This is a genomic window from Bacillus sp. SD075 (assembly GCF_017355165.1).
Classification (GTDB): domain Bacteria; phylum Bacillota; class Bacilli; order Bacillales; family DSM-1321; genus Peribacillus.
On sequence record NZ_JADILK010000006.1, the window covers coordinates 1 to 57,671 of the forward strand.

Annotated in this window: 44 protein-coding genes, 2 pseudogenes and 1 riboswitch (1 of these 47 running past the window's edge); of the genes and pseudogenes, 13 read left to right on the forward strand and 33 right to left on the reverse strand. The window is 38.3% G+C overall.

The window, feature by feature from the left end; all coding sequences use genetic code 11:
* Window positions 1–146: 146 nt before the first annotated feature.
* The gene (locus tag IOC57_RS06580; protein ID WP_207437964.1) at window positions 147–1,049 is read right to left on the reverse strand and encodes an aldo/keto reductase; all 903 of its coding nucleotides are present in this window, start codon (window positions 1,047–1,049) and stop codon (window positions 147–149) included.
* A 216-nt stretch (window positions 1,050–1,265) separates the two neighbouring features.
* On the opposite strand from IOC57_RS06580, the gene IOC57_RS06585 reads away from it, so the two are divergent.
* Complete coding sequence (locus IOC57_RS06585) at window positions 1,266–1,541, forward strand: ribbon-helix-helix domain-containing protein (RefSeq protein ID WP_207437965.1); 276 nt, start codon at window positions 1,266–1,268, stop codon at window positions 1,539–1,541.
* Between the two features lie 10 nt (window positions 1,542–1,551).
* Here IOC57_RS06585 and IOC57_RS25755 read toward each other — a convergent pair whose 3' ends face one another.
* Complete coding sequence (locus tag IOC57_RS25755) at window positions 1,552–1,677, reverse strand: hypothetical protein (protein ID WP_286184584.1); 126 nt, start codon at window positions 1,675–1,677, stop codon at window positions 1,552–1,554.
* Between the two features lie 120 nt (window positions 1,678–1,797).
* The gene (locus tag IOC57_RS06590) at window positions 1,798–2,223 is read right to left on the reverse strand and encodes a VOC family protein (RefSeq protein ID WP_207437966.1); all 426 of its coding nucleotides are present in this window, start codon (window positions 2,221–2,223) and stop codon (window positions 1,798–1,800) included.
* A 201-nt stretch (window positions 2,224–2,424) separates the two neighbouring features.
* On the opposite strand from IOC57_RS06590, the gene IOC57_RS06595 reads away from it, so the two are divergent.
* Entirely contained in the window at window positions 2,425–2,772 is a 348-nt protein-coding gene (locus IOC57_RS06595; protein ID WP_207437967.1) for a potassium channel family protein, read from the forward strand.
* A 448-nt stretch (window positions 2,773–3,220) separates the two neighbouring features.
* On the opposite strand, the gene abc-f is transcribed toward IOC57_RS06595, so the two are convergent.
* The 4 genes and pseudogenes from abc-f to IOC57_RS06615 form a co-directional block, all read right to left on the reverse strand.
* Window positions 3,221–4,849: a ribosomal protection-like ABC-F family protein gene (gene abc-f, locus IOC57_RS06600; RefSeq protein ID WP_207437968.1), complete on the reverse strand. Its 1,629-nt coding sequence runs from the start codon at window positions 4,847–4,849 to the stop codon at window positions 3,221–3,223.
* A gap of 453 nt (window positions 4,850–5,302) precedes the next feature.
* Window positions 5,303–6,172 carry a cation diffusion facilitator family transporter gene (locus IOC57_RS06605; protein WP_207437969.1) on the reverse strand — a complete coding sequence of 290 codons (870 nt, stop codon included), beginning with the start codon at window positions 6,170–6,172 and terminating at the stop codon, window positions 5,303–5,305.
* Window positions 6,173–6,690: 518 nt separating this feature from the next.
* Window positions 6,691–7,260, reverse strand: a complete 570-nt coding sequence (locus tag IOC57_RS06610; protein ID WP_207437970.1) for a GNAT family N-acetyltransferase — start codon at window positions 7,258–7,260, stop codon at window positions 6,691–6,693.
* Window positions 7,261–7,391: 131 nt separating this feature from the next.
* A pseudogene (locus IOC57_RS06615) lies at window positions 7,392–8,154 on the reverse strand (class I SAM-dependent methyltransferase).
* Between the two features lie 442 nt (window positions 8,155–8,596).
* Between IOC57_RS06615 and IOC57_RS06620 the strand changes: the two are divergent.
* Window positions 8,597–10,381, forward strand: coding sequence for a laminin G domain-containing metallophosphoesterase family protein (locus IOC57_RS06620; protein ID WP_207437971.1), 1,785 nt, complete (start codon window positions 8,597–8,599; stop codon window positions 10,379–10,381).
* A gap of 164 nt (window positions 10,382–10,545) precedes the next feature.
* On the opposite strand, the gene IOC57_RS06625 is transcribed toward IOC57_RS06620, so the two are convergent.
* The 6 genes from IOC57_RS06625 to IOC57_RS06650 form a co-directional block, all read right to left on the reverse strand.
* Window positions 10,546–11,442 (reverse strand): DMT family transporter, encoded by an 897-nt coding sequence (locus IOC57_RS06625; RefSeq protein ID WP_207437972.1) that lies wholly within the window; start codon window positions 11,440–11,442, stop codon window positions 10,546–10,548.
* 520 nt (window positions 11,443–11,962) lie between these two features.
* Window positions 11,963–12,787 carry an ABC transporter permease gene (locus tag IOC57_RS06630; RefSeq protein ID WP_207437973.1) on the reverse strand — a complete coding sequence of 275 codons (825 nt, stop codon included), beginning with the start codon at window positions 12,785–12,787 and terminating at the stop codon, window positions 11,963–11,965.
* Window positions 12,788–12,804: 17 nt separating this feature from the next.
* Window positions 12,805–13,629 carry an ABC transporter ATP-binding protein gene (locus tag IOC57_RS06635; protein WP_286184585.1) on the reverse strand — a complete coding sequence of 275 codons (825 nt, stop codon included), beginning with the start codon at window positions 13,627–13,629 and terminating at the stop codon, window positions 12,805–12,807.
* A gap of 18 nt (window positions 13,630–13,647) precedes the next feature.
* Complete coding sequence (locus IOC57_RS06640; RefSeq protein ID WP_207437974.1) at window positions 13,648–14,706, reverse strand: ABC transporter substrate-binding protein; 1,059 nt, start codon at window positions 14,704–14,706, stop codon at window positions 13,648–13,650.
* 429 nt (window positions 14,707–15,135) lie between these two features.
* Window positions 15,136–15,333: a VOC family protein gene (locus IOC57_RS06645; RefSeq protein WP_309487679.1), complete on the reverse strand. Its 198-nt coding sequence runs from the start codon at window positions 15,331–15,333 to the stop codon at window positions 15,136–15,138.
* Between the two features lie 271 nt (window positions 15,334–15,604).
* Entirely contained in the window at window positions 15,605–16,504 is a 900-nt protein-coding gene (locus tag IOC57_RS06650; protein WP_207437975.1) for an SDR family oxidoreductase, read from the reverse strand.
* An 809-nt stretch (window positions 16,505–17,313) separates the two neighbouring features.
* Window positions 17,314–17,492: riboswitch (Lysine riboswitch) on the forward strand.
* Between the two features lie 135 nt (window positions 17,493–17,627).
* On the opposite strand from IOC57_RS06650, the gene dapA reads away from it, so the two are divergent.
* Window positions 17,628–18,524: a 4-hydroxy-tetrahydrodipicolinate synthase gene (gene dapA / locus IOC57_RS06655; protein WP_207437976.1), complete on the forward strand. Its 897-nt coding sequence runs from the start codon at window positions 17,628–17,630 to the stop codon at window positions 18,522–18,524.
* Between the two features lie 389 nt (window positions 18,525–18,913).
* Here the strand turns inward: dapA and IOC57_RS06660 are convergent, their stop codons facing one another.
* The 3 genes from IOC57_RS06660 to IOC57_RS06670 are packed head-to-tail and all read right to left on the reverse strand — an operon-like array spanning window position 18,914 to window position 22,714.
* On the reverse strand, window positions 18,914–19,936 hold the full coding sequence (locus IOC57_RS06660) for a carbohydrate kinase family protein (RefSeq protein ID WP_207437977.1): 1,023 nt from the start codon (window positions 19,934–19,936) through the stop codon (window positions 18,914–18,916).
* A gap of 57 nt (window positions 19,937–19,993) precedes the next feature.
* A complete protein-coding gene (locus IOC57_RS06665) occupies window positions 19,994–21,451 on the reverse strand; it encodes a glycoside hydrolase family 32 protein (RefSeq protein ID WP_207438094.1) in 1,458 nt (485 codons plus the stop codon).
* Window positions 21,452–21,472: 21 nt separating this feature from the next.
* Entirely contained in the window at window positions 21,473–22,714 is a 1,242-nt protein-coding gene (locus tag IOC57_RS06670) for an MFS transporter (protein WP_207437978.1), read from the reverse strand.
* Window positions 22,715–23,440: 726 nt separating this feature from the next.
* On the opposite strand from IOC57_RS06670, the gene IOC57_RS06675 reads away from it, so the two are divergent.
* The gene (locus IOC57_RS06675) at window positions 23,441–24,415 is read left to right on the forward strand and encodes a LacI family DNA-binding transcriptional regulator (protein ID WP_207437979.1); all 975 of its coding nucleotides are present in this window, start codon (window positions 23,441–23,443) and stop codon (window positions 24,413–24,415) included.
* Window positions 24,416–24,974: 559 nt separating this feature from the next.
* On the opposite strand, the gene IOC57_RS06680 is transcribed toward IOC57_RS06675, so the two are convergent.
* From IOC57_RS06680 to IOC57_RS06690, 3 genes are all read right to left on the reverse strand, one after another.
* On the reverse strand, window positions 24,975–25,511 hold the full coding sequence (locus tag IOC57_RS06680; RefSeq protein ID WP_207437980.1) for a DUF6143 family protein: 537 nt from the start codon (window positions 25,509–25,511) through the stop codon (window positions 24,975–24,977).
* A gap of 1,399 nt (window positions 25,512–26,910) precedes the next feature.
* Window positions 26,911–27,075, reverse strand: coding sequence for a protein kinase domain-containing protein (locus IOC57_RS26480; RefSeq protein WP_207438095.1), 165 nt, complete (start codon window positions 27,073–27,075; stop codon window positions 26,911–26,913).
* A gap of 300 nt (window positions 27,076–27,375) precedes the next feature.
* Window positions 27,376–28,788, reverse strand: a complete 1,413-nt coding sequence (locus IOC57_RS06690) for a DHA2 family efflux MFS transporter permease subunit (RefSeq protein ID WP_207437981.1) — start codon at window positions 28,786–28,788, stop codon at window positions 27,376–27,378.
* 404 nt (window positions 28,789–29,192) lie between these two features.
* On the opposite strand from IOC57_RS06690, the gene IOC57_RS06695 reads away from it, so the two are divergent.
* Window positions 29,193–30,248: a P-loop NTPase gene (locus IOC57_RS06695; protein WP_207437982.1), complete on the forward strand. Its 1,056-nt coding sequence runs from the start codon at window positions 29,193–29,195 to the stop codon at window positions 30,246–30,248.
* Window positions 30,249–30,700: 452 nt separating this feature from the next.
* Here the strand turns inward: IOC57_RS06695 and IOC57_RS06700 are convergent, their stop codons facing one another.
* Genes IOC57_RS06700 through fdhF form a run of 3 tightly spaced genes read right to left on the reverse strand, consistent with a single transcriptional unit; the run spans window position 30,701 to window position 34,408 of the window.
* Window positions 30,701–30,934, reverse strand: coding sequence for a heavy-metal-associated domain-containing protein (locus IOC57_RS06700; protein WP_207437983.1), 234 nt, complete (start codon window positions 30,932–30,934; stop codon window positions 30,701–30,703).
* A complete protein-coding gene (locus IOC57_RS06705) occupies window positions 30,934–31,452 on the reverse strand; it encodes a helical membrane plugin domain-containing protein (RefSeq protein ID WP_207437984.1) in 519 nt (172 codons plus the stop codon). The genes IOC57_RS06700 and IOC57_RS06705 overlap by 1 nt, the downstream gene beginning before the upstream one ends.
* Window positions 31,427–34,408 carry a formate dehydrogenase subunit alpha gene (fdhF, locus tag IOC57_RS06710; protein WP_207437985.1) on the reverse strand — a complete coding sequence of 994 codons (2,982 nt, stop codon included), beginning with the start codon at window positions 34,406–34,408 and terminating at the stop codon, window positions 31,427–31,429. The genes IOC57_RS06705 and fdhF overlap by 26 nt, the downstream gene beginning before the upstream one ends.
* A 271-nt stretch (window positions 34,409–34,679) precedes the next feature.
* Here fdhF and IOC57_RS06715 point away from each other — a divergent pair, with 271 nt between their 5' ends.
* Window positions 34,680–34,898 (forward strand): hypothetical protein, encoded by a 219-nt coding sequence (locus IOC57_RS06715; protein WP_207437986.1) that lies wholly within the window; start codon window positions 34,680–34,682, stop codon window positions 34,896–34,898.
* A gap of 726 nt (window positions 34,899–35,624) precedes the next feature.
* Here IOC57_RS06715 and IOC57_RS06720 read toward each other — a convergent pair.
* The 9 genes from IOC57_RS06720 to IOC57_RS06760 all read right to left on the reverse strand — a co-directional run bounded on the left by IOC57_RS06720 (window position 35,625) and on the right by IOC57_RS06760 (window position 47,810).
* On the reverse strand, window positions 35,625–37,061 hold the full coding sequence (locus IOC57_RS06720; protein ID WP_207437987.1) for a GntP family permease: 1,437 nt from the start codon (window positions 37,059–37,061) through the stop codon (window positions 35,625–35,627).
* Window positions 37,062–37,367: 306 nt separating this feature from the next.
* Window positions 37,368–38,660: a histidinol dehydrogenase gene (gene hisD, locus IOC57_RS06725; protein ID WP_207437988.1), complete on the reverse strand. Its 1,293-nt coding sequence runs from the start codon at window positions 38,658–38,660 to the stop codon at window positions 37,368–37,370.
* A gap of 189 nt (window positions 38,661–38,849) precedes the next feature.
* The gene (locus IOC57_RS06730) at window positions 38,850–39,845 is read right to left on the reverse strand and encodes a LacI family DNA-binding transcriptional regulator (RefSeq protein ID WP_207437989.1); all 996 of its coding nucleotides are present in this window, start codon (window positions 39,843–39,845) and stop codon (window positions 38,850–38,852) included.
* Window positions 39,846–40,250: 405 nt separating this feature from the next.
* Window positions 40,251–41,027, reverse strand: coding sequence for an enoyl-CoA hydratase-related protein (locus tag IOC57_RS06735; RefSeq protein WP_207437990.1), 777 nt, complete (start codon window positions 41,025–41,027; stop codon window positions 40,251–40,253).
* 66 nt (window positions 41,028–41,093) lie between these two features.
* Window positions 41,094–42,299: an acetyl-CoA C-acyltransferase gene (locus IOC57_RS06740; RefSeq protein WP_207437991.1), complete on the reverse strand. Its 1,206-nt coding sequence runs from the start codon at window positions 42,297–42,299 to the stop codon at window positions 41,094–41,096.
* Window positions 42,296–43,165 carry a 3-hydroxyacyl-CoA dehydrogenase gene (locus tag IOC57_RS06745; protein WP_207437992.1) on the reverse strand — a complete coding sequence of 290 codons (870 nt, stop codon included), beginning with the start codon at window positions 43,163–43,165 and terminating at the stop codon, window positions 42,296–42,298. The genes IOC57_RS06740 and IOC57_RS06745 overlap by 4 nt, the downstream gene beginning before the upstream one ends.
* Window positions 43,166–43,220: 55 nt before the next feature.
* On the reverse strand, window positions 43,221–44,495 hold the full coding sequence (locus IOC57_RS06750; protein ID WP_207437993.1) for an MFS transporter: 1,275 nt from the start codon (window positions 44,493–44,495) through the stop codon (window positions 43,221–43,223).
* 268 nt (window positions 44,496–44,763) lie between these two features.
* Entirely contained in the window at window positions 44,764–45,954 is a 1,191-nt protein-coding gene (locus IOC57_RS06755; RefSeq protein WP_207437994.1) for a CaiB/BaiF CoA transferase family protein, read from the reverse strand.
* A 56-nt stretch (window positions 45,955–46,010) separates the two neighbouring features.
* The gene (locus IOC57_RS06760) at window positions 46,011–47,810 is read right to left on the reverse strand and encodes an acyl-CoA dehydrogenase family protein (protein ID WP_207437995.1); all 1,800 of its coding nucleotides are present in this window, start codon (window positions 47,808–47,810) and stop codon (window positions 46,011–46,013) included.
* 402 nt (window positions 47,811–48,212) lie between these two features.
* Between IOC57_RS06760 and IOC57_RS06765 the strand changes: the two genes are divergently transcribed.
* A complete protein-coding gene (locus tag IOC57_RS06765; protein ID WP_207437996.1) occupies window positions 48,213–48,944 on the forward strand; it encodes an IclR family transcriptional regulator in 732 nt (243 codons plus the stop codon).
* A 981-nt stretch (window positions 48,945–49,925) separates the two neighbouring features.
* Here IOC57_RS06765 and IOC57_RS06770 read toward each other — a convergent pair.
* Window positions 49,926–50,282 carry a hypothetical protein gene (locus IOC57_RS06770; RefSeq protein ID WP_207437997.1) on the reverse strand — a complete coding sequence of 119 codons (357 nt, stop codon included), beginning with the start codon at window positions 50,280–50,282 and terminating at the stop codon, window positions 49,926–49,928.
* 867 nt (window positions 50,283–51,149) lie between these two features.
* On the opposite strand from IOC57_RS06770, the gene IOC57_RS06775 reads away from it, so the two are divergent.
* The 5 genes and pseudogenes from IOC57_RS06775 to IOC57_RS06795 all read left to right on the forward strand — a co-directional run.
* Entirely contained in the window at window positions 51,150–52,190 is a 1,041-nt protein-coding gene (locus tag IOC57_RS06775) for a taurine ABC transporter substrate-binding protein (RefSeq protein ID WP_207437998.1), read from the forward strand.
* Window positions 52,191–52,216: 26 nt separating this feature from the next.
* Complete coding sequence (locus tag IOC57_RS06780) at window positions 52,217–53,032, forward strand: ABC transporter permease (RefSeq protein WP_207437999.1); 816 nt, start codon at window positions 52,217–52,219, stop codon at window positions 53,030–53,032.
* 14 nt (window positions 53,033–53,046) lie between these two features.
* Window positions 53,047–53,820 (forward strand): ABC transporter ATP-binding protein, encoded by a 774-nt coding sequence (locus IOC57_RS06785; protein ID WP_207438000.1) that lies wholly within the window; start codon window positions 53,047–53,049, stop codon window positions 53,818–53,820.
* A 257-nt stretch (window positions 53,821–54,077) separates the two neighbouring features.
* Window positions 54,078–55,739, forward strand: a complete 1,662-nt coding sequence (locus IOC57_RS06790) for an amidohydrolase (RefSeq protein WP_207438001.1) — start codon at window positions 54,078–54,080, stop codon at window positions 55,737–55,739.
* Window positions 55,740–56,156: 417 nt separating this feature from the next.
* Window positions 56,157–56,454: pseudogene (locus IOC57_RS06795) on the forward strand (transposase); the annotation flags it as partial.
* A 289-nt stretch (window positions 56,455–56,743) separates the two neighbouring features.
* Here IOC57_RS06795 and IOC57_RS06800 read toward each other — a convergent pair.
* Window positions 56,744–57,671, reverse strand: the 3' portion of a protein-coding gene (locus IOC57_RS06800) for a GntP family permease (RefSeq protein WP_207438002.1). 521 nt of this gene lie beyond the right edge of the window; 928 of the gene's 1,449 nt are visible here — the last part of the coding sequence; the start codon falls outside the window, past its right edge; the stop codon is at window positions 56,744–56,746.

Here is a 57,671-nt window from a genome sequence, read left to right on the forward strand (position 1 = left end):
ATGAAATCCTGCGAATAAGCGAGTATTCGTGAGCATTATCTATTAAACTGAGGGAGTTCATTATGAAGATAACGAACTTATAAAAGGACAAAAAGAATGGGGAGCCCATCGGGAGTTCCATTCTTTGCGTTCAAAGGTAAGGATCATTACGGAATATCATGTCCCATCGAGCTGGTTAAAATGTTAAACCATTGTTCTTTTTCCATGCTTAATTTTAGTGAATCAATGGCACTGTCCAATCGTTCTTTCTTACCGGATCCAACGATCGGAATGATTTTTGCAGGATGCCTCAACAGCCATGCATACATCACTTCATCTATTCCATTAGCCCCGATTTCTTCTTTTACGTTTTCTAACGCTTCTCTTAATCGAACAGCCTTTTCATTCGATTGCTCAAAGATGCCTCCTCCAGCAAGTGGTGACCATGCCATTGGAGTCACGCCCGTTTGCTGACATAAGTTAATGGTTCCATCTTCAAAGTTTTCAAGATTGTACGCAGAAAGTTCCAGCTGATTCGTCACAAGCGGATATTCAAGATAAGATTGAAGCATATCCCATTGCGGTTTTTTGAAGTTCGATACTCCAAAGTTATGGACCTTTCCTGATTCTTTTAATTGATTAAACGCCTCAGCTGTTTCTGCCGGGTCCATCAGGGGATCCGGACGATGAATAAGTAACAGATCAATATAATCCGTTTTAAGATTCATAAGGGATTGTTCAACAGACTTTATAATATGGGTTTTACTAGTGTTGTAATGGTGACTTTTATGAGATGGACGGTTTTCTGATTTAAGTACTATGCCACATTTCGTAATGATCTCCATCTTACCTCGTAATGATGGCTTTAATGAAAGTGCGTTCCCAAAAATCTCTTCACATGTATAGCTGCCATATATGTCAGCGTGATCATATGTAGTGACGCCGCGATCCATTCCATGTTCAATGAGAGATAGGGTTTCCTCGGTAGAAAATCTCCAATCTGCCAATCTCCACATACCGTGTACAATGCGTGAAAGACTAAAATCTTCAGTTAGATTGATTCTTTGCATGCTTTTCTCCCCTTTTTTACTTTGATTGGTCTTGCTTAATAGCCGTTTATCCTTTGTAATCTGTGTCAGTATCATTTGCTACTGTCATGAACTTAAGTATAATTTAAATTTTCGGAGAATCCTAATCATGAGTGATCCTTTTATGCCATATTCATTTAGCATACTTATATTTGTTTACCTTCCATTCTAGGTATATGATAGATTAAAAGACTGAAGGTGGAACGACCTATCAATTATGAAACGAGAAAACCTATAAACATTACCCTCAATCCGTACCTGACTAATAGACTCGCTAACCTGGTTGAAGAAAGAAATATCCCCATCGAAAGATTGATGGATAAAGCTGTAGACTTGTTACTTGAATACATGGAGGATAATGAAACCGTTAATCAGGTGAAATACAGTAATATCGAAGCGATTGAAAAGAATAAAGAAATGATTGCAAAAAGTAGAGAATTCATTGATAAAAACAAGCACTCAACTCCTAAGTAAAGTGCTTGTTTCATACTATAGGCACTAGCTTTCCGCGGTCGGTCCGCTCTCGGCTTGCGACTGAGGGGGTCTCACCTAGACTCGCTTTTCCTGCTGGAGTATCGAACACCCGCTCCAATCCACTTTGTTTTAACATTTAGATAGACTCCAATTGCCCATGGTCCTTTTTATATTATTATCGAAGGATTGAAAACTTAAGGTATGAAAATGCCTTCTAAATATGATTCTATTCACCAGGAGCAACGTGAGATCACATTCATGATTCCATGATATCCCACTGCGGATTCCAAACGACTTCCCAAATGTGTCCATCAGGGTCTTGAAAGTGTGCAGAGTATCCTCCCCAGAAAGTGTCATGTGCGGGATCGGTTATGATTGCGCCAGCTTTTTTTGCTTTTTCCAACACAATATTCACTTCCTTTTTACTACCTACATTGTGACCAAGGGTAAATTCAGTAGGACTTGTCGGAGACAAAGGAACCTTGGCCTCATGCGCTATATCCTTTCGACCCCAAATGGCAAGCTTTAGGCCTTCTTGCAAGTCGAAAAAGGCAACGGCTCCATGCTCAAATTCTTTGCCCACTATTCCTTCTGTTTGAAATCCCAGGCCATCCCGATAGAATTCCAGCGATTTTTCCAAATCTTCCACACCTAATGTAATGACAGTAATACGTGGTTTCATAAGTGCCCCCTTCTACTTACTTTCTCTTTCTATTGGTTAAAAAACGCTTTTATTTCAAACCAGATCAAAATAAACACGTTTTTTTGCCAATCTAAAATGAATTCCTGTATAGTATAATGATTAACTGATCAAATTCGAATATCAGGATTTACTGACACTTTATTTGAATTGTAATGAAACCGAAAGGAAAAGCGATTACCAATGATTTCATTTATCCTCACCTTGAAACGTTTCCTAAAAGCCCTGTGGTCCGCTTTTAAATTGAAGAACTTCCAGGTTCTTTTCGTATTGGTCCTCGTTATGTTATTTTCCGGCACAATTTTCTATGTTAAGCAGGAAGGTCTAACTGTGATTGAATCCCTTTACTTCTGTGTTGTTACTCTTAGTACGATTGGGCATCCAAGTTTTGAACCAGAGACAACTTTAGGAAAGATGTTTACAATGATTTATATTGTAGGCGGCACCGGATTATTTATGGGCTTAATAGGATACCTTGCATACGCAATCATAAAGAAACCGGAAAACGAGAGCGATAGCAGCAAAACCTGAATGTATGGGAATGCTTATAATAATTGGCATTCCTTTTTGATTGTTGTAATAATCGCCATTTAAAAAAGACCAAGTGAAAGCTCTCCCCCAAATTACTGAAGTTTGAGCCTGAACCTTAATTCCTTTATATTTTGGTTTTCTTCAGTTGTTTTAATTCACAAATCTAACCGTGGCAGGATACGGACAACTGATTTTTAACCGCACTTTCCCCTTCCCCCCTTTGAGTGTCATCAATGGTTATATGCTAGCTATGAATTCCGGAATCGGGATTGTCACGTCGTAAAACTGCCATTTAATGATCAAACTTTCATTTTATCTGATTTAATCCCAATCAATATGAGTCTCTCCAACATACGTTTGGTTAATTTTAACATTACCCACCTTTTTTTCATTCATTTAATTAATCCATTTTATTACTTTTTTAAGTGAAAATAACTCTCTACCCACTTTAATCTTCAAGCTCTTTTTTCTTGTTCAAGAGTTGGAGGTATTCCTTATTCAATTCCCCTTTTTCCTCTTCCTTCATAACACTGGACAGTTTCCCAAGTGTCTCGATGATTTGCACTTCAATCATAAGAAGTTCAGCCTGTTTATCTTGGTGACCATCCTTGCGCTTAGCCAATTTTGTTGATTCCTGACTGATAGTCCTTACTCTCGAAGGTTCATCTTCAAATGTAAGTGAATGTGTTGCAAGCGATTGGATCAATGAACGATCATGAGTAACAAAAACGATGGTTCCTGGATATGCTTTTAACACTTCGGTTAAAGCCTCTTTAGTATGAATATCCAGATAATTTGTAGGTTCATCCAAAACCATGACATTATAGTTTCCCAAAAAAACTTTTGCTAGGGAAGCCCTGACTCTTTCCCCACCGCTTAAAAGTGATATTTGTTTGTGAACGTCATCTCCTTTAAAAGCTAATCGTGATAATAGCGTACGAATAAAGGCTTGATTGTAGGGACTGTCATCCAATATATTTTCAAGAACCGTTTTACTTTCATTCAAATTTTCTTGTTGTTGGGCAAAAAATCCAATCTTTGCTGGCTTCGCGACATATAAATCTGGGTGCCCCTCTACTATCTTTTTCAATAATGTCGTTTTTCCTGAACCATTTTGACCATTGATGGCGAGTCTGCATGAAAGGGGGACATCTCCAAAAATATGCTGTTTCAGGATTCTTGATCCGACTTTCAGGGAACAGCCATTAAATCGAATGACCCTTTTGCTATGCAAGGATGGAAATTCTGAAATATCAAAGATGATAGGGGGATCTTCCCTCGGTTTTTCTTTTTTTGCTAGTTTTTCGATTCGAGTTTCAATCGCTTCAGCAGAACGGTTCAATTTCGCCTTCTGTTTCCCAGCACTGCGTTTATGCAGCCTTGCTTCTGAATTGCCCATTCGTTTAGGGGCTTTCCTAATTGAATCCGATTTGGCTTGGAGGTTTTGTGCAGCCTGTTTCAACCGGTTCTTTTCACGGGTATACTCTTCATATTGCTGATTTTCCTTTTCTGATTTTGCTTGCTTTTGTTTGATATACGCCTCGTAATTCCCTTCATATACAGTTACCTTGCCTTGCTCAACTTCCCATATTGTAGTACACAGATGATTTAAGAATGCTTTATCATGTGAAGTAAGCAAAAGAGCGCCATTAAAAGACTTTAAATCCTTTTCCAATTGTTCAATTCCAGATACATCTAAATGGCTGGTAGGTTCATCCGCAATCAATACATCCGCATTGGAAGACAGAGCTGCGGCGATTTTTCTTCGAGTACGTTCGCCGCCGCTTATGATTTCTTGATTCTCATCGGGCAATTTCCATATGCTCGTCAATACCCCGCTTATTTCTTGTTCAGTTTCTTCTATTTGCGGAATATAGCTGACTGTTCCATGGCTCTCTATATGACCGGAATCGGGTTCCCTAAACCCCGCTAGTATAGAAAGAAGGGTCGTTTTGCCTTCTCCATTCCTACCAACTAAACCAACACGGTCATGACTGTAAAGATGAAGTGAATCAACGGATATAACTTCACGGTTCCCGTAGCTTTTCTTTAAATCATTCGCTTTTAAAAATAACATAAAAAAATCCCCCTCTATTTTTCTAGAGAGAGATCGCCTGTTACTAAATTAATATACATAAACCAAATATACCTCATCTGATTTGATAACAGAAAAAGTAGTTGTATATGAATTAGTACCTATAAACGAACAGACGAATCCCATCTCTAAACATAATCATTAAAAATCTCACATGGGTATCAAAAAGATTCTTGTTCAAATGAAAAAGTGAATTCACTTTACTCACCAATAAATCCGATAAGTAAACATGGTGAAGTTTATTTTCATTGAATACATCTAACCGATAACACCCATTGAAATAGATTTAGATTTACTGTTTATTTGATAAGATTACTGCTTCATTGTATGAGGTACCTTTTCCTTCCAATGTAATGAATTAATGATTGCATATTATTCATATGTTTGTAAAGCCAATTTATTCCCTTTTTATTAATGCTCATGAAAACGAGTGACTTAATTGGGCTCAACATGGACATGAACATCATACACTCCATGATCTTTCTTCATCACTTTCTCTACATGTGTCGCTATATCATGTGCTTCTTTGATATCCAAGGTAGAATTGACTAGGATCACAACATCAATCACTTCATTATTCCCATAATTTCTCCCTTTAATTTCTTTTATGCCCTTGACTCCATCCACATTTGTAATTACATCCTTGTATAGATGAATTTTATTTTCATCAAATCCGTCAGAAAGTTCATGCGAGGCTTGAATGAATATATCCCAGGCTGTTTTGCAAATTAATAATCCAACAATGATGGCAGTAAGGGAATCCAGCCAAGGCATATTTAATTGGGAACCGAAAATCCCTATAGCTGTTCCAACACTTACCCAAGCATCGGAAATATTATCTTTTGAAGCTGCCATAACGGCCTTACTATTAATTTTTATAGCAAGATTTTTATTATATCGGTATACAAAATACATGGCTATGCCTGATAATACACCTACATACCCTGCAATAATGTCAGGTGATTCCTTACCACCTTTAAGCATGGAAGCAACTGCATCTATTAAAACTTGTACACCAACAGCAAACATGATAAATGAAGCTACCATCGAAGCAATGGTTTCACTTTTCCAATGACCATAACCGTGATCTTTATCGGGGGGTCTTTGAGCTAGCCTTAAACCGATCAGTACAGCGATGGACGCGATAATATCAGTCGTGTTGTTCAAACCATCCGCTTTTAAGGCTGCTGAGTCGCTTATGTATCCGATAGCCAGCTTCATGATTGATAGACAAATATAAGCAATTATACTAATGATTGCACCACGTTCGCCTAATTTGAGGTCATTATATTTTTGTTCTTCCATTCAACTTCCCCCCACAATTAAGTACTTGAATATAATATCAACTTAAAAATGGGTGGGTCTATAGCAACCTTTTTGTATCGCTTTATATAAGTAAGTAATATATAACTATGTTGCATAAGGTAAACTATCTGAAAAGAATAATATTGATGGAAGTTTTACTATAAGAAAATCCCTTGAGCTGCTATTCAGCCACTCCGAATGAAGATTCCTTGCATGAGAAAAAGGCTGCGCCAGCAAAAGCCCTAACTGTTGAAGGAAATCCCTGCTGAGTTTACGGCTGACGTATTAGCGGCCCTCTACCATATTCCTAAGTATAAATAAAATATACGATTTATACTTCAAAACAAAGTTGATTGGAGCGGGTGTCCAGACTCCTGCGGAGAAAGCGCGTCCAATAGGAGCTAAGAGCGCAGAGGACGGACCGCCCGCTGAAAGAGAGTGCCCTACTTTCCAATCAACGTTCAATTTTTACATCCCATCAAAAGGAGTAAAAAACATAACCTAAATTTCTTTTAAGATCATGATAATGAAGTAAAGGGCATGTCATTTAGATCTTCTTTTATGAGTGAGTACATATATAAATCATCGAATTTGCCACAAGTATATTCATAATGCCTTAGCAATCCTTCTCTACTAAACCCCTGTTTTTCCACGAGTTTTTGGGATGGGTAATTATCAGGTTCAATTAAAGCTTGAATCCTTTCTAGGTGAAAGTGACGATAGCCATACATAACAACGGCTTCCAACGCTTCACTAGCAATGCCTTTTCCCCAATGAGCTTTACTTAATTCATATCCAATTTCAGCTCGATGATGATTGGTGACCATATTCAGAAAACCACAACTTCCTATAACCCTACCGGAATCTTTTAATGTAATTCCCCATCTAATTCCCGAACCTTCTTGGAATATAGATTCATACCATTTAATTTCATCCCCTACGTCATTTACTGTTTGGCATGGATCTAACCCCATTGGCTTCACTACATCTGTATCAGATAGATATGTAAACATATCACCCGCGTCTTCCATTGTAACTTCCCTTAAAATCAATCGCTTTGTTTCAATAAGCGGAAATACTTTCCCCATCCAATTTTCCTCCTCTAATGTCCCCTTTTTCATATTTTACTGCTTCAATCATTACCTAATTAAAGCCGATAATCAACGCTTTTGATAATAAATAAAAGGCGCCCTACCTTCATAGAAACGCCTTATATCGTTTACTTGATTCCTTCATTTACAGAATTCGTTTCCTTTACTGCTGAAATCATTAAAAACATGAGCCTTCGATTTTCATCTTTTCAGGAACACTTTTTAATAATTCATCTGAAGGCATCGGTTCCTTTACTGCTATGATGCTGACACCAGCACCAATCAGGTTATTCATATATGTTGAAATCGCATGATGATACTTAACTACGTTTTCGGATAAGTAGATTGTTTCTCTTAAACCTTCGATTTGATAGTTGTCAACTGGCCAATGCAGTTGATTTCCTTGATCATCCACATACCAATCTTGTTCGTTGCGAGAAGTGAAGATTGGATGTTCAACCGAGAATACAAAAGCCCCAGGCTTTAAACAATCATGGACCTTTTTACAAATGCCCTCATATGTCTCAATGTAATGAAAAACCAACGAACTGAAAGCCACATCGAACTCAGAGTCGGAAAAATCAATGTCTTCCGTTGGCGTTTAATATATGAAATGAAAGGGTCAACCGTTTTCTCACGTGCTTTTTGAATCATGTTGTCGGAAATATCCACACCAACGACGGAACTAGCTTGTTGCTAACGGGCAAATCGGCAATGCCAGCCAAAACCACAGCCCAAATCAAGTACACTTTTATTACGCAGATTTGGCAGTAGCCCTTTTAATATATGCCATTCTAGAGCAGCTTCCAGTCCTTTGACTGAACGAGGCATTTGCTCAAATGCAGAAAAGAAATTTGCATCATCATATTTGTTTGTTTCATATTTATACATCCCCTTTAATTCAAGATAGCCTCCTACGATTTATACCTCTTCTATGACAGGAGGCTACCTATCTCCTTCTCACCATTTTTTCACCTCTTTTTCTTGATGAATTCCTGTCCTTCTCCTAAGATATTGCTAATTTCCCTACCTCACATCTGAAGTTCATATTACTTCAAACACCAACCCTTCATATTGATTCCTTTTGACAATAAGGTGTAATTCTCGATTTCAACAAGATAGATCATCGATATTAGGCCTTATCTCCTAATGTCTTTTTTAGGAATAAGACTTTTTTACTCATCCTTAATAAGTTATCAAAAAGATAAGCAAACTATACCATATTGCAGTTATACGGAATCTACCTAGGCTTAAGTTCGTTACAAATTAATCCAGGTAGTAAAAAGGCTAAATGTATATCGCTTAATCAAAATTTAATGGGGTGAATGTTTTTATGAGAATGAAAAAAGCAATAATAGGTCTCTCACTCTTATGTATGATTGTTCCTGGTATTGCCAAATCGGCTGATTCCGTTGCTGAAAAAAATCGAAGCAATATCGTGGCAAATTGGAAATTCACTAAACATCATGTTAAAAGCGGTTCAATCGATAAAGGTAATTTAATTATAGAAGATACAAGCAAACATGGAAATGATTTAGAGTTGGTGACGATAGGTGATCCTGCCTCGACTGAATTAAAAAATATGATTCAATGGTCTGACGAAGATTATCATGATCAAGAAAAAGTGGATAGCTTGAAGTTCGCTAATTATGAAAACGCCCCTTCAGGAAGATATTTCAAAACCAAAAAGGGTTCACCTATCAATTCGGAAAAATTCGATAGAGGTTTTACCATAGAAGCGATTTTTAAGTTGCCAAGTGATTCCAAGAGTGTTGTAGGACTTTTTTCCAGGCAAGGACAGGCTGCCGATCTTAATAAAATGGAAGGCGAGAAGAAAATCCTTTCTGCTTTAACTGTATCCAATGATCAAAAAATCCACTGGACAAGCCACCCATCTAATTTAAATTATAATGTAAGCAACTGGTCCCGATCATTAAATGCTGATGAATGGTATCATTTGGCAGTTGTTAATGATGGTAACACGACGACTTTAACTTTGAATGGCGTTAGTGATTACGGAAAATCAGAAAAAGTAATAGGTATTGCAGCAGTTAAAGGTAAAGGCTGGAACATTGGAGCATCTGAGTGGGGAAATAAGTTTAATGCACTATTCAAAGGAAATATCCAGGAAATACGAATAGCTAATAAGGCTTTAACTGAAACAGAATGGCTTGTGCAGGATGCTCGTGACGATGAACCATTCGAAGGATCAAACCAAGCTTTACCGTTTCTAACGAATAAAAAGAATTATAATTTTCTTTTTGTACCAGATACCCAGAAATATTCAAGCCAAAATCCAGAGATTTTCAATAGCCAAATGAACTGGATTTCCAATAACACCAAGAAGAACAATATTATCATGAATACATTTGTTGGGGACATTGTCGATAGTGATTCAGAAAAACAATGGCAGAATTCCCTCGGGGCCATTTCCCATTTGGATAAAAAGGGGGTTCCATATATGATGGCGGCTGGGAATCATGACTATGCGGACGGAGATCCTTTCTTAACACATTATGGGCCGCAGCGTTTTTTGAATAAAAAATACTATAAGGGGTCTTCTCACTCCGGGTATAGTTCATATGCAATCGCTAAGGCTGGGAGTTATGAATACTTAGTTTTAATAGTGGATATGAAAAATCTGCATAAGGACCTTGAATGGTCAAAAACGGTTCTAAATCAGCATAAAGATAAACCGACGATCCTCGTCTCGCATGATATTATATTTCCGAAGGTTAAGGAAGATAAAACCACCGCAGTCGAGTCGTCTAATGGCCGGCTGATTTGGGATGAACTCGTAAAGAACCATAATCAAGTGTTCATGACGGTTAATGGACATTATTTTGGGATAGCACATCGGGTAAAACAAAACTCAGCAGGAAATGATGTCATACAAATGCTGGTCAATTACCAAACGAATTATCGAGGGGGGAATGGCTGGCTAAGACTTGTAGAATTTGATGAAAAGAAAAATGTATTGGTTTTCCGTACCTATTCCCCATTTGTCGACGAAATGTCTAAAAAGGAAAAATCCTATATTGATTATAAATTTTTAACAGGTGAAAATAATTCATTTAAATTGGATTGGGACTTTAAAAATAGATTTAATTTCAGGTAATTAAAAGAAGAGGAAAAAAAACAAATCCCCAGGTATAACTGATCGATCTCAGCAACCTGGGTGAATTCCCATTTTGGGGCCCTCTTATGAGTTGAGTCGTTCAAGAAGAATAAACGTCCATTCTTCATGTTGAATTTAAAATGCTGAGATTTTTCAAACAACTATCATGCTGCTTTTTTCATTACTGATCTATACTTTCCGAACCCGTTAACGACAAGTACCCCTAATATCGCAATTCCGCCGCCAATGACCGAAAGAGTGCTAGGTACTTCACTCAGCCAAACCCAAGCGACGAAAATGGCAATCACAGGTTCAAGGTATAACAAACTAGAAACGGAACTGGCCTTTCCTAATGAAAGGGCGATTGCCCAAGTTACATAACCGATGGCAGCAGGGAAAACACCCACAAAAATCGCGGATAAATGACCTTCCATTGTAACATTTTGAATTTCTTTAAATAGCCCAGGAAAAAATATAAAAAAGGGTATTGTACCGATCCATGTGAAATAAGCTGTCAATTCAATCGGATTATAGCGGCTAAACAGAGGTTTTTGAAAAACAAAAAACACCGCTGAAGCGATAGCAGACATCAGCACTAAAAAGGCTCCTTCAGAAATATTCAAGGAAGGGCCTGCAGTACCTAATGTTATTAAGGAGATCCCTGTGAATCCTATTCCTAAACCCATCCATCCGAATAGGCCGAGGTGTTCTTTTAAAACGAAAACAGCAATGATCGCAATGAAAACAGGTGCTGAACCAATCAGCATTCCTGCCGTTCCCGCCGAAACGGTTTGTTCCCCGAATGTCACCCCGATATGGTAAATACTTATACCAATAAATGCAAGGATCGTTATTCTCAACAGATCCTCTTTTTTCGGGAGGCGAAATTTCACCCCTGGCCATAGAGCATATAAAACAAAAATCCCTGATGCTATAAGATAACGAACAAGTACCAAATGGCCAGCTGAATACCCGCCATGTAAGCTTGCACGAATAGCAGCGAATGTAGATCCCCAAATAATAACTGTAATTGATGCCAGTAAAAATGCCTTAGTGTTCAAAACCTATTCCTCCCAACCATTCACTATAAACTGAAGGTATCATGGATACGCGAGAACTTCAATAAAATTTCTATCTCGCTGTGAAGCGGCATAGTAAAATAGCGGATTAGAGTACATTCTGAGATTCTGAAGAAAGTCTATTTCATATGGGATTGGATAGGAAACCTTCATTTAAGATGGATCAGGTTAGAAATGCATGCTAAACAAAAGGTGCTTAGCAAGGAAGCACCTTTTGTCTACAGTTTTTTAAGGGTTTGCACCATTAAACATTGCCTCCAGGCACTCACTTTCCGCGGGTGGTCGGCCCTCGGCTCCTTTGCGCCTGCGGGTTCTCCCCTGGACACGCTTTTCCCGCAGGAGTCTCACACACCTGTCCCAATCAACTTTGTTGTAAAATTCGGACACCCTTCATAATCTATAATATCCAGGGATTTACGCTTACTTGAAATATCGTCTTGGGTCTCACTGTAACCGTTTTGTACAGCAATACTGCTAGATATCGTTTACATAATTAATTCAGTTACCTATTTTCTGGTTTCCAAGATGAAAAGCGTCTTTCAATAATGCCTAATAATGAAGTAAGAATGATGCCTGTAATGGTAATGACTAACACTCCAACAAACATACGATCTGTTTGCAGGTTTTGACCGTTGCTTGTCAATTGATAACCGATACCAGCTGTCGAAGCGAATAATTCACCTACAACTACAGCAATTAACCCTTGACCAATACCTAAGCGAATGCCGTTTAAAAGGAAAGGTACCGTCGAAGGCAATGCAATTGTTTTAAAAATTTGAAATTCACTTGCATTAAATGTTCTTGCTGCTTTTATTAAGTTTTGATCTAATGTTAACATAGCTTTTTGAGCGCTCATCACTATTGGAAAGAAGGCCATCAAAAATACTATAACAACTTTTGATGCTGGTCCTATTCCAAATGCAATTATGATCACTGGTAAAAGGGCGACTTTTGGAGTTACATATAATCCTGAAATGAAAGGGTTAACTACTGCGTTAAAGTTAGAATTCCAGCCCGATAACACACCAATTGGAATTCCAATAAGTATGGCTAAAATAAAGCCTGTAACAAACTCGTAACCACTTACTTTCATATTTTCCCAAAAAGAAACTTCTTGGATCATTAAAACCGCTGCTTTTGCAATTTCAATTGGTGAGCTAATAAACAATGGATTTATCCATTCATTTTGAGAGGCAACTTCCCAAAGCAACAGGAATATTAAAACAGAAGCAACACTGATAAAAAATGACTTTTTTTCTTTTTTTATTTTCTTCTCCTTTTTTATCTTGTGCTTTGATTGTGTAAGTTGGATAGTTCCCTTTGTCATATTATTCTCCTTTCACTTTATTGTTTTTCTTTATTATCGAAACCTTGTTTTGAAGACTCCTGTTCAATAATGGACCATATATGATCTACAAACTCTAAAAACTCTGGGCTCCGCTTCACATGGAGATCTCTCGGTCTAGGTATATCAATATCCACAACCTCCACTACACGTCCTGGTCTTGCCCCAAAAACAAAAACTCTATCAGCTAAAAAGACCGCCTCATCAATTTGGTGTGTAATAAAAAGACTTGTCTTTTTTGTCTCATCCCATATTCTAAGTAACTCACCTTGCATAAATTCCCTAGTTTGTGCGTCCAATGCCGAAAATGGTTCATCCAATAATATTAATGACGGGTTTACCGTTAATGCTCGGGCCAAGTTTACCCTTTGCTGCATCCCCCCTGACAATTCGTGGGGATAATGATTTTCATAACCATTTAAACCGACCATTTCAATATATTCTTTGGCCTCATTCTTTTTCTCTGCGGTTACTTGCTTTAGCAGTTCAACTCCATAGAGAACATTTTCCAAAACTGTTCTCCAAGGTAATAGACTCGGGTTTTGAAAAACCATTGCCCTATCTTTGCCTGGTCCATCAATTTTTTGCTGATCTAATAGAATTTCTCCCTTACTTGGCTTTAGTAAGCCAACTACAGTATTTAAAAAAGTGGTTTTTCCACAGCCGCTCGGCCCTACAATACATATAAATTCTCCATCTTTAATATTTAAGTTTATATTCTGTAGGGCAATCACTTCTGCACCCGTTTTATTATTTACGTAGGTAACGTCTAAAAATCGAGTAGACAATTTGTAATTTTCCAGTTGTGCATTTTCCATCTTCATTATCATCTCCTTTCTATTCTAATTATTTTTTAAAGCTTCTTGAATATAACTATTTGTCCAAATAACATCTTCAGTTGTATCCTGTTTAGTAGAAACGCCTGATAACTTGCCAAATTCAACTAATGGATCCTGGGCATTATCCCAAGCTTCTTGATTCATTTCTCCATTGCCTTTAAAAGTGTTTTTCAATCCGATTATTGATTCTTCTAGAATATCAACATCAATTCCATCAAAATAAGATACGATTGATTCAGCTGCCTCTCTTGGATTACTACGTGTAAATTCCATACCTTTCCCAATTGCCCGAACTACTTTCAAAGATGTTTCGTGATTATCTTCTAAGTATTCTTTTTTAGCAAAAACAGCTTCCCAGACCATATTCCCATACATCGGCTCTTCACTTGTATTAATTACAATTTCACCAACACCTTTACTTCCCGCTTGTAAACCCATTGGTGGTGATGCTATACCCCCGTCTACAATCCCCTCCTGCATACCGCCAATCTTCGATCCATCTCCTGCTAATTTGACGGTTTTAAGAGAACCAGGATCAACACCATGTAATTGCATTAAATAACGAGTGTATACGTCTCCAGAATCTCCAACAAGGTTTGTACCAATGGTTGCGCCACTCAATGAAGCAACTCTATCTTCAAATGATGAGTCTTTAGAAACACCCTTTTTCTTTTGATATTGTTTAGAGAGAGTAATTTGATAGGTTAGCGCCGAATTTAAAGATTGAATCGCCAATAAATCTTCACCTTTGTCAAGAGGAGTAAACATACTTCGAGGACCTGATACCGCAAACTGAGCTTCACCGGATAATATGGAAGCAATTACTTGTGCTCCGCCCCCACCAGATACAATCTCAACTTCAATTCCTTCTTTTTCAAAAAATCCTTGCTCGATAGCTACATACAAAGGGGCAACTGACAACAACCGTGCAGGTTCTGTAAAAGTAAGCTTTACTTCTTTTCCTCCTGAATCCCCTTTATTTGTAGTTGTTTCGTCACTTTGACTGCATGCAGATACTATAAACACCAAACAAAGCAGAACCAATAATTTATTCTTAAACATATAACTTACCTCCCTAAATCAAATATATTTTTTACACTTCTTCACTCACACTGATAACTCAATTGCAAGTTGTCATCTATATGCCCCCTTAATTCGTTTTATATACAAAACTAATTTTCATATACATATCAATTCTAAATCAGCTATCCCGATTGGGTCAATTATAATTTTGGAAAATTTAGATAATTTAGTGGATTACTGCACAAAAAAACACTCATATAGAATGAAATGAGTGTCAGTTTCCTTTTATTTCGGATAGAAATTCGGAATATGTAAATGGAGATCAATTACATACTATCGACATCAATGAAGGGAATCTTCATAACTTAATATGAAATATAAGTAACCTCCATCATGCCTACAAGTCATCCGTAAATATCAACTGGAAATGGCTATTTTTCATATAGTTCAAGAGGCAAATCATCCGGATCACAAAAAAAGCATACCTTTTCCTGTTAACTCATCAACAGGGATGGGTTCGACTGGGCTGTTTTCTTTTTCAAAATCTTCAATCGGCGCTTGATCAATATCTTCCACTTCAAAAGCAAGATGTCTCAGTCCTCTTGCTTCAGGATAACGAAAATCGGAACATATTAATGCTACATGATGTATTTTTTCAACCTTCATTTTGCTTCCTCCCTAAGGACAATGGTTATTTTTACACTCAATTTTCACCAAAATTATACATTTAAAAAACCTTTCAATGCATCCCTAGGAATCTGCTTCACCCTATTGGTACATAAGATATGCTCCTTCATCAACGATTGCCATATTAAGCGAGACTCCTTTGTCGAGACTTCTGTTCTGCAATCTCAAGCAATTGTTTGGCTAGTGCCAGCATAAGTTTAACCAATTTATTCACTTCTTGGATTTTCCAATGCTACTTTCAAATGATTTATCAAGTAACAATTGAACCTCCATTTCCGAAAATTATTTGTCCTGATATATATGACGAATCATCTGAAGCTAGCATTACATATGCAGGAGCCAACTCAAATGGCTGACCTGGGCGTTTCAATGGCACTTCCGTCCCAAATGTGGTTACTTCTTCTGCAGTAAATGCAGATGGAATTAACGGTGTCCAAGTCGGTCCCGGTGCTACTGCATTTACTCGGATGCCTTGATCAGCAAGTGAGAGGGATAAAGAGCGGGTAAAAGAAACAATGGCTCCTTTGGTAGCAGTATAGTCAATCATGTTGGCCATACCTGAAAATGCGGTATCAGAGGTCGTATTAATAATGGACCCTCCTTCACGAAGATGAGGCAAAGCAGCTTTCGTCATATCAAAAAATGAAATAATATTGGTTTGGAATGTATTCATCAGCTGCACTTTCGTAATATCCATAATGCTTTTTTGATGAAACTGAACACCGTGGTTGTTTACTAGAATATCCAGTCTTCCATAAGCTTTTAGCGTTACTTCTACAACAGAATTACAGTTTTCTTCCTGTCTTAAATCCCCAGAAACAAGGAAACATTGACGGCCAAGATTGTTAATGATTTGCTTCGTTTCTCCCGCATCCTGGTGTTCATCGAGATAAGCTATGACCACGTCAGCACCTTCCTTGGCAAAAGCTATGGCTACGGCTCGACCAATTCCACTGTCTCCGCCTGTAATAATCGCCACCTTATCTTTCAGCTTCTGGCTACCTAGATAGGTCGGATTTTCTGATATGGGACGTGGATTCATCAAATACTCAAACCCTGGATGTCTATTTTGATGCTGTGGCGGAAAGACAACAGGAACATTGTTACATTGTTTCTTCCAACCAATATAAGGATATACGAAATAAGGCATCACTATTTCTCCTCTCGGATTTCATTCCATAGTTCAATTTATTCTTTAAAAATTGTTAAAATGCCTATAACAGTAACATTAATATCTTAATAAAAAGTTCAACAACTGAGTAAAGGTCGGAAGCCATATGGAATCCTTTTATCACGATTGTTTATGCTTTAATTAAAGTTCAATGACACGTAATGTTTGGATGCCATATTATTTCTCCATTCTGAAAAAACAATTTCAATTTTCATATTTTCAAGAGTGATGTCCCTGCTATTGGACATAAGCTCACCCTTTATTTTCAAAAGTATAATTTTGGATTAACTTAAGCAGTATCCACATATCAATGTTTTGCCCAATTATAATAACGGCGACGATATCACCATCTTGCTGAGGCATTTTGTTTCCTAAAACACTCGCAATTCCCGTTGCTTCCGCTCCCTCCTAATTTCCAGCTCATAGCAACGCTCTCCTGCGGCATCTTGGCTATCATCAACTATCTCAAATTGAGCTCCCAGTCTTTTTAATGAATCTACTTTTGCTTTTTTTTGTACTCGATTTGAAATGCATACAACAGCTCAATCCCTAGTTTTTTTGCAATCCTCCCCCCCTTGATCCTTATTCTAGGTTTTCATAAGATAAATACTAATTCCTTCTATCACAGATATATCAATTGTAAAAACTGACTATAAAAGGGTGAAACTCAGCCCTTTCCATCGATTATTCATGTATTCTTAAAAAAAATTCAAAATTGGTCTTGCAATAGATAGGATTCCCTGTTATATTACAGTCAATTAAATATTTTCTTACTTCATACTTTTTGAAGTGAGGATAGAGGAGCAAAGACCATTAGTACACATTGTGAGGAGAATGAGATCCTATGACTATTGTGGAAAGGGGAATTTGCCGAAGCGGAAAGAATCTCATGTTCAGGAAGCTGGTTCTGCTATTGAATAAATACAGGACTGTCATATAGGAAACTATATGGAGGGCTATCTTATGCGCGGAAACATTTTTTTGATAGATGTTGTTTCTACTGCAGCAGCGAATCCTCGTTGTTGCTTTTTTGCGTTTACTCCTGTATATCCCTAAACAACTCTGATTTTTTTAAAAAAACTATACAAAAGGGTGTGAAGTTATGAATTTCGGCCAAATTTTAACCGCAATGGTTACCCCGTTTAATCATAATAATGAGGTGGATTTTAATGCTACGAGAACTTTAGTGAATTATTTAATTGCTAATGGTTCTGATGGATTAGTTATAGCTGGTACAACGGGAGAGTCTCCAACATTAACTGCTGAAGAAAAAGTAGATTTATTCAAAATTGTAGTAGAAGTTGTTGACGGAAGAGTTCCAGTCATAGCTGGAACTGGCTCAAATAACACGAAAGCTTCAATCAGCTTAACAAGGCAAGCAGAGGCAGCAGGAGTCGACGGAATTATGCTCGTTACCCCCTACTATAACAAGCCGTCTCAAGAAGGATTATTTCAGCATTTTAAGGCTATTGCCGACTCAACAGCATTACCGGTAATGCTTTATAATATCCCTGGGCGAAGTGTTGTAAACATGTCTGTAGAGACGATTGTCAGTCTCTCAAAAATCAACAATATTGTGGCAGTAAAAGAAGCAAGTGGTGACTTGGATGCCATGGCACAAATCATAAGCAAAACCACTAGTGATTTTACATTGTACAGCGGGGACGATGGATTAACATTACCGGTTTTAGCTATCGGTGGGACAGGGATTGTTTCGGTTTCTTCACACATAATTGGTAATGAAATGCAAGAAATGATCAATAGCTTTAAAAAGGGTGAGGTTCATGGTGCTGCTTCTATCCATCGTAACCTTCTTCCCATTATGAAAGCATTATTTGCTGCACCAAACCCCTCACCGGTAAAAACAGCATTAAATATGAGGGGGGTAACTGTTGGGGGTGTCCGCTTACCTTTGGTCCCTTTAACCTATGAAGAAAAAGGGGAACTACAATTGGCTCTACAACCTCGTAACGCAGAAGCAATTTTGTTAAATAAATAAACTAAAGTTATAATCAAGAAAGTAATTCAAGAGATTTGAAGGAGACCGCGTATTCGATTTATCGCCTTATAAGCCCACCCCATGATGAAGGGCAATACTATTTTCGAACTGTAGTATTGCCCTTAGTTTTTCACATTGAAATGAAACTATTATTAAGGTCACAAATTGATTTAATTGAATGTAGTCATTACTTGTTCATACCATGATATCCACCTCATTACTTTTAAAAGTAATAGGTATGTTATATCGATAAGCAGAACTAAAGAAATCTCTTGATCCACTTTCTGATTCTTAAACTCCTGGTGTCAATAAACAGGCGTTATTAGTTATTGATCATCAGTCCTAGTCCCTATCAATAGTTATTAGTCTTAATGGCTTTTTCTATATCACTATTTTTCACTATACTGTGTAACTGATTCCTCCCCCTTTGTTATGGATTGCTGAATAGAGATAAAATTCAATATATGCCGTTTTCCAGGTGTTGCCTGAATAGCACCTTTTATGGAAGCAGTAAGCGCTCCACTTGCATTTGCAAAAGTAAGTAAACGTTGATGATTTTCACTCACTCTTTCACATAGATTATCTTTAGATACTTCCAGTGACATGAGTTCGGATAAGAAACCTCCTATAAATGCATCACCTGCCCCCGTTGTATCTGAAACAATTACTTTAAATCCTTTATCTTCATATTCCTCTCCATTTTTTAAATAAATATTTGCGCCATCGCTTCCTTTTGTATACACGACTACTTTCACGTCACCGACAAAAAGGGAGTTAATCGCTTCTTTTTCATTATGAATATTGGCAATAAAATACAATTCTTCATCGGATACTTTTACAATATCAGCTAGAGGCAAAAATTTTAGTATGGTACGTCGACAGCTTTCTTCATCATGCCATAAAGGAAGCCGGACATTAGGGTCAAAACTTACAATTCCACCAATTTTTTTAAAACAATCTATCACTTTTATATGGGTTTGTTTCATTGGACTTTCAACTAAATCGACTGAGCCAAAATGAAGAAGATCTCCTTCATTAAACCACTCTGACTTCACCTCATCTGGTGAAAGCAATAGATCAGCTGTATTCTTTCGATAAAAATTAAAACTTCTTTCTCCGAAACTATCTACAGATACAAATGCTAATCCAGTTTCTCCTTCATCACTTCGAATAATATAGGAAGTGTCTACATCATTTTCTTGAAGCACGTCCATTAAATAATCACCAAAATTATCATTTGCTATCTTGGTTAGTGCGACTGAATTTCCACCATATTTTGCAATTGCAATCGCAACGTTCATGGGAGCTCCACCGGCAACACGTTCAAAACTAGTAACCTCTTTTAACGATTTTTCTTTTTGAATAGGAATAAAATCAATAATCGTCTCACCAATACAAAAAACTTTTTTCAATGTATTCACCCCTGAACAAGGAACGAGAGTCTAGACACTTTGTTCCTTGTATTTTTATTACCAGATGTCCTTTAGGTTCCAATAAGTTATTTCCTTGACCTGTACATCACCATTCTCAGTAAATAACTCAATGCCTAATTTTTCTTCATTCGGATAGATGCGACTTGTCATGGTCGTTTGTCCATCATTAGCAAAGATTTCAATGGAAGATCGGTCAATAAATACACGTAGGGAAAGCTCTTCATTTGTTTCAAGCATGGTTTTTCTAACACCATCTTCCACTTTTCCTGACTTGGAGCAATCAAGTGTTAGCTGTTGTTTATCCAAATGATACGTTAATACCGTCTCTTCTTGGTTAACTCCACGAATCTTTAGACCTACAGATTGAGCGCTACATTTAGTTAAGTCAAACACAGCTTTCACTTCAAGTAGATCCTCTTTAGTTTCTACCAAATAGCTTTCAGAAATGGACTGATTTTTACACTCATTGTGTTCAGATTCACGCAATAAGGTTAATTCCTCAACAGGATTCATTAAAACTCTGTTATGATCCAGCGTTATTTCACGGGGTAATGTTAAAGCCCCACACCATCCATCTGCTTTTGAAGGCATATTTGACTCCCACATATCCATCCAACCAATTGCAATTCGACGACCTTTATCATCCAACAGTGTTTGAACCGCATAAAAGTCATGTCCATTATCTAATTCAGTAAACGACCCATGTACAAACTCGTTTGTTCCGTAATTATAATCTCCAACAAAATAACCTGTTTGGAATAGGTTATTATATAAATCTCCATTTGCTTTAATACCCTGAGGAGAAATCATTAGAATATATTTTCCATCTAATTCAAAGAAATCCGGACATTCCCACATATATCCATGAGCACCATCACTTTGTGCAAGAACTCCTATGTACTCCCACCTCCGTAGATCAGAAGAACCGTATAAAATAACTCTTCCGACATTCTCCTTTGTGGAATTTCCTAAAACCATGTACCAGGTATCATGGTGCTTCCACACCTTTGGATCACGGAAGTGATGTGCACTATCCACTGGTGGTTCAGCAATAACCGGATTTTCTCCAACTTTCTCAAATGTAATGCCATCCGTGCTGACCGCAATATTTTGATTTTGGTAGAAGAGATCTTTTTCCTTGTCTGTATAGTGATGTCCTGTATAGATTAAGGTTAGTTCACCATTATTATCAACGGCACTTCCCGAAAAACATCCTCCTGTATCACAAGCATCTCCAGGAGCTAAAGCAACAGGCAAATGCTCCCAATGAATGAGATCTTTACTTTTTACATGCCCCCAATGCATTGGCCCCCAATTTTCATCATATGGATGGCATTGATAAAATGCATGATATTCCCCTTTATACTGTACGAAACCGTTCGGGTCATTCATCCAGTTGGCTGGCGCCATGATATGGTAACCTAGTCGATAACGATCATTCATTTTTTTCTTGGCATCCTTCAGTGCCTCTTCAGCTTGTTGAATTCTATTAATTTTTACCATCCTAACATCCTCCTATATAATCTTTCGTAATCTTTTCACATTGCCATTTAAGCCTTTGCTTTCTTTCGAACCTAATAAAGTAAAGATTGAAATAATGGTAAAACCAAAAACCATGATTCCCATGATGAGATAGGTATGGCGAAATCCTACACTGTCGTATAATTTACCTGCGAGTGGTGAAAGAATAGATGCACCTACCTGAGAGGCAAATTGGAAACCAACTAGATAGAGCACAGAAGATAGACGTGTATCGAAATTTGCTGCTAAATATTTAAAGATGGCAATTAGCATAATAGGCAATTCTAGAGCATGAATTAATTTCATGGAAGAAATTCCGATTGGTCCAACAACAATTCCAGAACCGATGATACGGAAGGACATTAAAAATCCTGCTAGAATTAAACTTTTCTTTATACCAAACTTTTTTACGATAAACGGTGCAAGAAACATCATTCCAGCCTCTAAAAATACTTGGAACGAGTTTAGGTATCCAAATACTTGATTGCCTAACGCTTCAGTCGGAAATAATGATGCGTAATAAAGAGGGAATTGCTGGTCATAAACACTGTAGATGCATGTTACACCAATAATGTACAACATGAAGAACCAGAAATCTTTTAATAGAAAAAGAGTCCCAACGTCTTTTAATGTAATAGAATTGGCTCGATTCATTTCTTGATCTGTCATTTCTATTTTCACAGACATAATAATAACCATTAATATGATGGCCGAAACAGATGCCACCCAGAAATTGATATTTGGATTAATATTAAACAGCTGTCCTGCGAAAAATGTAGCTGCCGCCCACCCTAGAGAGCCCCACATTCTAGATTTTCCATATTCGAAATCATATTTACGGCTAATCTTTTCAATATAGGATTCAATCGCTCCAATACCTGCTAGAAAAGCTACTGCTAAATAGATTCCTCCAACAATTGCGCCCCAAAAGACATTGTATTTCAATAATGGTCCATAAATGAAAATATAAAATGGGCCTACAAATACGAGCAGTAAACTGATGAATGTTAATATATTTTTCTTTAAACCTATTTTGTCAGATATATAACCATATAGTGGCTGCATACATAAGGCGAAGATAGCGTTTACAGAAAAGATAATACCTGTAGCTGACCCACTTAAATTTATTTCTTGTCCTAACCAAATGGAAAATAAAGAGTAACTAGAAGACCAAGTAAAAAAGAAAAAGAAAAAATACGCACTTAACATCCAATACAGATTTTTTGAACTTTTCAATTTAATTGCTCCTTTTGCTAGACATGTGAAAAGAAATGAAAAATTAATTAACGATATGAAAAAGAAGAAATGGACATGTGAATTTTACCCCATACATGGTTGTCGATTTTTATGATGATGCACTCTCTATGTAATGCCTGTACCTAAACAACCAATCCCCTCTTAAATATAACGTTGAGCCACCATACATACCTTTTCACTTCCCCTCATTTGTCTTTCGTCATAAACACCTTATAAAAGCGTTTTCAACAGTATTTTATGTCAACCGGTTACATATGTCAACCGATTGACAGTTATTTTTTGAAAAATCAGACATCACCGTTCGTTGATTTCGTTGATAATGAATATTAATCCATATAATTCAGTTGAAAAACTTCAACACAACTGAACATCTCCAACCCTTGCAGATGATAGTACTTTTCTCTAAAATAGGTGCATGATCCGCCTGACTATGTAAACTTCATTCAGGAACACGGACTACTGGCCTGAAGTTATTTTATTATAGGGTTTTCCTAGTAGGTGACAGATTATGATATGCTATTAAATAGTATATTAATGGATTCTTTATACAATATGATGCCAATGTTTTATATATCTATGAGCCAACTGAAAAATCTCAATATCCAGTCAATGGACAACACATGAAAACTTTATTCAAAAAAGGAACAAAAAAGTTTTCAATATAAATAATAATGGATGTTATTTAATAAGATAGGAGGATATGAAATGAAGCCTAACATTCACGATGTGGCAAAAATAGCAGGTGTTTCTTCAACAACTGTTTCCCGTGTATTAAATAACCGCGGTTACATAAGTGAAAAAACAAAAGAAAAGGTTTATAAAGCGATGGAAGAGATTAATTATTTTCCAAACGATTTAGCCCGTTCTCTATTTAATAAACGAACTCATTTAATAGGACTAATTATCCCTAATTCAAGTAACCCATTTTTCGGTGAACTAGCCTTTCATATTGAAAGTATTTGTGCTTCATTAGGCTATAAATTGTTACTTTGTAACAGCTTAAACCGGATAGATAAAGAAGAAAAATATTTAGAAATGCTCATACGTAATCAGGTAGATGGAGTAGTCGTTGTGACATATAATCGGGGTATTTTAAATTATGAGAAGCAGAATCTTTCTGTTGTCGCGATTGACCACTATTTATCGAAAAACATCCCTGTTGTTGGCTCTGACAATTACGGCGGAGGAAAAAAAGCTACAGAATTATTAGTAATGAAAGGCTGTCAGTATATTGTTCATATAAATGGACCAATTGAGCTGCAAACACCAGCAAACTTAAGAAGAAAAGCCTATGAGGATATTATGAAGGAAAATGGTAGACTACCAATTACATATGAAGTTTCACCTCATCAAAATCATAAAGAAGTAATCTCTCGACTTTTTGATGAACATCCGGAAGTAGATGGTATCTTTGCAAGTGATGATTTAATCGCGGCATCTGTTCTAGCTGAATCTAAAAAGCGGGGAAAGGATATACCAACGCAATTAAAAGTCGTCGGTTATGATGGAACAGAAGCAGTTCAAGTTTTACTACCAGAATTGACAACCATACAACAACCAATTAATTTAATTGCCAAGACGGCAATTGATATTTTATTAAAAGAAATTGAAGGTGAATTTAACGATTTTCCATTTGAGACATATCTGCCTGTTAAACTTTTAGAAGGCGGAACGACTTAATTTTTGCCTATGCATGATGTTTTTGTGTGGTAATTTTCTGATCATGCCAATTAATCTCTCTTTTTTTTTCACATAACGGAATGTTCACCAACTTCATTGAAGCCCATAGATGAGGTGATTGATACTTTTTCAAAAGATCAAATGGGCGCCCTCTCATATAGAAAGTTTTTTTAAATTTAAGTTCAAAATGCCATAATTTCCAGGGCTCATAAGAAAAGCCGAACCCTTTTATTCTTATGAGACGTTTCACTCGATTTGGTCAAATGATAAATATAAACAAAGTCCTTTAGTACTGCAACATTGGACATGCATAATACCGTTCTAATTCTTGATAAGCATGGAAAATCAGTTGTTTAATCTTATATGTAACCCCATGATTTATAAGCATTTAAGCCCATAAACCAGGAGTCTAGGGGGGGCATTTTTTATACCCCCTTATTAAATTCTGTTCTTTCAGGATATAAAGCGATGTACTCCTCATCTTCAGGATTTAAGTAAGTGATTTTTACTCATTCTAGAACTTACGACATTATTTAGGGAACCTAAAAGCTCCTTTATTCTAAATTTTTTTTTCAATCCAACCAAAGGCAACTTCTGACTTAATGATTTCATTATCTGGTGAAACTAAAAAAATGACAAATGACTCACCTGGTGAAAAAATGAATTTTCCATCTTCATCACTCGTCAAGGTACTCTTTGGTGGTACAATTCTCTTAAATGCATTCACCCCTCTCTTAGGAAACCCTTCAACCAGTTCTGCAAATGCGATTTTTCCCTTTGGTTTTGGAAGTGGACAAAGAGTTGTATTTGTAGGGGTCACCTTATCTGAAAACATTGGTTTCCCAGCCGGTATTGGATTAATCCATATTTCAGCTGTAAAAGGTTGATTAGAATGATTAGTAATAGTAAACGCATTTACAAATATATTTACATCTGAATTACAGGGGTTAACTAAGCCTCCCCAAGCATTTTTTCCTTTACCTAAACAAATCGTTTCGGTTTGTCCAACAAAATACCTCCCCTGTAAAGACTGAAATAATGGGTTAGGTATATTGGCAGCTTTAATAAACTGGTCATTTTCATTAAACATTGACATACGAACACCTCCCCTTCCTATTAAAGTTATGTAGCTTGATGGAGAATGCTTGGACGATTATATAAATTTTAAAAAAATCCACTATTGAACATAAATAACTAATTTGCAAATTAATGATAAATGACCATATAAGGTGACATGCTTAGCTCTTTCTATGGGGTTTCTTAAAGTAATTCTTCTTGTATTAATTGCCGAATATTGTGTATCAGAAGTTAAGTACTCCACCTATCTACCTCACTTCAAGAAAGGAAATATTATTTACTTCGCCCTCCTCAATTTTAGGGATAGGTAGCATAATAAAAGATGGCTGGGACATAACTAAATAAACCATCCTCAATGACGAATCATTCTAAGTTATTCTACCTATTAAATATCATGCTGTTTTTATATTTTGTTTTTATTCATCCATTCAAGCTGAAAGAAGAAGTTCGCTACAGACACTCGCTTTCCGCGGGGAGGAAGCGGAGCCTCCTCGGCAAGCCTGCGGGGTCTCAGCCTTTCCTCTATTTCCCTTAGTAGTCGATGGTCTTCCGCTCCATTACACTAGATGTAAAAATAGGATGCAAAAAGCAACAAAATCTATGGAAAAGAACAAAGAAAGACCCGATCTATTCGCCGGAAATTCCGCTTGTAGTTCGGGTTTATCGTTGACGAAAATACTTATGTCCCAGCCTCAAAAAGTAAATGATTTATAGTTTGTCTAGTTCATCTTGAAGGTACTTATTTGGTAATCTGTAGAGTATGGCTTTATCCAACTTCCCCCATGACGATTATTATCAAGAACTTCTCCGATAGTAATTATTAAAGATTCCTCTTTTACCTTTGAAATTTCCTTTGCAAATTCTCTAGCGATATAGAACCGATTGTGAGCATGACCTATATTTAATACGGCTTCAATGGCTTTTTCATACAAGTCTGAATTGTCTTCTATAATGAATAATAACTTGTAAAATAAAATCAACGATTTTATCTGTAAAACTAAATGGATGACCACCTTTTATAAGTTCCAAATAATTTTCTTTCTACAATTTCATATAATTCTTCTTGAAAGTAAGAATCCATGGTTGCAAAATCTGTTTCATCCATATTCATAACGATTTGTAAGTATAAAATAAAATCTGAGCTTTGTTTCATTTCACTAATATTTCTGAACATTTTTCAGGTTTATTATTTGTTGCTATTCTAATAATATATTTTAACTTTGAATTATTTAATCTTTTCAAAGTCTATTGTAACAGGTAAATCATAGGTTAATAATTCGTATAACATCTTACCAAGTGAATAGAAATCGGCTGTTTCATCAACATTTTTTGAATTTCCATATTGTTCTGGTGCAGCCTATACATCTGATTCTAAAGCAGCTCTCGTTGGCGTTAAAATGGTTTGACCATTAATAAACTTATCTAAACCAAAATCTGATATTTTTAATACACTTTTCCCCTACATCATTAAACACTAAAACATTTTCAGGTACTAAATCTCTGTGAATAATACCTTGTTGATGCACGTATTCTATTCCATCTAATATTTGATTAAAGCAATAAACAGCCGTTATATCTTCGATAAAGCTTGTATTATCTTCTCATATCTTTTTAAAAAGTCTCTTAAGTTTTATAAAAAATATTTCCACACCTACATCTAAACTCATGCATGTTTTCTTCTTTTTATAAAGAAAAAGATAAAAGAGGGAGAACAAATTATCTGGATGATTTGTTCTCCCTCTTTTTTAGAATCCCCTAGATAGGCATGACGAAGGAATGATAGGGACTGGGAGGGAAAGCCTCCATGGCAGCACTGGAAAATGTTCATAACCAGGTAAGAAATGGATTCGAAAAATTAGTTGAAAAAACTTGGATTCACATCTTTAATTCTTCTCTCCGAACTCTTTTCCTGCTGATTTCTGATCCTTTATTTTAAAAGAAATGAGGAAGCTAATTAACGAAAGTACAGCGATGACAATAAATGAGATTTGCGCGCCATACATATCAGGATGTACTATCTCGGGACGCTGCTGAGCATTTTCGGTTGCTGATGTCATCACAGTAACAAGTATGGCTGTACCTACAGATGCGGCAATCATTTTCATTGTATTATCCATTGCTGCACCATGGGCAATTAATCGTTTAGGCAGCTGGTTTAAGGCAGCCGTAGTAACAGGCATCATAACCATGGCCAATCCAAACATCCGAATACTGTACATAACCATAATAAATGTAAAACTTGTCGAAGGACCAACATCCATATAAGTAAAGGAAGAAGCGGTTATGATGAGTAATCCGCCAATAACCAACCACCTGGCCCCAATCCTGTCAAAAATACGTCCAATGAACGGGGACATTAATCCGGTAATAAGTGCCCCAGGAAGTATGGCTAAACCAGCTTCAAATGCAGTAAATCCGCGCATGTTTTGCATAAATAGCGGGATGAGCGTTTCAGCACCTATCAGACCCATAAAGGTAATGGCTCCAATAATAATAGCAAGCGGGAATAATGAATACGTGAACACACGGAACTCCAGCATTGGATGCTTCAATCGCAATTGCCTTTTGATAAACCAAACAAGTGAAATTATTCCAATGCCTAGGGATATGATTGTACTCTCGTCTGTCCAGCCATAATTACCAGCAGCTGTAAATCCATACAATAATCCACCGAAACCCACGGAAGATAAAACAATCGAAAGCACATCCACTTTTGGCCGTGAAACTACTGTTACATTTTTTAAAGCGAAGAACGCAACTATGATATCAATAATAGCAATGGGAAGAATGATAAAGAATAACACCCTCCATGAGTAGCTCTCCGTAACCCAGCCCGACAAAGCGGGTCCAATAGCGGGTGCGAAAGAAATGACCAGACCGACCAGTCCCATAGCTGCACCCCGTTTTTGAACAGGGAAAATCATTAGGAAGACTGTTTGCATTAACGGAAGCATAATTCCAGCTCCGCTCGACTGAATCATCCGTCCTAGCATCAGCATACCAAAATTAGGAGCTAGCCCCGCAACCAATGTACCAGTAGCAAAAATCCCCATGGCTGAAAGGAAGAGCTGTCTGGTGGTAAAGCGCTCCAGTAAAAACGCGCTTACAGGGATCATGATCCCATTAACCAGCATAAAAACGGTAGTTAGCCACTGTGCACTATTCGCCGTAATATTCATTTCCTCCATTACAGGAGGAATCGCGGTAATCATTAATGTTTGATTCAAGATCGCAATAAATGTACCCGCAAGTAAAAGGGCAACAATTGTTGTCTGTTTACTATTCGTCGAACTCAATCAGGGTCCCCCTTTACGATTAGGAATAAACATACTTTTGTAGATTACACGAAATTACATCAGATATCCACTTATTTGCCATTAAAATGATAGCAAAAAAGCCGGCATTAAATAATAACTCTCCCTACAAATAAAAGGGGATTATGATAAGCCTGACAAAAGGCTGCCGCTTTGAAGCGGTAGTTCCAGTTCAATCGGAGAAACCCCATCTTCTTCAACATTAATCGGCAGGGAGATGTTTCATTTATAGGGTTGATCCTTGTGAATGTGAATATCGGCTATACAGACCATTCTGCCGCTTACACAATTTTTGATGAAAGATTTAAAGGACACCTGATCTTTTCAGTCTTTTTTTTATATAAAATGACCATACTGAGGATAAAAACATTAGAGGGTGTTGTAAAATGCTGACACAGGAACAAGTGATGCAAGCTTTAAGTGGCGTGCAGGATCCAGAACTCCATAGAAGCCTTGTTAAGTTAAAAATGGTTAGAAACGTAAAAATAGAAGAATCAGATGTTAGTCTTGAAGTTGCATTAACCATCCAGGGCTGTCCCTTAAAAGCGAAGATCAAAGAAGATGTTCAAATTGCTCTTCAGGGCATTGGTGCTGTAAATGTGTATGTGAGCTTTGGGGTCATGAGTCCTGAAGAAAGAGCTTCATTAACTCAAGTATTAAAGAAGAATTCAACAACGGAAAGTGGGATGCCGTCGATGCTGCGCCATGATTCCGGGGTACGCTTTATCGCGATAACCAGTGGCAAAGGCGGCGTAGGGAAGTCGACCGTTACCATCAACCTGGCTGCTGCCCTCGCCCGAATGGGGAAGAAGGTAGGAATTTTGGATGCGGATATTTATGGATTCAGCATCCCGTCCATGATGCAGATTAATGAAAAGCCGACTATGATCGGCAAAACCGCAATCCCAATTCTCAGTCATAATGTGAAGGTAATGAGCATGGGCTTTTTTGCAGAGGATAATAACCCGGTTACGTGGCGGGGGCCGATGCTGAATAAATGGATTCAAAACTTCCTTGCCAATACCCATTGGGGCGAACTGGATTATCTGCTTCTCGACCTGCCTCCAGGTACAGGAGACGTGGCAATTGATGTGGCTGCCATGATTCCGCAGGCAAAAGAAGTGATCGTGACTACTCCTCATAATGTAGCATCGCATGTTGCCTCAAGAGCTGGGCACATGGCGCGTCATACGAAACATGACATATTAGGCGTAATTGAAAATATGGCCTACTATGAAGAAAGCGATGGCTCACGGAATTACCTTTTTGGAAGAGGCGGCGGAGAACGCCTGGCTGAAAGGCTTCAAACAGATGTGATCGCACGAGTCCCCTTTGCGAGCCCTTTACAAGCAGCAGGTTCTTCTGTATATGATGAAGACTCATTGGTAGGGGAGCTATTCCGATCGCTGGCAGAAGATGTGTTATATAAGGATGCTCAATAAAATGAAAGGCGATATAGATTTTATATCGCTTTTTTTATGAAGGTTCTGGTTCCTTAGGGTATGGAACGTAAGGTTAAACCGGTAAGACTAAGCATAACTCTAAATGACTTTTTTATTGTCAAGCTGCAATTTTTGGTGGTTAAACTCTTTATGCTGACTGAGTCACAGCTTCAAGTACTCTCACATATGGCTGACTCCCTATTTGATTTAAATCACTGCTTTAAACGGCCAAAATGGGGGCTGCTCTTACCGCATTGCTATAAAAAAAGGGAATTCGACAATCGGATTCCCTTTCTCACTTCTACTTTTATTGGTCAAAATAGTTAAACGCTCTGTCGTTCTGACAGTTTTCACAGACATGAAGAATTCTGGTTCTTTCTGATTCTGGTTCTTCTGTTCCCATTTCCTGCTCACTGCCGCATAATTCACAAATCTGCATGATCTTCCTCCTCTTAATGAGGTGAATTTTGGTTTTCCGTTTTTATATCGTAACCAGAGTCTCTGATGGCCTGTTGAAAATCCTGGAATGAAGCGGCATTTTTGTCATAGCCAATTCTTGCTTCTCCGCTTTCTTTATTTACATCAGCCCGGAGAATGCCCCATACGTTCTTTAATGACCGAATGATTTTGTCGGAATCTTTTTCAGAAAGCGATCCATGAATCTTGATAACAGCTTGTTCTTCCATTACCCTTGTCCTCCTTCTGGATGAAGTTCCTGTGAAGGATGCTGTGTAAATGATTCACCCATGCCATGCAGGAATTCAACCATGTTTGTCATCGCCGCTTTGATTTCTGGATCTCTCAAGCTTTTGCCTAATTTCCATAAGCTATGTTTTTCATGGTTTTTGATGCTTTCGCCCATATGATCAAGACCTTTTGTAACACCCCCTAGCATAGATTGCAGCTGGTCTGGTTTTAAGGTGCCCATGAAATTGAAAAGGTAAATGGCATTTTTGATGGTATTATGCATACCAGGCTGGTTAACTTGCTTCATGGCAATAACTCCGACATCTGTACGATTTTCCAAAATGGCATGAAGCGCATCGAGAATCCCGATTTCCTGTAGATTCTTTAATATGGCGAGTGCGGAAAGAATCCCTTCTTTGTTATCAGCAAGGGCTTTTAATATTTCCCCGATTGACTGAGCTTGTTCTTCCATCACATTTGGAACCTGTTTATTAATTTGCCTGATTGCTTTCGCCATATGCTTCCCCTCCATTTCCAAATAACTCTTCTATCGCTTGAAAATCGTCACGCTGCCACTTTTCCTCAACCCGAACACTGATCTGCGGATTCCTGTTACCGAACCGGTGGTTATGCTTAGGCAATGGCGGTTCACCTTTTGCTTCTAAAATCTCCATTTTAACACCGATTTCCTTATATGCAGGAGTATGTGTAACTAGATCATGATAGCTACTTGTCAGATAATTGACTGCTTCATCGTCCTCAAAGCTGTTCATCGTGAGATAAATTTCCTTGCCTTTAACCCGGTCCGTAACAAGCGTCCTTACTTTTACCTGTCCATATGGTGAACTTAATCTAACTAATGTACCGTCACTGAGATTGCGTTCCTCCGCCAATTCGTGCGATACCTCCAGCCATGTGCCAGGCACCTTATGGATAAGCCCTTCTGTCCGATACGTCATATTTCCTTCATGGAAGTGCTCAAGCAAACGGCCATTGTTTAAATGAAGATCATATTCTTCTCCTGCCATATATGGTGGAGTCCAGTCAACAGCGAACAACCTTGCCTTTCCATCCGCAAAGGCAAATTTGTCTTCATATAATAGAGGTGTATCGGTTCCATCTTTATGCACCGGCCAAACTTGGCTGTTAAAGCCTTCTAGACGGTCATAGCTCACACCTGCAAATAGGACAGCAAGACTGGCTGCTTCATCCATAATTTCACTTGGGTGTGAATAATTCCAATTGGCCCCCATTCGGTTCGCTACTTCCTGGAAGATCTGCCAATCCGGTTTCGAATCGCCCAGCGGATCAAACACCTTATAGAACCTTTGAATGCGCCTTTCTGTATTTACAAATGTCCCATCTTTTTCCAACGAGGGTGATGCCGGTAACACAACATCGGCAAATTGTGCCGTTTTCGAGAAGAAAATATCCTGTACGACAAAGAAGTCTAATTTTTCAAATGCACTCTGAACATGATTCGAGTTTGCATCCACAAGCCCCATTTCTTCTCCAAATAGATACAGGGCTTTTAATTTTCCTTTTTGGATTGCCTCTACCATGTGGTGGTTGTCCATTCCAGGATCTTTTGGAATTTCAACGCCCCATGCTTTTTCATACTTTTCTCTAACCTCTGCGCTTCCGACTGGCTCATAACCAGGAAACCATGATGGCATTGTACCGAAATCACAGGCTCCCTGTACGTTATTGTGGCCTCTTAACGGGTAGGCACCTGTACCTGGACGGCCATAATTTCCCGTTACCAGCAATAAATTTGAAATGGCAGTGCTTGCGTCTGTTGCGCCGGAATGCTGGGTAATTCCCATAGCCCAAAGGATACAGACTGAATTAGCCTCATGAATCATTGAAGCTGCCTTGATTAATTCCTCCTGCGAAAGTCCGGTCATCTCTTCTGCGTAGCTTAAGGTGAATTTATCCAGTGTCTTAATATATCCTTCTACGCCTGATACACGATTTTCCAGAAATTCCTTATCATGCCACCCTTGATCGATAATGTACTTCGTTACGGCAGAAATCCAGATTAAATCAGAACTTGGCTTAGGATGCAAGAGGAAATCCGCACGTTGTGCTAGCTCATGCTCTCTTATATCAGCTACTATTAATTTTTGTCCAAATAGCTTATGAGCACGTTTTACACGTGTAGCGAGGACAGGATGAGATTCTGCTGGATTTGCACCAATAACAATAACCAAATCTGTCGTTTCAATATCCTGGATAGTTCCAGAATCGCCCCCCAATCCTACAGTCCTTAAGAGTCCTGCAGTAGCCGGAGATTGGCAGTATCTAGAGCAGTTGTCGATATTGTTCGTTCCGATAACCGCACGTGCAAATTTTTGCGCCACATAGTTTTCTTCATTGGAGCATTTGGAAGAAGCAATCACTCCAATGGATTCCGGACCATACTCTTCCTTTATTTCCATGAGCTTACTTGAAATAAGATCTAACGCTTCATCCCAGGTTGCTTCTTCAAACTCTCCGTTTTTCCGAATCAAAGGCTTTGTTAAGCGCTGGTCACTGTTAACAAAATCCCAGCCCCATTTTCCTTTAACACAGGTGGAAATGCCGTTAACGGGTGCTTCATGGGTAGGCTGAATTTTTAAAATCTGCCTGTCCTTTGTCCATACTTCAAAGCTGCAGCCTACACCACAGTACGTACAAACCGTCTTGGTCCTCTTAATCCGTGCTTTCCTCATGGCAGCTTCCACTTCTGAAATCGCAAAGATTTCTTTATATCCAGGCTCCACTTCTTTAATTAAATCAACCATAGGCTCTAAAATTGGAGCCGGCAGCTTTGTTAAGAAGCCTGCTTCACCGAGCATGGATGTCTCCATTAAAGCATTACATGGACATACGTTCACACAGTGTCCACAGGATACACAAGAAGACTCATCAATTGGAACATCATTATCCCAAATAACCCTTGGTCTTTCTCTTCCCCAGTCAATAGTTAAGGTTTCATTGACCTGTAAATCCTGACAGGCCTCAACACACCGGCCGCACAAAATACACTGATCCGGTTCATACCTATAGAAAGGATGGGAATTATCCGGAGGGTAGGGTTTTTCTCTAAATTCATATTTCTGATGCTCAATCTCTAAGTATTCGGCAGTATTATGGACGGTACAATTGCCGTTATTATTATCACAAACAGTACAATACAGTTCATGATTTTCAAGGATCCGTGACATCGCTTCATACTGGGCATCCTTGACAGGCTTTGACGTAGTATCAATCGCTAAACCTGGAACAGCCTTTGTCGAACAAGCACGGACCAATTCCCCACCCACCTGCACAAAACATGTATCACAGGTTTGAATCGTCCCCAGGTTGGGATGATAACAAATGCTCGGAATGTACAATTCATGACTTTGGGCGACTTGCAATATCGTTTGACCTGGCTGTGCTGTTAATTCCTTTTCGTTGATTCGGATGGAAAAAGAATGGTCAGACATGTGATTCCCTCCAATTTTGCTGCCATTAGGCTGAATTTTTTTATTAATAAAGCCATACACCAGCTAAATGCTGTTGATTCATCCTAGTATTCCCAAAAAGGATATGAATAAAATAAAATATATTTTAACTGCCCTTAAAAATCATTCTAAAACCACTGTGCATTAATCCTTTCTTTTTTGGCAAGTTTATAGGAGATGATTTGTTGGGCGTGATAGCAAATCAAATCTACATATAAAAAGAAATTTAACTGAAGGCAGGCGAACTGAAGCTATGGAAAAAGAAATGCTTTTGCAACTAGTTCAATCAATGATTATGTCCTCATCAAAAAAACCAAAATACATGAGTATCTCTACGGTAAAAGTTGCAGACCTCCTGGAAACCTCCATCTCCCATATCGAAAAGGGATTGCAGGAATTAGTACAAGAAGGACGTCTCCGCCAATCAAAACTGGAACAGCCGCCGCACACCACCATTTACATGCTGCCATAATCGGGCACTGTCCCCAAATTATTTCCCAGAGTAAAGTTTTTTCCGTCCTTTTCAGAAGGTAAAATGACCTCATCTTGATGTTTTTTTGATGTACCTTTAACAATAACCAGATTACCTTGAGTCAGTCCGTTTAATGGAAAACAATCTACAAATTTAAGGTAAGGAGGATTTTAAAAGGGTTAAGAGTAAGCAAAGTAGCATAGAGTTTGAGGGGTTTGTAAAAATTTTTACTGATACTCTTAATTATTTGATGATAGATGAATATACATTAACAGAAGTGGGGTTTATAACATCCACGCCTGAGTCTTTTTGTTCATTTGCACTCGTGCTCGTCTCCCTGCTAACGAAAGTTTATATACATCCCTGTTTAATGGAAACGGAAATGACTTAAAGTCATAGGTCCGTTCCAAGATGTCAGATGAAGAATTGACTGGCTTCATCATTTCACTTTGAAACCTGAGAGACGACCGCTATTAAGATGCGCGATCAGCGGGAACAGTGAAAAAACAGGAAATAATCGAAATGTCATTCATAGGCGGGTGACAAACAGTAATTCCTCCTGAATACATGAAGGGATGGTAACGTTTCCCTCCCTAATTCAAAAATTGTGATAGGGAGGGCTTATTTTTTCATACAAAAAAGAGCTGCTAATCAGCTCCTGGTATTGAAGTAAAGTATCGTTACTTTAAGTACGATTTTTCATGGTTTTCTAATTCCTTTTTATGATTAGACTAATCCAGTTAAACTGTAGACTAGAATAATTACAAATGCTGCCAGTGTCTTAAAAATTGTAATCACAAAGATATCTCCATATGATTGTTTGTGTGTTAAGCCTGTAACCGCAAGTAAGGTAATAACAGCGCCATTATGAGGTAACGAATCCATCCCGCCTGAGGCCATCGCTATGACACGGTGCATGACTTCGGGAGGTATATTATATTGATTGATCGCTTGTATATACTTATCTCCCATCGCACTAAGTGCAATTCCCATTCCACCAGACGAAGAACCAGTAATACCAGATAACACGTTTGTTGTAACGGCCCCATTAACAAGTGGATTCGTAAAAGTGTGTGAAATACCATCACGTACCGTTGCGAATCCTGGTAAGGAAGCGATGACCCCACCAAATCCATATTCTGAAGCAGTATTCATAGCTGCGAGTAACGCTCCACCAATACTGGCATTAATGCCCTGTTGAAACCCCGTTGTAACACGTCCCCAATCGTAAGCAACTGTTGCAATAATGCCTAATACTAGAGCTAGCTCGACAGACCAAATACCTGTTACTGTCGCAAGATCTACTTTCCCAAACATATCTAATCCTATCTTTGAAAAGTCAAACCCCTCTGGATACCATTTCGGAATAGAAATAGTAAAAAATTTATTCGCCACGCCCACTAAAACTAGCGGTATAAATGCAAGTATTTGTCGTCCTATACTTGTATTAACAGCTATAGGAATCGTTATTGGATTGACTGTTTCTGCAGCAACTGCCGTTTCGCCTCCATCTCCATTAAATCCTAAATAACCTTCACCCGCTACTTGAGCTTTTTTTCGACGTCTTTCCAAGTAAATCATACCCATGGATAAAACGAAAATCGATCCAATAATCCCCAACATCGGTGCTGCATATATATCTGTCTTAAAATAAGAAGTAGGAATTACATTTTGGATTTGCGGTGTTCCCGGCAGCGCATCCATTGTAAAAGATAATGCTCCTAAAGCAATCGTCCCTGGAATAAGCCGTTTAGGAATATTGGCTTCCCTGAAAAGGTTAGCAGCAAATGGATATACTGCAAATGCAACGACGAACAAACTCACTCCACTGTAAGTTAATATGGCACACATTAGGACGACTGCTAAAATTGCTCTTTTTTTGCCGACTAGCTTCACAATCGTCTTGGCGATAGACTCAGCAATTCCCGACATTTCGACTAACTTTCCAAAAACGGCTCCTAACAAAAACACAGGAAAATAGTTTTTAATAAATCCAACCATCTTCTCCATAAAAATATTAGAGAAGAACGGCAAAACATAGCTGGGCTCTGTTAGAATGACAGCAAGTAGCGCACAAAGTGGTGCAAAAAGAATGACAGAAAAACCACGGTAAGCAATAAACATTAATAGCCCTAAAGCAAGTATTATGATGAATAAATCCATTATTCCCCCCCCTATATCGCTTAAAATCCAGATGTATTTTCCATATTTTTCTGCAGGATATTCAAACTGCAAAATTGAATTGTGATCGCCTCGTTATTGGTAAATTGGATCACTCGGAAATTCCTTTTATTTGTTTGGCTTATGTTGTAAGCGTTTTCTGTATTATGTTAAGTTTTAAATTGTCTTGAATGCACTTTCCCATAATGGCTGCACTTTCAGCAAAATCAAATTCAAAAACTTTTTTAAAAAGAGAGGATGCATAAAAAGCTTATGTATCCTCTTTCACTAGTTAATTTATCTATCTTTTTACTTGTTATTAACCGGTACTTTTCCATAACGACGTACACGAAGAAGGGCTTGTTCAGCATGTCCTGCAAAATTCTCTAATTGGCAAAGACGCGCAGCATATTCCCCGATATAGGCACTTGCTTCCTCTGCCACTCGTTGATACGTACAAGTTTTCAAGAATTTCCCTACCCATAGTCCGCCCGTATAGCGAGCAGCCCCTTTGGTTGGCAGTGTATGATTGGTACCGATCACTTTATCACCATAAGCAACGTTCGTTTCTGGTCCAAGGAATAAGCAGCCGTAATTTTTCATATTATTTAGAAAATAATCCGGATCTTTCGTCAATATTTCGACGTGTTCGAACGCTAATTTATCCGCTTCTACCAATGCTTCTTTTTCATCTTCTACTAAAATAATGAATCCATAATCTTCCCATGAAGCCCGTGCTACATCCGCTGTTGGAAGAGTTTGCAATTGGCGTTCAATTTCTTCAACGGTTTCTTGAGCTAGCTTTTCAGAAGTAGTAATAAGTGCTCCCGGTGATGTGGGTCCATGTTCGCCCTGACCGAGAATGTCCGTTGCGATCATTTCTGCATCTGCCGTTTCATCAGCTACGACTAGTGTTTCTGTAGGGCCGGCGAAAAGATCGATTCCCACGCGTCCGTATAATTGTCGTTTTGCTTCAGCAACGAATGCATTACCCGGTCCGACAATCATATCAACCGATTTTATAGTATCAGTTCCGACAGCCATTGCAGCCATTGCTTGAATGCCACCCAGAATATAAATCTCATCGGCTCCCGCCATATGCATTGCAGCTACAGTTGCTGCAGGGATTTCCCCACTTATAGGAGGTGTGCATGCAATTACCCGTTTGACTCCTGCTACTTTAGCCGTTAATACACTCATATGGGCCGATGCCACCATTGGATATCGTCCACCAGGAATATAGCAGCCAACACTATTGACAGGAATGTTTTTATGACCAAGGATTACACCAGGAAGTGTTTCTACCTCGATATCTATCATGGATTTCCTTTGCTCTTCTGCAAATCGTTTCACATTACTTTGCGCAAACTTAATGTCTTCGATAGTCTGATCAGGAACCTGGCTAATGATTTCTCCAATTTGCTCAGCAGTTAATCGAAAGCTTTCTGGCGACCACTTATCGAATTTTTCAGATAATTCCCTAACTGCCGCGTCGCCTTCTTGCTCAATTTTTAGTATCGTTTGACGTACCGTTTCTGATACTTGTGCGTCATTCTGTGCAATTTCTTCCTGTGCTTTTCCTTGCTTTAAATAAGTTGCCATATAAATCCTCCTTGTTTTTAAAAAACTATGATTAAAACCCCAAAATGCATACGTATGCATTTTTCAGTTAACTATCTCCCCATCTAAAATGCATACGTATGCATTTGAATGGGGAAAATTAAGAATTTAAGAAATACTCTAAACATAGAATAAATAAATCGCTTTCATCTGTCAAGTTTTTTTAATATTTTAAGATTTTGTTGTATTTCTTTCGATCAATCTCCCTGATACTAGAGTCGGTTTGGAATTGGAACCCTTTTGGTTCATTTCGATTAATAGAGTATTGATGGTTAATTCAATCATTTCATCGACAGGCTGTTCCCATGTAGTGAGCGAATAAGACGGCCACGAAGCCATTTGAATGTTATCAAATCCAACAATGGCAATATCCTCAGGAATGGATAAATTTAACGTTTTTGCTGCATCTATTACGCCTAATGCGGTTATATCATTTGCTCCGAAAATGACCTCAGGCCGATCTGCTCGTGTCAATAACTTTAATGCGGCTTCATAAGCCCCGTCATACGTATAGTCCCCTTCTTCAATGACCGGATCAATCCCTTTTGACTTTAAAAACTCACAAAATCCTCTTTGCCGATCTTGACTCGTCGATGTATTTTTCCGACCTGTAATGAAGGCTAATTTGCTGTACCCTTGTTCAAGCAGGTATTCACCAATCCGCTTACCAGCCGTATAATTATCACAGCTTACGGAGTTACACGGAATGTCTTTACTATATCGGTTAAATAAAATAACAGGTATGTTGTTTTCATGGAGATGGGAAACCACATTGGAGGACAAAAAGGCATCCGTTACAATAACACCTTCTACATTGTATTCAAGAAATTGGGCAATCTCCTCTTGTTGAATCTCATCATTTTCGGTATAAACAAACAATACATGATATCCCTTTTCGCGAAGCCCCTTAGAAAACTTTCCTAAAACTTCATGGTAAAACGGATTTTGGATATCTTTCATGGCCAGTCCAATCATGTTTGATTTGTTCATAATCAATCCCCTGGCAAAAGCATTCGGCCGATAACCTAAAGTTGATGCGGCTTCCTTCACTTTTCTCTTGGTCTTTTCAGACACATTCGATCCTGGAGTAAACACACGCGAAACCGTTGACTGAGAAACGTTAGCTAATTTCGCAACCTCCATCGCATTGACCGATTTTTTCTTCAAGAATCTTCCCTCCAAATATACGTGGATTATGAGTTTTAACATCATTCTTTTATTATATAACTTTATCACTAACAGCGCCATTTACGATAAATTATTATAAGTATACATAGTCATGGGATTAAAAGGGGGAACACGTCATCCAGACGACTTGTTCCCCCTTTTTTCGATAAATTGTAATCCAAAGCCCGGCATGCATTTACTGCATATTTATATTTTTCCAATGTTACAAAACCAACCTTAGCTAAAAACCAAATTAGCTTTAAATGCTCCATGAAATTCGAGCCTTTTATAAGGCCTTTATGCTCTCTTTGATGATTTTTGCTATATCTTTAAAATCATCCTTTGCCCCCGCTATATTTCAGGGTAATAATCAATGAGCAACTTAGAAGCGATCGGAGTGCAATCTTATTGACCTGAAAATTGTGGTTTTCTCCGTCCACTAAACGCATTAAGAGCTTCTATACGGTCTTCTGTAGGAATCGTCAGCTCATATGCCTTTGCCTCAATGGCTAGTCCAGTTTGCAAATCCGTATTCATTCCATGAGTGATGGCATATTTTGCCTGTTTTATTGCAACGGGACCATTTTGCATCATATCTGCAGCTAATTCTTCACAGGCAGCATTCAGCCTGGAACGGGGCACCACTTTTAAAAGAATGCCTAAATCAAGTGCCTCTTTCGCTGTCACCTTTTTTGCAGTAAAGATAAGCTCCTTTGCTTTTGTTTCACCGATTAATCTTGGTAACCGCTGTGTACCACCGGCGCCCGGTATGATGGCCCAGCTTGTTTCCGTTAAGCCTACTGATGCCTCTTCGACTGCTATGGCAAAGTCACACGACAATAGCCATTCAAATCCTCCACCCAATGCATAACCATTAACGGCAGCAATTGTCGGCTGAGGAAGCCCCGCGATACTGTTAAATACATCTCGAATTACTTTGGCATTTCTTCTTACTTGCACTAGATTTAATGTCTTTCTTTCTTTCAGGTCCACTCCGGCACTGAATGCTTTATCACCTGCACCTGTGAAAATAACAACACGGATGTCCTGGTAAGTATAAATTGCCTCTACTGCCGCCTGAAGTTCAATAAGGGTCTCATAATTAAAACAATTCAATACTTCTGGACGATTCACTGTTACATATGCAATATGATTTTCCACTTTATATATTACATTAGACATGAAAACTATCTCTCCTTTTTCTTAGAACAATAGCCCTTACTAGACCAAACTAATAAGGGCTTATTTTTACTTCTCCATGTTTTCTATGATTGCTGATATGCCTTGCCCAACACCGATACACATGGTGGCAAGCCCATACTGGACATTTTGCTTATTCATTTCATGAAGTAGTGTTGTTAATATGCGTGCGCCGCTTGCCCCTAGCGGATGGCCAAATGCAATCGCACCACCGTTTACATTCACTTTTTCCGGGTCCAATCCTAATTGACGGATACACTCAATAGATTGGGAAGCAAACGCCTCGTTCAATTCGACAAGTCCAATATCATCCAACCCCAAATTCACCCTTTTTAATAATTTGCGCGTTGAATAAATAGGGCCAAGGCCCATAACCGATGGTTCCAGGCCGGCAACTGCACCGGCAACATATTTGGCTAGAGGTGTTAACCCGAATTCCTTCGCCTTTTCTGCACTCAATAACAGTAAGGCTGAAGCTCCGTCATTTACACCGGAAGCATTCCCAGCCGTTACAGTGCCGCCTTCAAAAATTGGTTTGAGTTTTCCCAGCTTTTCAATCGTTGTATCCGGACGTGGATGTTCATCCCGCTCGACGACTATCTCATTCCCTTTTCGATCTATAAAACGAACCGGTACAATTTCATTCGCAAAACGTTCATTTTCAACTGCTTGTTTTGCTCTTTGCTGACTTTGCAACGCAAATTGATCTTGGTCTTCTCGGGACACCGAACAGCGTTGGGCTACGTTTTCTGCTGTTTGCGGCATTGAATCCGCTCCATACATCTTTTCTAGCTTTTTATTCGTAAAGCGCCAGCCAATCGTTGTATCATGAAGTTCCATCGCCCCCCTAGGAAAATCACTTTCTGGTTTTGCCATTACATAAGGGGCCCTCGTCATGCTTTCCGTTCCACCGGCAATGTAAATATCCCCTTCGCCTACCGCAATGGATCTAGCAGCATACATTACAGCGTCAAGCCCTGATCCACATAACCGATTAATCGTTGTTCCGCTCACATTGACTGGAAGTTCGGCAAGCAGAGAGGCCATTCTCGCCACATTGCGATTATCTTCACCAGCCTGGTTGGCATTACCGAAAACGACATCAGCAATCTGTTCAGGAGGCAGTTTGGGGTTCCGTTCAATAAGGGCCTTAATGACAACAGCCCCCAAATCATCCGGTCTTACACTCTTTAACGCTCCTTTATATCTCCCAATTGGTGTTCTTACAGCATCCACGATCACCACTTCTCTCATTTTCCAATCAACTCTTCTTTCTTTGTATAGTCATAGATACCTTTTCCAGATTTACGTCCAAGACGTCCTGCTTTTACATACTGCTCAAGTAATGGAGCTGGACGGTATTTTTCACCCAACTTTTCATGTAAATATTTTAAATTGTTTAAACGTGTATCAAGACCCACTAAGTCCACCAACTCAAAGGGACCCATTGGGTAATTAAGCCCTAGCTTGATCGCTTTATCAATTTCTGCTGGTGTCCCAAGTCCTTCTTGAAGCATATAAAAAGCTTCATTGCCAACTAATGCATTGATCCGACTCGTCACGAAACCAGGAAACTCATTGATGACAACCGTTTCTTTCCCCATCTGCTCCGCCAAAGTTTCTATAGCTTTCGCAGTTTCATCACTCGTTTCAAGACCTCGTATAATTTCGACAAGCGGCATTTTATGCACCGGGTTAAAAAAGTGCATGGCGATGGTCTGAGCAGGACGTTTTGCATAGGAAGCAATTTCCGTCGGACTCATTGTGGAAGTATTCGTTGCAAAAATGCAATGAGCCGGTGCGTATTGTTCAATTGTTTCAAACACCTGCCTTTTAATTTCTGCCTTCTCAGGGACCGCTTCGATAATGACATCAGCCGATGATGCCGCCTTTTGCAAATTGGTTAAATAAGACAAGTTCGCTTTTGCCTTCTGCTCCTGTACATTGGAAAGTTTCCCTCTTAAAAGTGCTTTTTCAAAAATAATGTTCAGTTCAGCTTCAGCGTTTTTAAGTGAAGTTTCGTTGACATCAACCAACGTAACCGTGAATCCCCCTATCGCTCCAACATAAGCAATTCCACGTCCCATAACGCCAGAACCTACTACAATAAGACTGTTCATCGTTTTCCCCTCCTATTTTAAGTACGATTAAAATGAAAACTTACTATCATGAGGCTTACATAGTTTTAGTTTTGATAACGCTTTCTTTTTGTTCAGTCAAAACATTTCCTTCCTTTTCAAATGGATCATACATTTTTTCTCGGATAAAAAGCCCTGGAATCACCGCTGCTAAGACATAGGCAATACCTAGAGTAGCTAACCCCAATCCGATTGATTGGGATTCCGCAATGAAACCAATCATAAATGGAGCCATCGCTGCCCCGAGTCTACCAATATTATACGATCCCCCTACAGCCGTACCACGAATATGTGCTGGAAAACTCTCATTCATGTAAGTGGAATTGACGGCATATGGCATACCATAGAGAAATCCCAGTATCGTTAATAATGCAATGACGTTGGTCGGTGTATTGTAAAGATAAACGATTGGTAAGAGAATTGCAGTAGATAGACCACCAACAATAAACATCGTTTTTCGACCGTATCGATCTGCCAGCCAACCTGTAATGATCTTACCTAAGATTGCGGCTGTGTAGGTTCCTACAAGATACCCTGTCATCTTTTTAAAATCAATACCTAAATCAGCTACAATATACGTCGGCAGCCAGGTACCCACACCATAATAAGCAAATTGTAAGAAGGTCGCAGTAATACCCCATAATATAAAAATCTTTCTTGTTTTTGAATCTTTGAAGATCGTAGCCCACTCGTTTTTCTTATTCCCCTTTTGTTTTTGCGCTTGTGCTCTTTCTTTCCATCCTTGAGGTTCTGGAACCCTGAATCTGATATAAATGGCCAAAAGAACAGGTAATACAGCAATAAAATATAGAGGCCGCCATCCGTATTCAGGCAAGATAGCACCCGCCAGTAAAGCTGCAACTAAATATCCTAATGAATATGCCGCCTGTATTGCACCTAAGACCGTCGTTCTCCTTTTCGTAGGTACATACTCAGCCATAAGCATCGTAGCAATCGTATACTCCGCCCCTATTCCAATAGCAGAAATGAAACGAATAACGATAAATTGCTCGTATGTTTGGGTAAATCCAATTAAGCATGTTCCAACTGAGAATAGAACCATCATCCAGGTCGCCATTCTTACCCGGCCAAATCGATCAGCTAACCAACCACCACAGATTCCGCCGACACCCATACCCACTAAGGACCATGTAGCAATGAGTCCTGCAGCTGCATTACCAATATTAAACTCTTCCATTAGGCTAGGCATCGTGATAGACAGCATGATTAAATCCATGCCATCTACCATCAGACCTAAAAAGCAAGCGATGAAAACTACAATCCAAGTCCGGTCTGATCTAACATTATCCATAAAACACCGCCTTAATTATTAATTCAACCTCTTTATATGCTCTTGTTGGAAATGATAAGCAACTCCTTTTTTGTAAGCGCTACCTATTAAAGCATGTAAAAACATAGGATGATAGGAATGTGTAATGAAGAGTAGTTTCCACCGATTCATTTTCCGACACTCGTTTTGTTCATGTAGATGGAATTTATTACAATCTAAGCACTTCCTTAACTTAACGGTACGTGGTTCAATTGATTTATGGTCTATTTGTTAACTAAGCAATTTATCTTTAAATAACCTTGTCCTGCATGAACGATTCGATTTCTTGTCTATCATACCCTAGCTCTAACAATACTTCTTCAGTATGCTCCCCATGTAAAGGGGGATGCCTCTCAATAGAGACAGGTGTATCTGAAAGTTTGATCGGTGAACCTAAAAGTTTAACCTTTCCAACTTGTGGATGTTCAACTTCCTGTATCATCTGCCTTTCAAGTACTTGCTTATCTTCAAAAACTCTATCTAAGGTATTAATAGGGCCACCAGGAATATTATTTTCCTGGAAGGCTATGAGCCATTCATCTGCCGTTTTTGTTAACAGAGCTTCTTGTATTTGAGGAATTAATGCCTCCCTATTAATGTTGCGTGCGCTGGCTGTTGAAAAACGCTTATCACGAGATAGCTTGGCCACCTCTAGCAGGGAACAAAGACGTTGGAACTGTCTGTCGTTACCTACTGCAATAATAATCTCATAATCTTTTGTTTTAAAATTTTGATAAGGAACTAGGGTGGGATGCTGATTCCCATATCTTTTAGGAAGGTTCCCTGTATTTAAATAGCCTGTTCCAAGATTAAGCATTGTAGCTACCATGGTATCCAAAAGAGAAATATCACAATGCTGGCCACGACCTGTATGAGTTCTTGCCTGCAAAGCAGCTAGTATGCTAATGATAGCATGTAGACCTGTGAATAAATCGGCCATAGCATTTCCAGATTTTGTAGGTTCACCATCTGGTGCGCCATTCACACTCATAAACCCGCTCATCCCCTGAGCAATAAAGTCATATCCCGGCAAATGTTTGTAAGGTCCTGTTTGACCAAATCCTGTGATGGAGCAGTGAATTAATTGAGGGTTTAACGCTTTCAATTCTTCATATCCTAATCCTAACCGCTCCATTGTCCCTGTTTTAAAATTTTCTACGACAACATCCGCTTCCTTCAGAAGTTTTTTTATGATTTGTATTCCCTTTTCTGTCTTTAAGTCCACCGTGATTGCTCGTTTATTTCGATTAACTGCCATAAAATATAAACTTATCTCTTCAACATCGGGAGGAAACCACGTCCGCGTTTCATCTAGTAATTCCGGTCCCTCCACTTTAATGATATCTGCGCCCAAATCTCCCAACATACTAGTACAAGTTGGACCAGCCACCACCCGGCTTAAATCAATAACTTTGACCCCGCTTAATGCTTTATTAGCCATGATGCCCTCCCCCATTCTTTATCGTTGCCATACATCTTATAGTAGAGATTGATTGTTTAAAGTTTCACGGATTGTTGAACTTGTTTCAATAAACCTACTACAGCCTTATCCGGAACTTGTTCCCAGTCAACTATGGCATCAAACCATTGTAATAACGATGGATCCGAGTAGTTGAAATCATCCAAACCATTCGTAAGCAAATGACGATGGAGATACTGCAAAGCCATGTATAATTTACGGTAACTTCCTTGTTCTGTAATTTGTACAGAAGCTTCATCCAGTAAAAGACTGGCTGCACAAACATGATACATGCGGTTCATTAATTGCTTCGCAGGCAATTCCTTCTCTGGACCTTTCAGATTCATTATTCTTTTCGCTTGTGATTCGATTTTATTGGTAATTTGTAGAAGGACCTTGCCAGTCTGCTGCGCCAAAGAATTAGAGATGCCCTCTATCATATTGTAAACTGTGTTAAAGAATACCTCCCCTGCTTGATCCTTCACTAATGCCCTTATTACGTCTAAGGCCACAATATTTGTGGTTCCTTCCCAAATAGCACCTAAATGAGCATCGCGCACAAGTTTCGGTTCAACCCAATCCTCGATATACCCATTTCCTCCTCTTGCTTCCATCCCTTCAGAGGTGGAATTTCTCGCTCGTTTACAAATGTAGCCTTTTAACAATGGCGTTAAAATTCGTAATAGCTTTTCATCGGCTTTGCTGCCTTGATCTCCTTTATCATAAACAGAAGCTGTGAAGAATGTCATAGCCGCAGCTGCCTCGGAATCTAGTAATAATTCAAAAAGTGTTTCTTTCATAAGCGGCTTTTCGGCTATAGAGCTACCAAATGCTACTCGGCCCCGAGCTGAAATAAGCGCTTCCAAAAAGCTTCTTCGCATCATTGCAGTAGAACGGACGGCATTCGATAATCGAGAGGAATTTACCATCGACATCATTTGCTTAAAACCATTTGTAACATCACCCACAGCATAAGCGACCGCTCCTTCAAACGCTACTTCCCCCGAAGCCATATCCCGTGTTCCTAACTTATCTTTTAAGCGATTGATGCTGAACTTATTTAGAGATCCATCCGGTAATTTTCTCGGCATTAAAAACATGCCAAGACCTTTCGTGCCAGCTGGAGCACCTTCAGGACGAGCCAAAACTAATGCAAGGTCTGTTGATACATTGGAACAAAACCACTTATCGCCCCAAAGTTCCCACTGATCGCCAACTTTTTTTGCCGTTAATGTGTTAGCACCAACATCAGACCCACCTTGCTTTTCAGTCATAAATTGGGCACATGTCCATAGTTCCTTCATATCTGTACTCGTCAAATGAGGTAAATAGGTATCCTGCATTTCTTGATCGGCATATTTCCTTAAAACACGCGCACCAGAATCTGTCATACTCATTGGGCAAGCTAAACCAAACTCGGATTGTACAAATAAATACCAAAATGCATATTTTAGTACGTGCGGAAGTTTCGTGGAAAATCCTAGCACTGGTTTATGAGACATAGCCGCGAGACCAAATTTGCTATATCCTAAATATTCCATTTCCTTATAGGCTGGATGATAGTCAACTTCGTTTACACGTTCCCCCTTCCCATTGAAAGCAATCAACTCAGGAGTATGCTTATCCGAAATACGAGATAACTCATCTAAACGAGTTCCAGCTATTTCACCTAATTCTGTTAGGTAAGATAGGGCGCGATCATACTCTTCCTTAGAAAGATAACGCTGTAGGATAAAGGGAAGATTGAGATCCTCCTTAAAAAAGTTTAAACCCTTTGTCTCTGGCATCGCACCAACCTCAGCTTTTATAGAATTAGATGTTAACAGTTCTAAATTCATAAATTTTCCTCCCATTCAACATTTTCAAAGTATTAATTAACAATAACGGAATGTCAATTCCTATATTTGATACTACTGGATTATTATCTAAAAAGTCAATTTATTTTTAAGCCACCAACCTACTCATGAAAATGGAATTTTAATTATCAGAAATCCATACAATTATACAAATATAATATTTTGTTAAAATTGGATGGTATAAAAGGTCACTTTTCGTGGTTTATAGGTATCTCTCTTTCAAATTATTATCGTGACAAAAACACCCTGTTAATGGGCTTATCATCTTGGTATGATATAATATTTTTAATATTTGACGTTTCAAGAGATCGTTTAATAATTTAAAATAACAATTATGAAATTTACGCAATTAATATAAATGGGATTTAACGGAGGATTTTATTTATGAACACTAAGATTTCATCTACAGTGCAGCGTGCAATTAAAATTATCAATTATTTAAATGAGACACCAGGTCCACAAGGAATTAAAGATATTAGCGAAAAACTTAACATTTCTCCTCCTATCACACATCGCATGCTAACTACTCTGAAAATGGAAGGTATGGTATTCCAAGATTTAGTTTCTAAAAAATATTCACTTGGTACGGTTTTTATTGATTATGCAAATAAAATAATCACCGATTTACCTTTTATCTCTTTAATTGATTCCCAATTAATTAAATTGAGAGATGACACTCAGGAAACGGTAGGATTGTATATGTTAACAAGCATGATTAGGATGTGTGTAATCGAACATGTAAGTAATCAGGAAATAAGCAGAAAGGCAGGAGTAGGCAATAGGATTCCACTACATCTTGGATCAAGCGGACGAGTAATTTTGGCATTCCTTAATGAAGATTTACAGGCACAAGTATTAGACACCCTTCCTGAAGAAGAAAAAAAGATACTTCGACAAAAACTAGGAACGATTGTAAATACCGGTTATTCAATAAATGAGGAAGAACTCACGAAGAATGTAGCTGCGTTATCAGCTCCTGTCTTTGGTGCAAAAGGAAAAGTCATTGGAGCCATTTCTATTTCTGGCCCAGTCTTTCGATGGAATAAAGAATCGATGGAACAACATATCCCTTCATTATTAAAAACTACAGAAAATATTTCAAAATCATTATATTAAAACAGGATTTTGGTACAAATATCACCTGTTAGAAACATAGAATTTCAATGTCCTTTTCATCTATGCATTACGAGTCTACTCCAAATAATTTATGTGTGAGCTCTGGACAGACTTCCCACCTTGTTAAGTTGTCCTTTTTCGGCATATGCATCACCTCCACTCCACAGATGATTTGTTTGGCTGTTCGAAATGTTTTTAATCCTAGCTTAGAACGGACTCTCTTCTTAAATAGAGCGATGATTTTGCTCCACTATGTTATTCCAGTGATACGGTTGTCCAAGTTGCATATCATCAGGTATGCTCTACTCTTTTTCAACTCTCCCATACTAATGGATAAGCCGGATTCAAGTCTCGACCGTCATGACATGAGGCTTAGAGACATAAAAAGACTGCAATGCTTACTTGAATAAGCGCTTTGCAGTCTTTTTGTCTCTTGTTTACTTAAGAGGAGTCTTTTGTTGGCTAAATATGATGCAGCAGACTCTCGTCAATTGCAATGACGGCCCTGTTTCTTAAGTGATCCCCTATATTGGGAAGATCGTATAGTGGCTCCGGCAAATGAACGGGAAGAATATAAGATCATCCAATCGATTCCCGGTATACGAGAAAAAATCCAAAAAACTACGTCATTCTCTGTATCTTGCCATACTATGCGGCATAAGAAATTCAATCCTAGATTTAGTTTAATTAACGGCTTTGTGAAACAGAGAAAAATCCTTCCAAAAGGGTTTTGGAAGGATTTTTGGCATGGCCCAAAATAGTATATCATAAGGGAAATGAAAATTTCAGAGAAAGATATTGACTTCCTTTTAGCTGTTTTAGTAGAACAAGCAACAAAAAGGATCATCAATGAGAGCTCCCTTTTCATATGCCGACAACAACTGATCCCATCCAATGTGTTTGAGGGATTGAAAACGACTTGTGGACGAACCTCCCCTTCACCTTGTAAAGTTAATGATTTGTTAATTACGAGTTGAGTATCTATGTTATAGGTACTTCTAATATGTGAACAATACCAACATTATTAACAGCTTCCATTCCTACCTCAATAGTTGCGTAAGGGTTAGCACCATTCCCGTCTCCTCCTGTTGAACCGGATTCCACATAAATATTATTCGGATCGAAAGTAACATCCTCTACAGCGTTATTTAAAGCTATTTGAACATTCCTAATACTGTGATAGCCTATTTGAGGACGATTCTCCAAAAGAATCTCGGCAACTTGATTCTTTTGAGCTTCACTTAACGTTTCATAATTTGCCAGATCAAGACCAAGTGAAGGGTCTTCAATAACAGCACGCATTTCTGCAGGTATTTGTCCTTCATTAACATCTTGCAAAGCAGGATTAGCAGGAATTCCAAAATCACCTGGTAATACCTTTTGAACTTTTATTACAACCCCGTTATTATCCTCAGCAAAAATGGTTGTAACAATTTGATTACCTCCCCCTTGATCAGAAAATGTAGTGAGACGAACTCCAAATTCGGGATTAAAGTGCTATTAAGGATAACTGGTAAACCAAATACAGGTCCCCTACTACAGCCTTGTCCCATAAGCAAGTTGGCCTTTTTTTAAAGTACTAATATGTCCAAGTTTGGGAGATTAGTTGCAGATATTGAAGTTTTTGACTCATAATCTTATTGAATATTCTGAATATAGTTGTTAGAATTATATAACATCCTAGTTATCAGGATGTCATGATGTCATGATGTCATGATGTCATGATTCTAATGAACTACAGGAAGGAGGATCATGTTTCCATCGCAACCTTACACTTTTTTTATAAATGATTTCTCATCTTAGCTCTTCATCCAGGATTTAACTTACCAGAAGGGGATTGATATGTAATGTTTTTGTAGAGAATTAAAGAACAAAAAACCTCACCTGTGAAATACACATTCCTTCTCTCTTCTTAGATATCAGCATAAATTAATTGCAGATATTACCCTACAAAACTATCTATTTCTTTTCAAGACTAAAAGAGTCAACACCATGGTTCATACTTTCTTTCTGAGGTGCCAGCCATTAAAAATCGATGATTATATACTGGAAAGATTGGGGTTGAGCGAACGAGTTCCTTGATGAAAAAGGAATGATGCGATTTATTAAACCTACCTTCTTTTCTTATTTGAAAATATCGATATTTGGGAACTTATCACAGTTTTGTCTATCAAAAAATAAAAAATTATTCAATGGGGGCTTGGAATGAAAACCATAAAAAAAAAATTTCATATTGGGATCATTTTGTTATTAGTACTCGCTTTGTTAGCAGGCTGTGGATCAAATGAAGAGACATCCTCAAATGACAAGAGCGATGGGAATCATGCAATAAAAATTGGTTGGCAGCCTAGTGTCGAAACTCAATTCTATATTGCTCAAAATGAAAAATTATTCGTGAAAAATAGCATTAAGCCCACATATACAAAATTCACGGCAGGTCCACCAATGTTTGCTGCTTTCAATAGCGGAAGCATCGATGTGGCGTATATGGGAAACCCACCAGCTATCATTGCTATGGCGGAAAACCTTCCAGTTAGTATTATTGCAGTAGAAGTAGACTCTTCAAATGGAGAGGGATTAGTTGTAAATGAAAAAAGCGGGATTAATAAACTTGAAGACATCAAAGGTAAAAAGATTTCTGTTTTAAGAGGAAGTTCAGCTGAATATGCCATGATGCAAGCTTTAAAGAAAGTTGGATTAACTGAAAAGGATTTAACAATAATTAATCTTGATATTACAACCATTATCCCAGCATTTGAAAAAGGGGATGTAGACGGGGTATGGGTATGGGATCCTTGGGTTAGCAAACTCGTTACGGCGGGTGGAAAAGTAATTGTCCGGGATGCTGATGTAGGAGTCGGAGCTTCAGGAGTGTGGATGGCACGCAATGAATGGGTTGAGAAAAATCCAGAAGCTGTAGAAGCTTTTCTAGAAAGTCTAGCTGATGCGAACAAGATTATCGATGAGGATAAGGAAAAATCAGAAAAGGCATTGCAAGATGCACTAGCACTAGAAAAACAAGAAGCGGAGTCTGTTTTAAGTAACTCAGAGTATCCAACATACCAGGAATTATGGGACCCTGGTTATAAATTATCGATGAATCCGGAAGCACTTAAAAAAAATGAAGGTTTAGCAAAAGTTCTGAATGACTTAGCTGATTTCTTGGATGAAAACGGTAAAATAACCCAAAAACCTGACGTAGAAGAGCATATTAACGGTTCTTTTATTGAAAAGCTTCAAAATTAAAGTATCCATGGGAGTGATCTAATAAGATGAGCCGAACGACAGTCCAGCCTAATTCTGTAATCCCAATAAAAGTGAAAAGGCGTAAATTGTCACCAGAACGAATCGTAAGCATTTGTACACCTATGGTTATGCTTCTCTTGTGGTGGATGGTTTCCTTAGCCGTAGGAGAGAAGTATCTCACTTCTCCAGGGAAAATTGTTACCACTATGGGGGAATTATTTACTGATGGATACGTAGGAACCAACTTAACCACTCATATTGTTGCAAGTCTTTTCCGTACGATCGGGGGATACGTATTAGCCATATTGCTAGCTATCCCAATCGGGTTATGGATGGGTATGAATAAATATGTTTCAGCCATATTAAGCCCAGTATTCGCCGTTATCCGCCCGATACCAGCAATTGCCTTCTTACCACTGTTTATCATGTGGTTTGGAATTGGTGAAGTCGCAAGGGTTATGCTTATTTTCATGTCAGCCTTTTTGTACATCGTCTTAAATACGTTTAGCGGTGTTAAGACGATCCCGAATGGTCTTATCCAGGCAGCTAAAAACCTTGGGGCAAATCGGATTCAACTATTTAGCAAAGTTATCTTTCCAGCCACCCTGCCATCAATTATGACGGGATTAAAAGCTGGATTAGCCGTCAGTTGGGCGATTGTAGTGGCTGCGGAATTAATGGCTGCACAAGAAGGGCTAGGCTATATGATCATGGATGCTGCTACATTCTTTAGAATGCCTGTTGTTTATGTCGGCATAGTTCTTATTGGATTAATTGGATTAATCCTTGAAAATATCATTTCCATCATTGAAAAGAAAAGCTGTCATTGGAGCGGGAAATAAAAAGGGGGAGAATTATGCCATCGCAAATTATCATGCAAAATATCGATATGATCTTTACTTCAGATCGTAAACAGACTCATGTTCTCCATGATATTGATTTAACAATAAAGAAAGGGGAAATCTATTGCCTCTTAGGTCCGAGTGGCTGCGGGAAAAGTACCATACTTAAATTGCTTGCGGGATTTGAAAGTCCAACAAGAGGCATAGTTACAGTAAATCAAGAAACTGTAAAAAGTATTGGGCCAGATCGAGCGGTTGTATTCCAAACTCCTAATCTATTTCCTTGGTTAACGGTATTTGAAAATGTCGTATTTGGCCTAAGAATGAAAAAATCCCCACCTAATGAACTGAAAGAAAAGTCTTCTAAATTCATTGAGGCAGTTGGATTGAAGGGATTTGAAAACCATTATCCACACGAACTGTCTGGAGGGATGCAGCAACGCGCTGCGATTGCAAGGGCTTTAGTCAATGATCCGACCGTTTTGCTTATGGACGAGCCTTTTGCTGCCCTAGATGCTCAAACTAGGTCCTTAATGCAGGAATTAGTGATGAATGTGTGGGAGCAATTCCATACAACCATCCTCTTCATCACCCATGATATTGATGAAGCCATCTTTATTGGTGATCGAATCGGCGTGATGTCGCGAAATCCTGGTCTTATTAAAAAAGAGTATACGATTGAACTTCCTAGACCTCGAACAATTGATGTAATTACAACATTTGAATTTCTGGATTATAAATCAGCTATTTTAAAGCAAATTCAAGAGGAAGTAAAGACATCCCATTAGTCCTTCTTATCATGAACGCAGGTTGACTTCTTCCAAGGCATGGGTTTCAACCTTAGGGGCCTCCTCCCCTCCCCCTAAGGTTGAAACAACATGCAGCCAATGGAAGTTAATCTAGCCATCAGTTAACATTTCTACTTATTCAAGTCAGCCGTGGAGTTTCAGCTCTACTTGGTTATTTATTTTACAAATGCTGAAATTCGTCAAGGGATATACAGTTCTTTAACAACCCAATATTATTCTAAAGGAGTCATTAAAATATGAAACTTGATCTGATTATAAAGAATGGAAATATCGTAACTTTGGATGAAAGCAACACTATTGCAAAATCACTAATTGTATCAAATGGAGAAATTGCGAAAATTTTTTCTGTAGCAGAACCAGATACATCAGGATATACAGTTAATTCCGATACACAAGTAATTGATTTAAACGGAGCGACCCTTCTACCAGGCTTCATTGATACACATAGCCATTTATTAATGTATGGGGAAATGTTGAATTTTATCGATTGCCGTTCGCCTGAAAATAAAAATATTGAAGACATTTCACAAAAAGTACGTGAAAAGTCTAGCCAAACTGATCCAGGTCAATGGATCATGGGCTGGGGATACGATGATACATTATTGGAAGAAAAAAGGCATCCAATGAGATCTGATTTGGATAAAGTGGCACCAAACAACCCTGTCTATATTAGGCATATCTCTGGACACTTCGCTACTGTAAACTCTAAAGCACTAGAGATTGCTGGAATTACAGAAGCTACTTTAGACCCTGCCGGCGGCTTTTTTGGGAGAGATGAGGAAGGCAAACTGGATGGAGTGGTTCATGAAATCCCCGCACTGGAAATGATTAATCCTTTTTTACCTATCCCAACCAAAGAAGAAAGTATCGATAATATCGCTAAAGGAGCAAAAGTTTATTTATCTCAAGGGATAACTACTTGCACAGACGCCGGAGTAGGGTTGGATAAAGGGCTATTCGAACTTGAGGCTCATTTAGATGCGGTCAATTCAGGTAAAAACCCACTAAAAATGCGATTGATGATTATGAATCATCTGTTACGTGAAGATGGTCCGTTTGCTCATTACACATTCGAACAACTACAAAACGAACTCCAAAAAAGGTCAGATAACCACATTCGGCTTGATAGCGTCAAACATTTCCAGGATGGTTCCATTCAAGGATATACAGCCGCGCTTAGGGAGCCTTATTCCAACAACAGCTCTGAATATGGTGAACTATTAAACGAACAAGAAGCCTTCAATGAAGAAATATTAGATTTGCATAACAAAGGCTTCCGTATCGCCATACATGGCAATGGCGACCGAGCGATTGAATCTAATATTAAAGCTCTGGGAGGAGCTATAAAGGACAGTCCTAGAGACGATCATCGCCACCGAATCGAACACGTTCAGACAGCAAACTTTAATGACTTGCAGACCATGAAGGAATTGGGAATTGCTGCTTCTTTTTTTATTAATCACGTTTATTATTGGGGAGACCGACATCGCGATATATTTTTAGGAGAAGAGCGCGCTGCAAGGATAAATCCATTAGCCGAAGCGGTTGATCTAGATTTATTGTTTACACTGCATTCCGATTGTCCAATCACACCAATCTCACCGCTATTTTCTGTTTGGGCAGCCGTGAACCGAATGACAAGGAACGGGAGTGTTTTAGGAGAAAATCAAAAAATTGATGTGTTAACAGCGCTAAAATCAATGACTATTTATGGAGCCGAACTAAACTTTGAAGAGAATGAAAAAGGAACAATAGAAGTAGGCAAAAAAGCTGACTTTGCTGTATTGGCCAAGGATCCACTAACTTGCCCTTTAGAAGAGATAAAGGACATTCCAGTTCTAGCAACCATTTTAGACGGTATTGTTGTTTGGGAAAACAATGCAAAAGTTCTGTCGTAGGTGAATGACTCTTTTACCTTTAAATCCAAAATTGAATGGACGGAATGCAAATCCAGCAGAAGAAGATAACCATTAAAAGATGGAAATTAATTGAAACGACAGATTTGAAAAGATCCCTGCTTCTCTAGGGGGCTTGATTTACTTAATGCATTAAGTACCCTTTTATTTTTTAGAAAGCAAAAAGAAATGAAATGAAAAAACGATAGTCACTAAAAACTACCGTTTTTTATGGCTTGTACAATTTGGACGTTGATTGGAACGGAAGGCACTCGCTTTCCGCGGACGGTCCAGGAGCCCCCTCGGCTTTCGCCGAGGGAACTGAAAAAGTCAATTTACATAAAGGAGACGAAAAGCTCGAGCTTTCCGTCTCTTTTATGTTTTATACTAAGGATATTAAAGTATATAGGTGGTATCAAAATGATTTCAAATCAAGCATCTCTCAATCTTAGTCCATTTATGGCAATTTACGATTTCGTTGCCCCAAAAGACAATATGCTTCGTCGGATCAATGAACTCGTTGATTTTTCATTTATTTTAGAAGAATTAAAAAATAAATATTGCCTTGATAATGGTCGCAATGCCGTTTCGCCAATTCGCATGTTTAAGTATTTATTATTAAAATCTTTTTGATGTGGATGTAGTAGAACGATCAAAATATGATATGTCGTTTAAATACTTCTTAGAAATGGCACCTGAAGATCCTGTCATTAATCCATTGCTTAATCGAGCAGATCTTGTTGGAAAAGCTTTATAAACTTATTTCGCTGTTCTTCAATCATCACGAGCAATCCTTCCCCCGACTTACATTATTGTGGTCTTCCTGTTTCTATCTTTTGTACAGCTACGTTAAAGATTGTTGAAGGAGTTGCAACAGACATTTTCATCAATACATTATAAAAAAATAAAAGTTGATTATCTACACAATAGTAGGTGATCAACTTCCATTTCTTATTTAAATAGACTGTATCACTGGTCTCAAACCGTCCCCTGTTTTCCAGAAGGTTTTATGCCTTTATATCCCCCAAAGCGTTATTAGCCTTAGATCGGTCAAACATACTGAAATATATTGCTACTAAACTAATGAGAATTATTACTGCTCCCGAGATAATTAAGGATGCATCTAATAATAAAATAAACCCTAATCCTGCTACAGAAGTAATAGTGGAAAGTATTGTCCATGTTGAAAATGTTTCCTTCATGCTTAACCCAAAATATTCTTTAATCATCCAAAATCCTGCATCATTAACATGCGAAAAAATAGAGCTGCCTGCCCCAGTTGCAAGAGTTACTAAGGCTAAATTAGCATCGTATTGAGCCAACATTGGAATAACTAAACCTGCAGTTGACATAGCAGCAACTGTTGCTGATCCTAAAGATATCCGTAAAATCGCAGCAACTAACCAAGCAAGTATGATAGGTGACATCGAAGTTCCTGTAAATAATTCTGCTACATAATCCCCCACACCACCATCAATTAGTACTTGCTTGAAAGCACCCCCACCTCCAATAATTAATAGCATCATACCAATAGCTGCAACTGATGATGTACAAGAATCCATCACTACTTTTATTGGTATATTTCTTGCTATTCCCATTGTATAGAATGCAAGCAATAGAGATATCAACATTGCAGACGAAGGGTTTCCTATAAGACGAACAATTTCTAATAATGCATTACCTTGAAATCCTACTGATTTTTGAATCATATCAACAATTGTAGATATAGCCATTAATAAAACGGGGAACATTGCAGTCAATACACTTATACCGAAAGCTGGTGTTTCTTCAAGTTGGAATGTTTTTTGTTCGCCTAAAGAAGCTATATTACCTGTTTTGTTGAATGCATCAGGTACAACTTTTTTAGCCACCTTAGTATATAGTGGGCCTGCTATAATGACGGTTGGTATTGCGACAATGATACCGTAAAGTAAA

What these genes read in the sequence shown, in the direction of transcription:
- IOC57_RS06580 (WP_207437964.1), bottom strand. Translation starts at nt 1,049, where the DNA reads ATGCAAAGAATCAATCTAACTGAAGATTTTAGTCTTTCACGCATTGTA.
- IOC57_RS25755 (WP_286184584.1), bottom strand. Translation starts at nt 1,677, where the DNA reads ATGTTAAAACAAAGTGGATTGGAGCGGGTGTTCGATACTCCAGCAGGA.
- IOC57_RS06590 (WP_207437966.1), bottom strand. Translation starts at nt 2,223, where the DNA reads ATGAAACCACGTATTACTGTCATTACATTAGGTGTGGAAGATTTGGAA.
- IOC57_RS06595 (WP_207437967.1), top strand. Translation starts at nt 2,425, where the DNA reads ATGATTTCATTTATCCTCACCTTGAAACGTTTCCTAAAAGCCCTGTGG.
- abc-f (WP_207437968.1), bottom strand. Translation starts at nt 4,849, where the DNA reads ATGTTATTTTTAAAAGCGAATGATTTAAAGAAAAGCTACGGGAACCGT.
- IOC57_RS06605 (WP_207437969.1), bottom strand. Translation starts at nt 6,172, where the DNA reads ATGGAAGAACAAAAATATAATGACCTCAAATTAGGCGAACGTGGTGCA.
- IOC57_RS06610 (WP_207437970.1), bottom strand. Translation starts at nt 7,260, where the DNA reads ATGGGGAAAGTATTTCCGCTTATTGAAACAAAGCGATTGATTTTAAGG.
- IOC57_RS06620 (WP_207437971.1), top strand. Translation starts at nt 8,597, where the DNA reads ATGAGAATGAAAAAAGCAATAATAGGTCTCTCACTCTTATGTATGATT.
- IOC57_RS06630 (WP_207437973.1), bottom strand. Translation starts at nt 12,787, where the DNA reads ATGACAAAGGGAACTATCCAACTTACACAATCAAAGCACAAGATAAAA.
- IOC57_RS06635 (WP_286184585.1), bottom strand. Translation starts at nt 13,629, where the DNA reads ATGAAGATGGAAAATGCACAACTGGAAAATTACAAATTGTCTACTCGA.
- IOC57_RS06640 (WP_207437974.1), bottom strand. Translation starts at nt 14,706, where the DNA reads ATGTTTAAGAATAAATTATTGGTTCTGCTTTGTTTGGTGTTTATAGTA.
- IOC57_RS06645 (WP_309487679.1), bottom strand. Translation starts at nt 15,333, where the DNA reads ATGAAGGTTGAAAAAATACATCATGTAGCATTAATATGTTCCGATTTT.
- IOC57_RS06650 (WP_207437975.1), bottom strand. Translation starts at nt 16,504, where the DNA reads ATGCCTTATTTCGTATATCCTTATATTGGTTGGAAGAAACAATGTAAC.
- dapA (WP_207437976.1), top strand. Translation starts at nt 17,628, where the DNA reads ATGAATTTCGGCCAAATTTTAACCGCAATGGTTACCCCGTTTAATCAT.
- IOC57_RS06675 (WP_207437979.1), top strand. Translation starts at nt 23,441, where the DNA reads ATGAAGCCTAACATTCACGATGTGGCAAAAATAGCAGGTGTTTCTTCA.
- IOC57_RS06680 (WP_207437980.1), bottom strand. Translation starts at nt 25,511, where the DNA reads ATGTCAATGTTTAATGAAAATGACCAGTTTATTAAAGCTGCCAATATA.
- IOC57_RS06695 (WP_207437982.1), top strand. Translation starts at nt 29,193, where the DNA reads ATGCTGACACAGGAACAAGTGATGCAAGCTTTAAGTGGCGTGCAGGAT.
- IOC57_RS06700 (WP_207437983.1), bottom strand. Translation starts at nt 30,934, where the DNA reads ATGGAAGAACAAGCTGTTATCAAGATTCATGGATCGCTTTCTGAAAAA.
- IOC57_RS06705 (WP_207437984.1), bottom strand. Translation starts at nt 31,452, where the DNA reads ATGGCGAAAGCAATCAGGCAAATTAATAAACAGGTTCCAAATGTGATG.
- fdhF (WP_207437985.1), bottom strand. Translation starts at nt 34,408, where the DNA reads ATGTCTGACCATTCTTTTTCCATCCGAATCAACGAAAAGGAATTAACA.
- IOC57_RS06715 (WP_207437986.1), top strand. Translation starts at nt 34,680, where the DNA reads ATGGAAAAAGAAATGCTTTTGCAACTAGTTCAATCAATGATTATGTCC.
- IOC57_RS06720 (WP_207437987.1), bottom strand. Translation starts at nt 37,061, where the DNA reads ATGGATTTATTCATCATAATACTTGCTTTAGGGCTATTAATGTTTATT.
- hisD (WP_207437988.1), bottom strand. Translation starts at nt 38,660, where the DNA reads ATGGCAACTTATTTAAAGCAAGGAAAAGCACAGGAAGAAATTGCACAG.
- IOC57_RS06735 (WP_207437990.1), bottom strand. Translation starts at nt 41,027, where the DNA reads ATGTCTAATGTAATATATAAAGTGGAAAATCATATTGCATATGTAACA.
- IOC57_RS06740 (WP_207437991.1), bottom strand. Translation starts at nt 42,299, where the DNA reads ATGAGAGAAGTGGTGATCGTGGATGCTGTAAGAACACCAATTGGGAGA.
- IOC57_RS06745 (WP_207437992.1), bottom strand. Translation starts at nt 43,165, where the DNA reads ATGAACAGTCTTATTGTAGTAGGTTCTGGCGTTATGGGACGTGGAATT.
- IOC57_RS06750 (WP_207437993.1), bottom strand. Translation starts at nt 44,495, where the DNA reads ATGGATAATGTTAGATCAGACCGGACTTGGATTGTAGTTTTCATCGCT.
- IOC57_RS06755 (WP_207437994.1), bottom strand. Translation starts at nt 45,954, where the DNA reads ATGGCTAATAAAGCATTAAGCGGGGTCAAAGTTATTGATTTAAGCCGG.
- IOC57_RS06760 (WP_207437995.1), bottom strand. Translation starts at nt 47,810, where the DNA reads ATGAATTTAGAACTGTTAACATCTAATTCTATAAAAGCTGAGGTTGGT.
- IOC57_RS06765 (WP_207437996.1), top strand. Translation starts at nt 48,213, where the DNA reads ATGAACACTAAGATTTCATCTACAGTGCAGCGTGCAATTAAAATTATC.
- IOC57_RS06775 (WP_207437998.1), top strand. Translation starts at nt 51,150, where the DNA reads ATGAAAACCATAAAAAAAAAATTTCATATTGGGATCATTTTGTTATTA.
- IOC57_RS06780 (WP_207437999.1), top strand. Translation starts at nt 52,217, where the DNA reads ATGAGCCGAACGACAGTCCAGCCTAATTCTGTAATCCCAATAAAAGTG.
- IOC57_RS06785 (WP_207438000.1), top strand. Translation starts at nt 53,047, where the DNA reads ATGCCATCGCAAATTATCATGCAAAATATCGATATGATCTTTACTTCA.
- IOC57_RS06790 (WP_207438001.1), top strand. Translation starts at nt 54,078, where the DNA reads ATGAAACTTGATCTGATTATAAAGAATGGAAATATCGTAACTTTGGAT.